72 protein-coding genes (1 of these 72 only partly in view) are annotated in these 50,938 nt (G+C 61.0%); 37 read left to right on the top strand and 35 right to left on the bottom strand.

Features of this window, described 5'->3' with window-relative positions; all coding sequences use genetic code 11:
- The first annotated feature begins 250 nt into the window (after positions 1-250).
- On the top strand, positions 251-532 hold the full coding sequence (locus tag ACIP1G_RS11305; protein WP_400736656.1) for a GNAT family N-acetyltransferase: 282 nt from the start codon (positions 251-253) through the stop codon (positions 530-532).
- 148 nt (positions 533-680) lie between these two features.
- On the opposite strand, the gene ACIP1G_RS11300 is transcribed toward ACIP1G_RS11305, so the two are convergent.
- Complete coding sequence (locus ACIP1G_RS11300) at positions 681-1,757, bottom strand: 3-deoxy-7-phosphoheptulonate synthase (RefSeq protein ID WP_400736654.1); 1,077 nt, start codon at positions 1,755-1,757, stop codon at positions 681-683.
- Positions 1,758-1,990: 233 nt separating this feature from the next.
- Between ACIP1G_RS11300 and ACIP1G_RS11295 the strand changes: the two genes are divergently transcribed.
- From ACIP1G_RS11295 to cysB, 3 genes are all read left to right on the top strand, one after another.
- The gene (locus tag ACIP1G_RS11295; RefSeq protein ID WP_400736651.1) at positions 1,991-2,938 is read left to right on the top strand and encodes a putative 2-dehydropantoate 2-reductase; all 948 of its coding nucleotides are present in this window, start codon (positions 1,991-1,993) and stop codon (positions 2,936-2,938) included.
- 125 nt (positions 2,939-3,063) lie between these two features.
- Positions 3,064-3,561 carry a universal stress protein gene (locus ACIP1G_RS11290; RefSeq protein WP_021782885.1) on the top strand — a complete coding sequence of 166 codons (498 nt, stop codon included), beginning with the start codon at positions 3,064-3,066 and terminating at the stop codon, positions 3,559-3,561.
- Positions 3,562-3,688: 127 nt separating this feature from the next.
- The gene (cysB, locus tag ACIP1G_RS11285) at positions 3,689-4,663 is read left to right on the top strand and encodes an HTH-type transcriptional regulator CysB (protein ID WP_010953293.1); all 975 of its coding nucleotides are present in this window, start codon (positions 3,689-3,691) and stop codon (positions 4,661-4,663) included.
- 122 nt (positions 4,664-4,785) lie between these two features.
- Here cysB and ACIP1G_RS11280 read toward each other — a convergent pair whose 3' ends face one another.
- The 5 genes from ACIP1G_RS11280 to ACIP1G_RS11260 form a co-directional block, all read right to left on the bottom strand.
- Positions 4,786-5,520 carry a phosphoadenylyl-sulfate reductase gene (locus ACIP1G_RS11280; RefSeq protein ID WP_400736647.1) on the bottom strand — a complete coding sequence of 245 codons (735 nt, stop codon included), beginning with the start codon at positions 5,518-5,520 and terminating at the stop codon, positions 4,786-4,788.
- A gap of 193 nt (positions 5,521-5,713) precedes the next feature.
- The gene (gene pabB / locus ACIP1G_RS11275; protein ID WP_400736646.1) at positions 5,714-7,057 is read right to left on the bottom strand and encodes an aminodeoxychorismate synthase component I; all 1,344 of its coding nucleotides are present in this window, start codon (positions 7,055-7,057) and stop codon (positions 5,714-5,716) included.
- A gap of 210 nt (positions 7,058-7,267) precedes the next feature.
- Positions 7,268-8,248 carry an alpha-L-glutamate ligase-like protein gene (locus ACIP1G_RS11270; protein WP_400736644.1) on the bottom strand — a complete coding sequence of 327 codons (981 nt, stop codon included), beginning with the start codon at positions 8,246-8,248 and terminating at the stop codon, positions 7,268-7,270.
- Positions 8,248-9,783 carry an inactive transglutaminase family protein gene (locus tag ACIP1G_RS11265; RefSeq protein WP_400736641.1) on the bottom strand — a complete coding sequence of 512 codons (1,536 nt, stop codon included), beginning with the start codon at positions 9,781-9,783 and terminating at the stop codon, positions 8,248-8,250. Before ACIP1G_RS11265 ends, ACIP1G_RS11270 begins: the two co-directional genes overlap by 1 nt.
- Before the next feature lie 5 nt (positions 9,784-9,788).
- On the bottom strand, positions 9,789-10,325 hold the full coding sequence (locus tag ACIP1G_RS11260) for an ATP-dependent zinc protease (RefSeq protein ID WP_019470703.1): 537 nt from the start codon (positions 10,323-10,325) through the stop codon (positions 9,789-9,791).
- Between the two features lie 306 nt (positions 10,326-10,631).
- Between ACIP1G_RS11260 and ACIP1G_RS11255 the strand changes: the two genes are divergently transcribed.
- The 6 genes from ACIP1G_RS11255 to prpD all read left to right on the top strand — a co-directional run bounded on the left by ACIP1G_RS11255 (position 10,632) and on the right by prpD (position 19,316).
- The gene (locus ACIP1G_RS11255; protein WP_400736638.1) at positions 10,632-11,348 is read left to right on the top strand and encodes a GntR family transcriptional regulator; all 717 of its coding nucleotides are present in this window, start codon (positions 10,632-10,634) and stop codon (positions 11,346-11,348) included.
- A complete protein-coding gene (gene prpB, locus ACIP1G_RS11250; RefSeq protein ID WP_400736635.1) occupies positions 11,345-12,235 on the top strand; it encodes a methylisocitrate lyase in 891 nt (296 codons plus the stop codon). Before ACIP1G_RS11255 ends, prpB begins: the two co-directional genes overlap by 4 nt.
- A gap of 152 nt (positions 12,236-12,387) precedes the next feature.
- Positions 12,388-13,515, top strand: a complete 1,128-nt coding sequence (gene prpC, locus ACIP1G_RS11245; RefSeq protein WP_346642964.1) for a 2-methylcitrate synthase — start codon at positions 12,388-12,390, stop codon at positions 13,513-13,515.
- A gap of 162 nt (positions 13,516-13,677) precedes the next feature.
- Positions 13,678-16,266, top strand: coding sequence for a Fe/S-dependent 2-methylisocitrate dehydratase AcnD (gene acnD, locus ACIP1G_RS11240; RefSeq protein WP_400736776.1), 2,589 nt, complete (start codon positions 13,678-13,680; stop codon positions 16,264-16,266).
- A 218-nt stretch (positions 16,267-16,484) separates the two neighbouring features.
- Complete coding sequence (prpF, locus tag ACIP1G_RS11235; protein ID WP_400736632.1) at positions 16,485-17,675, top strand: 2-methylaconitate cis-trans isomerase PrpF; 1,191 nt, start codon at positions 16,485-16,487, stop codon at positions 17,673-17,675.
- A 156-nt stretch (positions 17,676-17,831) separates the two neighbouring features.
- On the top strand, positions 17,832-19,316 hold the full coding sequence (prpD, locus tag ACIP1G_RS11230) for a 2-methylcitrate dehydratase (RefSeq protein WP_400736629.1): 1,485 nt from the start codon (positions 17,832-17,834) through the stop codon (positions 19,314-19,316).
- 90 nt (positions 19,317-19,406) lie between these two features.
- On the opposite strand, the gene acnB is transcribed toward prpD, so the two are convergent.
- A complete protein-coding gene (gene acnB, locus ACIP1G_RS11225; protein WP_400736773.1) occupies positions 19,407-22,016 on the bottom strand; it encodes a bifunctional aconitate hydratase 2/2-methylisocitrate dehydratase in 2,610 nt (869 codons plus the stop codon).
- A 405-nt stretch (positions 22,017-22,421) separates the two neighbouring features.
- Between acnB and ACIP1G_RS11220 the strand changes: the two genes are divergently transcribed.
- On the top strand, positions 22,422-22,886 hold the full coding sequence (locus ACIP1G_RS11220; protein WP_400736626.1) for a DUF1289 domain-containing protein: 465 nt from the start codon (positions 22,422-22,424) through the stop codon (positions 22,884-22,886).
- 140 nt (positions 22,887-23,026) lie between these two features.
- Here the strand turns inward: ACIP1G_RS11220 and queD are convergent, their stop codons facing one another.
- From queD to ACIP1G_RS11175, 9 genes are all read right to left on the bottom strand, one after another.
- The gene (queD, locus tag ACIP1G_RS11215; RefSeq protein WP_043202104.1) at positions 23,027-23,383 is read right to left on the bottom strand and encodes a 6-carboxytetrahydropterin synthase QueD; all 357 of its coding nucleotides are present in this window, start codon (positions 23,381-23,383) and stop codon (positions 23,027-23,029) included.
- Between the two features lie 63 nt (positions 23,384-23,446).
- A complete protein-coding gene (locus tag ACIP1G_RS11210) occupies positions 23,447-23,659 on the bottom strand; it encodes a helix-turn-helix transcriptional regulator (protein ID WP_400736623.1) in 213 nt (70 codons plus the stop codon).
- Positions 23,660-23,682: 23 nt separating this feature from the next.
- Positions 23,683-23,859 carry a hypothetical protein gene (locus tag ACIP1G_RS11205; protein ID WP_400736620.1) on the bottom strand — a complete coding sequence of 59 codons (177 nt, stop codon included), beginning with the start codon at positions 23,857-23,859 and terminating at the stop codon, positions 23,683-23,685.
- A gap of 451 nt (positions 23,860-24,310) precedes the next feature.
- Complete coding sequence (locus ACIP1G_RS11200) at positions 24,311-25,084, bottom strand: DNA-methyltransferase (protein WP_400736617.1); 774 nt, start codon at positions 25,082-25,084, stop codon at positions 24,311-24,313.
- 46 nt (positions 25,085-25,130) lie between these two features.
- Positions 25,131-25,286 (bottom strand): hypothetical protein, encoded by a 156-nt coding sequence (locus ACIP1G_RS11195; RefSeq protein WP_400736614.1) that lies wholly within the window; start codon positions 25,284-25,286, stop codon positions 25,131-25,133.
- Complete coding sequence (locus ACIP1G_RS11190; RefSeq protein WP_400736611.1) at positions 25,283-25,660, bottom strand: phage protein NinX family protein; 378 nt, start codon at positions 25,658-25,660, stop codon at positions 25,283-25,285. The genes ACIP1G_RS11195 and ACIP1G_RS11190 overlap by 4 nt, the downstream gene beginning before the upstream one ends.
- Positions 25,657-26,013: a hypothetical protein gene (locus tag ACIP1G_RS11185; RefSeq protein WP_400736608.1), complete on the bottom strand. Its 357-nt coding sequence runs from the start codon at positions 26,011-26,013 to the stop codon at positions 25,657-25,659. Before ACIP1G_RS11185 ends, ACIP1G_RS11190 begins: the two co-directional genes overlap by 4 nt.
- Complete coding sequence (locus ACIP1G_RS11180; RefSeq protein ID WP_400736606.1) at positions 26,010-26,276, bottom strand: hypothetical protein; 267 nt, start codon at positions 26,274-26,276, stop codon at positions 26,010-26,012. The genes ACIP1G_RS11185 and ACIP1G_RS11180 overlap by 4 nt, the downstream gene beginning before the upstream one ends.
- Positions 26,273-26,689 carry a hypothetical protein gene (locus ACIP1G_RS11175; protein WP_400736604.1) on the bottom strand — a complete coding sequence of 139 codons (417 nt, stop codon included), beginning with the start codon at positions 26,687-26,689 and terminating at the stop codon, positions 26,273-26,275. The genes ACIP1G_RS11180 and ACIP1G_RS11175 overlap by 4 nt, the downstream gene beginning before the upstream one ends.
- A gap of 455 nt (positions 26,690-27,144) precedes the next feature.
- Here ACIP1G_RS11175 and ACIP1G_RS11170 point away from each other — a divergent pair, with 455 nt between their 5' ends.
- Positions 27,145-27,444, top strand: coding sequence for a hypothetical protein (locus tag ACIP1G_RS11170; RefSeq protein ID WP_400736601.1), 300 nt, complete (start codon positions 27,145-27,147; stop codon positions 27,442-27,444).
- A gap of 47 nt (positions 27,445-27,491) precedes the next feature.
- Here ACIP1G_RS11170 and ACIP1G_RS11165 read toward each other — a convergent pair whose 3' ends face one another.
- From ACIP1G_RS11165 to ACIP1G_RS11155, 3 genes are read right to left on the bottom strand one after another with little or no spacing between them, the layout of a single operon-like run.
- Positions 27,492-27,680, bottom strand: coding sequence for a hypothetical protein (locus ACIP1G_RS11165; RefSeq protein WP_400736599.1), 189 nt, complete (start codon positions 27,678-27,680; stop codon positions 27,492-27,494).
- On the bottom strand, positions 27,677-28,273 hold the full coding sequence (locus ACIP1G_RS11160) for a hypothetical protein (RefSeq protein WP_400736596.1): 597 nt from the start codon (positions 28,271-28,273) through the stop codon (positions 27,677-27,679). The genes ACIP1G_RS11165 and ACIP1G_RS11160 overlap by 4 nt, the downstream gene beginning before the upstream one ends.
- Positions 28,274-28,286: 13 nt before the next feature.
- Positions 28,287-29,210 (bottom strand): DNA cytosine methyltransferase, encoded by a 924-nt coding sequence (locus tag ACIP1G_RS11155; RefSeq protein ID WP_400736594.1) that lies wholly within the window; start codon positions 29,208-29,210, stop codon positions 28,287-28,289.
- 49 nt (positions 29,211-29,259) lie between these two features.
- Between ACIP1G_RS11155 and ACIP1G_RS11150 the strand changes: the two genes are divergently transcribed.
- Entirely contained in the window at positions 29,260-29,913 is a 654-nt protein-coding gene (locus ACIP1G_RS11150) for a hypothetical protein (protein WP_400736591.1), read from the top strand.
- A gap of 29 nt (positions 29,914-29,942) precedes the next feature.
- On the opposite strand, the gene ACIP1G_RS11145 is transcribed toward ACIP1G_RS11150, so the two are convergent.
- Positions 29,943-30,326 (bottom strand): hypothetical protein, encoded by a 384-nt coding sequence (locus tag ACIP1G_RS11145; protein WP_400736589.1) that lies wholly within the window; start codon positions 30,324-30,326, stop codon positions 29,943-29,945.
- 14 nt (positions 30,327-30,340) lie between these two features.
- Positions 30,341-30,937, bottom strand: a complete 597-nt coding sequence (locus tag ACIP1G_RS11140) for a hypothetical protein (RefSeq protein ID WP_400736586.1) — start codon at positions 30,935-30,937, stop codon at positions 30,341-30,343.
- 141 nt (positions 30,938-31,078) lie between these two features.
- Here ACIP1G_RS11140 and ACIP1G_RS11135 point away from each other — a divergent pair, with 141 nt between their 5' ends.
- Positions 31,079-31,321 (top strand): hypothetical protein, encoded by a 243-nt coding sequence (locus tag ACIP1G_RS11135; protein ID WP_400736583.1) that lies wholly within the window; start codon positions 31,079-31,081, stop codon positions 31,319-31,321.
- Positions 31,322-31,325: 4 nt separating this feature from the next.
- Here ACIP1G_RS11135 and ACIP1G_RS11130 read toward each other — a convergent pair whose 3' ends face one another.
- The 11 genes from ACIP1G_RS11130 to ACIP1G_RS11080 form a co-directional block, all read right to left on the bottom strand.
- The gene (locus ACIP1G_RS11130; RefSeq protein ID WP_400736581.1) at positions 31,326-31,637 is read right to left on the bottom strand and encodes a hypothetical protein; all 312 of its coding nucleotides are present in this window, start codon (positions 31,635-31,637) and stop codon (positions 31,326-31,328) included.
- A 249-nt stretch (positions 31,638-31,886) separates the two neighbouring features.
- Positions 31,887-32,399: a hypothetical protein gene (locus ACIP1G_RS11125; protein ID WP_400736579.1), complete on the bottom strand. Its 513-nt coding sequence runs from the start codon at positions 32,397-32,399 to the stop codon at positions 31,887-31,889.
- 7 nt (positions 32,400-32,406) lie between these two features.
- The gene (locus ACIP1G_RS11120) at positions 32,407-32,970 is read right to left on the bottom strand and encodes a siphovirus Gp157 family protein (RefSeq protein WP_014859721.1); all 564 of its coding nucleotides are present in this window, start codon (positions 32,968-32,970) and stop codon (positions 32,407-32,409) included.
- On the bottom strand, positions 32,967-33,698 hold the full coding sequence (locus ACIP1G_RS11115; protein WP_400736576.1) for a hypothetical protein: 732 nt from the start codon (positions 33,696-33,698) through the stop codon (positions 32,967-32,969). Before ACIP1G_RS11115 ends, ACIP1G_RS11120 begins: the two co-directional genes overlap by 4 nt.
- A 486-nt stretch (positions 33,699-34,184) precedes the next feature.
- The gene (locus ACIP1G_RS11110; RefSeq protein WP_392519498.1) at positions 34,185-34,355 is read right to left on the bottom strand and encodes a hypothetical protein; all 171 of its coding nucleotides are present in this window, start codon (positions 34,353-34,355) and stop codon (positions 34,185-34,187) included.
- Positions 34,352-34,546 carry a hypothetical protein gene (locus ACIP1G_RS11105; RefSeq protein ID WP_014859727.1) on the bottom strand — a complete coding sequence of 65 codons (195 nt, stop codon included), beginning with the start codon at positions 34,544-34,546 and terminating at the stop codon, positions 34,352-34,354. Before ACIP1G_RS11105 ends, ACIP1G_RS11110 begins: the two co-directional genes overlap by 4 nt.
- Positions 34,543-34,959, bottom strand: coding sequence for a hypothetical protein (locus tag ACIP1G_RS11100; protein ID WP_400736572.1), 417 nt, complete (start codon positions 34,957-34,959; stop codon positions 34,543-34,545). Before ACIP1G_RS11100 ends, ACIP1G_RS11105 begins: the two co-directional genes overlap by 4 nt.
- Before the next feature lie 20 nt (positions 34,960-34,979).
- Positions 34,980-35,789 carry a hypothetical protein gene (locus ACIP1G_RS11095; RefSeq protein ID WP_400736570.1) on the bottom strand — a complete coding sequence of 270 codons (810 nt, stop codon included), beginning with the start codon at positions 35,787-35,789 and terminating at the stop codon, positions 34,980-34,982.
- 523 nt (positions 35,790-36,312) lie between these two features.
- Entirely contained in the window at positions 36,313-36,495 is a 183-nt protein-coding gene (locus ACIP1G_RS11090) for a hypothetical protein (protein WP_400736568.1), read from the bottom strand.
- 30 nt (positions 36,496-36,525) lie between these two features.
- Positions 36,526-36,783, bottom strand: a complete 258-nt coding sequence (locus tag ACIP1G_RS11085; protein ID WP_400736565.1) for a hypothetical protein — start codon at positions 36,781-36,783, stop codon at positions 36,526-36,528.
- Between the two features lie 60 nt (positions 36,784-36,843).
- Positions 36,844-37,026: a hypothetical protein gene (locus tag ACIP1G_RS11080; RefSeq protein WP_400736562.1), complete on the bottom strand. Its 183-nt coding sequence runs from the start codon at positions 37,024-37,026 to the stop codon at positions 36,844-36,846.
- Between the two features lie 531 nt (positions 37,027-37,557).
- On the opposite strand from ACIP1G_RS11080, the gene ACIP1G_RS11075 reads away from it, so the two are divergent.
- Positions 37,558-37,884 (top strand): DUF1654 domain-containing protein, encoded by a 327-nt coding sequence (locus ACIP1G_RS11075; protein ID WP_400736560.1) that lies wholly within the window; start codon positions 37,558-37,560, stop codon positions 37,882-37,884.
- A gap of 34 nt (positions 37,885-37,918) precedes the next feature.
- On the opposite strand, the gene ACIP1G_RS11070 is transcribed toward ACIP1G_RS11075, so the two are convergent.
- The 3 genes from ACIP1G_RS11070 to ACIP1G_RS11060 form a co-directional block, all read right to left on the bottom strand.
- Positions 37,919-38,152, bottom strand: coding sequence for a hypothetical protein (locus ACIP1G_RS11070; protein WP_400736557.1), 234 nt, complete (start codon positions 38,150-38,152; stop codon positions 37,919-37,921).
- Positions 38,145-39,311 (bottom strand): hypothetical protein, encoded by a 1,167-nt coding sequence (locus tag ACIP1G_RS11065; RefSeq protein WP_400736554.1) that lies wholly within the window; start codon positions 39,309-39,311, stop codon positions 38,145-38,147. Before ACIP1G_RS11065 ends, ACIP1G_RS11070 begins: the two co-directional genes overlap by 8 nt.
- Positions 39,312-39,492: 181 nt before the next feature.
- A complete protein-coding gene (locus ACIP1G_RS11060) occupies positions 39,493-40,335 on the bottom strand; it encodes a LexA family transcriptional regulator (RefSeq protein WP_346645418.1) in 843 nt (280 codons plus the stop codon).
- A gap of 102 nt (positions 40,336-40,437) precedes the next feature.
- Here ACIP1G_RS11060 and ACIP1G_RS11055 point away from each other — a divergent pair, with 102 nt between their 5' ends.
- The 22 genes from ACIP1G_RS11055 to ACIP1G_RS10950 all read left to right on the top strand — a co-directional run.
- A complete protein-coding gene (locus tag ACIP1G_RS11055) occupies positions 40,438-40,659 on the top strand; it encodes a hypothetical protein (RefSeq protein ID WP_400736551.1) in 222 nt (73 codons plus the stop codon).
- 32 nt (positions 40,660-40,691) lie between these two features.
- A complete protein-coding gene (locus ACIP1G_RS11050; RefSeq protein WP_027907665.1) occupies positions 40,692-40,880 on the top strand; it encodes a hypothetical protein in 189 nt (62 codons plus the stop codon).
- 260 nt (positions 40,881-41,140) lie between these two features.
- Complete coding sequence (locus ACIP1G_RS11045) at positions 41,141-41,347, top strand: hypothetical protein (protein WP_325977819.1); 207 nt, start codon at positions 41,141-41,143, stop codon at positions 41,345-41,347.
- Between the two features lie 19 nt (positions 41,348-41,366).
- Complete coding sequence (locus ACIP1G_RS11040; RefSeq protein ID WP_400736547.1) at positions 41,367-41,579, top strand: hypothetical protein; 213 nt, start codon at positions 41,367-41,369, stop codon at positions 41,577-41,579.
- A gap of 123 nt (positions 41,580-41,702) precedes the next feature.
- Positions 41,703-42,524: a Rha family transcriptional regulator gene (locus ACIP1G_RS11035; protein WP_400736544.1), complete on the top strand. Its 822-nt coding sequence runs from the start codon at positions 41,703-41,705 to the stop codon at positions 42,522-42,524.
- 142 nt (positions 42,525-42,666) lie between these two features.
- On the top strand, positions 42,667-43,425 hold the full coding sequence (locus ACIP1G_RS11030; protein ID WP_400736541.1) for a hypothetical protein: 759 nt from the start codon (positions 42,667-42,669) through the stop codon (positions 43,423-43,425).
- Positions 43,422-44,147, top strand: coding sequence for a replication protein P (locus ACIP1G_RS11025; protein WP_400736538.1), 726 nt, complete (start codon positions 43,422-43,424; stop codon positions 44,145-44,147). Before ACIP1G_RS11030 ends, ACIP1G_RS11025 begins: the two co-directional genes overlap by 4 nt.
- 29 nt (positions 44,148-44,176) lie before the next feature.
- The gene (locus ACIP1G_RS11020) at positions 44,177-44,401 is read left to right on the top strand and encodes a hypothetical protein (RefSeq protein ID WP_400736536.1); all 225 of its coding nucleotides are present in this window, start codon (positions 44,177-44,179) and stop codon (positions 44,399-44,401) included.
- Positions 44,401-44,748 (top strand): hypothetical protein, encoded by a 348-nt coding sequence (locus ACIP1G_RS11015; RefSeq protein ID WP_400736533.1) that lies wholly within the window; start codon positions 44,401-44,403, stop codon positions 44,746-44,748. The genes ACIP1G_RS11020 and ACIP1G_RS11015 overlap by 1 nt, the downstream gene beginning before the upstream one ends.
- Positions 44,745-45,020, top strand: coding sequence for a hypothetical protein (locus ACIP1G_RS11010; protein ID WP_400736530.1), 276 nt, complete (start codon positions 44,745-44,747; stop codon positions 45,018-45,020). The genes ACIP1G_RS11015 and ACIP1G_RS11010 overlap by 4 nt, the downstream gene beginning before the upstream one ends.
- Complete coding sequence (locus ACIP1G_RS11005; RefSeq protein ID WP_400736527.1) at positions 45,013-45,429, top strand: recombination protein NinB; 417 nt, start codon at positions 45,013-45,015, stop codon at positions 45,427-45,429. The genes ACIP1G_RS11010 and ACIP1G_RS11005 overlap by 8 nt, the downstream gene beginning before the upstream one ends.
- Before the next feature lie 202 nt (positions 45,430-45,631).
- A complete protein-coding gene (locus ACIP1G_RS11000) occupies positions 45,632-46,237 on the top strand; it encodes a recombination protein NinG (RefSeq protein WP_400736525.1) in 606 nt (201 codons plus the stop codon).
- Positions 46,234-46,380, top strand: a complete 147-nt coding sequence (locus tag ACIP1G_RS10995) for a hypothetical protein (RefSeq protein WP_400736522.1) — start codon at positions 46,234-46,236, stop codon at positions 46,378-46,380. The genes ACIP1G_RS11000 and ACIP1G_RS10995 overlap by 4 nt, the downstream gene beginning before the upstream one ends.
- A complete protein-coding gene (locus ACIP1G_RS10990; RefSeq protein ID WP_400736519.1) occupies positions 46,377-47,057 on the top strand; it encodes a hypothetical protein in 681 nt (226 codons plus the stop codon). The genes ACIP1G_RS10995 and ACIP1G_RS10990 overlap by 4 nt, the downstream gene beginning before the upstream one ends.
- A gap of 399 nt (positions 47,058-47,456) precedes the next feature.
- Entirely contained in the window at positions 47,457-47,627 is a 171-nt protein-coding gene (locus ACIP1G_RS10985; RefSeq protein ID WP_157767133.1) for a hypothetical protein, read from the top strand.
- Between the two features lies 1 nt (position 47,628).
- On the top strand, positions 47,629-47,940 hold the full coding sequence (locus ACIP1G_RS10980) for a hypothetical protein (RefSeq protein WP_400736516.1): 312 nt from the start codon (positions 47,629-47,631) through the stop codon (positions 47,938-47,940).
- A gap of 145 nt (positions 47,941-48,085) precedes the next feature.
- Entirely contained in the window at positions 48,086-48,409 is a 324-nt protein-coding gene (locus ACIP1G_RS10975) for a peptidase M48, Ste24p (protein WP_100413161.1), read from the top strand.
- A 1-nt stretch (position 48,410) separates the two neighbouring features.
- Entirely contained in the window at positions 48,411-48,674 is a 264-nt protein-coding gene (locus ACIP1G_RS10970; RefSeq protein ID WP_400736513.1) for a hypothetical protein, read from the top strand.
- A 48-nt stretch (positions 48,675-48,722) separates the two neighbouring features.
- The gene (locus ACIP1G_RS10965; RefSeq protein WP_400736510.1) at positions 48,723-48,914 is read left to right on the top strand and encodes a hypothetical protein; all 192 of its coding nucleotides are present in this window, start codon (positions 48,723-48,725) and stop codon (positions 48,912-48,914) included.
- Positions 48,911-49,156 (top strand): hypothetical protein, encoded by a 246-nt coding sequence (locus ACIP1G_RS10960; RefSeq protein WP_400736509.1) that lies wholly within the window; start codon positions 48,911-48,913, stop codon positions 49,154-49,156. The genes ACIP1G_RS10965 and ACIP1G_RS10960 overlap by 4 nt, the downstream gene beginning before the upstream one ends.
- A 284-nt stretch (positions 49,157-49,440) precedes the next feature.
- Entirely contained in the window at positions 49,441-50,034 is a 594-nt protein-coding gene (locus tag ACIP1G_RS10955) for a hypothetical protein (RefSeq protein WP_400736507.1), read from the top strand.
- Between the two features lie 2 nt (positions 50,035-50,036).
- Positions 50,037-50,938: the 5' portion of a terminase gene (locus tag ACIP1G_RS10950; RefSeq protein WP_400736504.1), read on the top strand. It continues 586 nt past the right edge of the window; the window shows 902 of its 1,488 coding nt (coding positions 1-902); its start codon is at positions 50,037-50,039; its stop codon lies beyond the right edge, outside the window.

Genomic DNA, 50,938 nt, shown 5'->3' with positions numbered 1-50,938 from the left:
GCCCTAGAACATCCGGCGGCTGTTGGCGGGCGGGGAAGAGTCGCTGTTGCTGCGTTTTCTCCATTTTTACCCGCCGCCACCTTGAGTAATCCCGCTCGCGGCGCCTACTATCTTGTGAGTGCCAAGGGATCCGAACCATTGCAATCGTCCAATGGTCGAAGGGGCATCGGGTGACGTAGAGGATTCTGCGCCGGATAAACCACCATCGGTTAAGGTATGGGTCTGCCGAGAAGACCTGCGAGGAGTAGTGATGAGCGAAGCGCTGACCATCCACCATGACCAGGGCGGTCATCAGTTTGAGACCACCGTGGACGGTCATCGTGCCTATCTGACGTACATGGACCTTGGTAAGCAGACGCTGGACATCTATCGCACCTTCGTGCCCAACGCCCTGCGCGGCCGCGGGATTGCTGCCGCACTGACCGAAAGAGCCCTGGAGTACGCCGAGCAGATGGGCTATACGGTGATCCCGTCTTGCTCCTATGTAGAGCGCTACATGGAGCGCCAGCAGCGGCATTCGAGCAAGGTCTGAATCTGTAATTTCTGTAAATAAAGAGCGGGGCCGCTGCGCGCCCCATTCGCGGCACAAGGCCGCTCCTACAGGGGATCGCATAACCCTGTAGGAGCGGCCTTGTGCCGCGAATGGGGCGCGCAGCGGCCCCGCTCTTTATTTACATCAATCAGCCACGCTTACGCTGCGGCAACACATCCTTCAACTTGGTACGCATGCTGCGCAGGGTCTTCTCGGTGGCCGACCAGTCGATGCAGGCATCGGTAATCGACACGCCATACTGCAGCTCGTCCAGGTTCTTCGAAATCGACTGGCAGCCCCAGTTCAGGTGGCTCTCGACCATCAGGCCGATAATCGACTGGTTGCCTTCGAGGATCTGGTTGGCAACGTTCTCCATCACCAGTGGCTGCAGGGCCGGGTCCTTGTTGGAGTTGGCATGGCTGCAGTCGACCATGATGTTGGCCTTGATCTTGTTCTTGGCCAGGTCCTGTTCGCACAGGGCAACGCTGACCGAGTCGTAGTTCGGCTTGCCGTTGCCGCCGCGCAGTACCACGTGGCCGTACGGGTTGCCCTTGGTGGTGACGATCGACACGCCGCCCTCCTGGTTGATACCCAGGAAACGGTGCGGCTTGGACACCGACTGCAGGGCGTTGATGGCAACGGTCAGGCCGCCGTCAGTGCCGTTCTTGAAGCCGACCGCCGAGGACAGGCCCGAGGCCATCTCGCGGTGGGTTTGCGATTCGGTGGTGCGGGCGCCAATGGCCGACCAGCTGATCAGGTCCTGCAGGTACTGCGGGGAGATCGGGTCGAGCGCTTCGGTGGCGGTCGGCAGGCCCATTTCGGCCAGGTCCAGCAGCAGTTGGCGACCAATGTGCAAGCCATCCTGGATCTTGAACGAGTCATCCAGGTACGGGTCGTTGATCAGGCCTTTCCAGCCGACCGTGGTGCGCGGCTTTTCGAAGTACACGCGCATGACCAGGTACAGCGTGTCGGACACTTCCTCGGCCAGCACTTTCAGGCGCTCGGCGTATTCGTGGGCAGCCTTGATGTCATGGATGGAGCAAGGGCCGACCACGACGAACAGGCGATGGTCCTTGCCGTCGAGAATATTGCGCACCACTTCACGGCCGGCAGTTACGGTCTGCAGGGCCTTGGCGCTGAGGGGGATTTCCTTCTTGAGCTGATCGGGAGTGATCAGGGTCTCGTTGGAGGCAACGTTCAAGTCATCGATCGGTAAATCAGCCATCGTGTTACTCGTCAGGTCACGGTGCCGGCCGCCAACTATCCCCGTGCGGCCCAGCAGCAAGATTATTCGCAGCGGGGAGCGGAACCTTAGCGCGTTACAGGTGGCGCGACAATGGGCTGAACTTCCGCCAGGGTGGTGTTTTTCCTCTCTGCGCGGGTGCTTTGGCATCAATGGGCTGCCCTGCGCTGCGCAACCTGTGTAAAAAGAGGGCTGACTTTTACCTGGAGACCAGCATGCAACCGCACACACCACGTATCGGCATCATTGGCAGCGGTGCCATCGGCGGCTTCTATGGGTTGATGCTGGCCAGGGCCGGCTTCGATGTGCATTTCCTGTTGCGCAGCGAGTACCAGGCCGTTAGTGAGCAGGGGCTGGCTGTGGACAGTGCCGTGCATGGTGCGCTGCAGATGAAGGTGCAGGCATACGCAAGTGCCGCCGACATGCCGCCGTGCGACTGGCTGCTGATCGGTGCCAAGGCCACCAGCAACGACCAGCTGGCGCCGTTGATCGTCCAGGCCGCCGCGCCCGGTGCCAAGGTGGTGCTGCTGCAGAACGGCCTGGGTGTGGAGGAGCAGTTGCGTCCAGCCTTGCGCAGCGATATGCACCTGCTCGGCGGCCTGTGCTTCATCTGCGTCAACCGCCAGGCGCCGGGCGTGATCCGTCATCAGGCCCTGGGCGCGGTCAACCTTGGCTATCACAGTGGGCCCGCCAGTGATGGCGGTGCTGCGCTGGTCAATGAAGGTGCGGGGCTGTTCCAGGCCGCGGGCATCGATTCGCAGGTCATGCCCAACCTGGCCCAGGCGCGCTGGCAGAAGCTGGTGTGGAACGTGCCTTATAACGGCCTGTCGGTGCTGCTGGGTGCCAGCACCACACCGCTGATGGCAGACGGCCACAGCCGTGACCTGATCCAGGTCTTGATGGCCGAGGTGGTGCAGGGCGCGGCAGCTTGTGGCCATGTGTTGCCCGAGGGCTATGCCGAGCACCTGTTCCAGATAACCGAGCGCATGCCTGACTACTGGCCAAGCATGTACCACGACCATGCCCACAAGCGCCCGCTTGAACTGCAGGCTATCTATGCCGAGCCGCTGGCGCGTGCGCGTGCGGCCGGCTGCAGCTTGCCGCGTATGGAAATGCTGTACCAGGCGTTGGGTTTCATCGACAGCAGCAAGCGGCTCCTGTGAGGGCGGCTTTTGACCTTGGCAGTGCTCTCCAGCCCGCGCCAGCAGTGCGCCAGACGGCAAAGCGTGCGTCTGGTGCACTGCTAAGCTGAAGCTTGCTCTGCCGCTGCGGCAGTCGAGGAGGTCGAATGATCCGCTCCATGCTGTACGCCACCGACCTCGGTGTCTACGCCCCTTTTGTGATGCAACACGCGCTGGCCCTGGCGCGCACTTTCAGTGCCGAGTTGTATGTGATCCATGCGGTAGAGCCTATGGGGCAGTTCGCCGAATCCCTCCTGCAAAGCTACCTCGATGAACAGACGCTCGACCAGTTGCATAGCCAGGGGGTGAATACGGTGATGGCCAACATCGAGCAGCGCGTGCTGGAAAACTTTCGCGATGAGTTGGGCGAGGAGGCCGACCTTGCAGTGATCAAGGCCGTGCGGGTGCGTCAGGGCGACCCGGCACAGGTGATCCTCGACCAGGCGCAACGGCTGAGCGTAGACCTGTTGATTTTCGGCAGCCACAGTGCCGGCGCCGGTGTCGATGTGCCGCTGGGGCGCACCGCCGTGCGGCTGCTGCAGCTGTCGCCGGTACCGGTGTACATGGTGCCGTTGGCGCAGCATTTGGGGCGTAGGAAAGCGTGAAGATGGCCGTAGGCCATTTCCGAGGGGTGTAACAAAATAGTTCTAGATTTATTTCCAGAACCACTAATATAGTTATATATCGTCGCTGCTTGCTGCCGCTGACTCATCGCTGAACCGAGGGGAATCTATGAAGCTTCAACAACTGCGCTACATCTGGGAAGTGGCGCACCATGACCTCAACGTCTCCGCGACGGCGCAGAGCCTGTATACCTCCCAGCCGGGTATCAGCAAGCAGATCCGCCTGCTCGAAGATGAGCTGGGTGTTGAAGTTTTTGCCCGCAGCGGCAAGCACCTGACCCGCGTCACCCCGGCCGGTGAGCGCATCATCAATACCGCGGGCGAAATCCTGCGCAAGGTCGAGAGCATCAAGCAGATTGCCCAGGAGTTCTCCAACGAGAAGAAGGGCACGCTGTCCATCGCCACCACCCACACCCAGGCGCGCTATGCCTTGCCGCCGGTGATCAGCAGCTTCATCAAGCAGTACCCGGAAGTGTCCCTGCACATGCACCAGGGTTCGCCCATGCAAATTGCCGAGATGGCCGCAGACGGTACCGTTGATTTCGCCATCGCCACCGAGGCACTGGAGCTGTTCGGCGACCTGATCATGATGCCGTGCTACAAGTGGAACCGCTGTGTGGTGGTGCCACAAGGTCACCCGCTGGCCAAGCTGCCTAAGCTGACCCTGGAAGCGGTCGCCGAATACCCGATCGTCACCTACGTGTTCGGTTTCACCGGGCGCTCGAAGCTGGACGAAGCGTTCAACCACCGTGGCCTCACACCAAAAGTGGTGTTCACTGCAGCTGACGCCGACGTGATCAAGACCTATGTGCGCCTGGGGCTGGGCGTGGGTATCGTCGCCGGCATGGCGGTGGACGCCAAGCTCGACAGTGACCTGGTGGCCCTGGATGCCAGCGAGCTGTTCGAAGCCAGCATCACCAAGATCGGCTTCCGCCGTGGCACCTTCCTGCGTGGTTTCATGTGCGACTTCATCGAGAAGTTTGCCCCGCACCTGACCCGTGAAGTGATGGCCAAGGCCATTCAGTGCCATAACAAGCAGGAGCTGGAAGAGCTGTTCGAAGGTGTCGAACTACCGGTGCACTGATCCGAAATTGCAGGGGGCCGCTTTGCGGCCCATCGCGACACAAGGCCGCTCCTACAGGGTTATGCGATCTCTTGTAGGAGCGGCCTTGTGTCGCGATGGGGCGCGAAGCGGCCCCGGCTATCTCAAGCCTTGCTGATCAGGTTGCCAGCGTGTAACCCGCACTCTTTCTGCGTCGACTCTTCCCACCACCAACGCCCTTCGCGCTCATGCTGGTTCGGCAGCACCGGCCGGGTGCATGGCTCGCAGCCAATGCTGATGAAGCCGCGCTCATGCAGGCTGTTGTACGGCAGCTCCAGCATGCGGATATAACCCCATACCTCTTCGCTGCTCATCTGCGCCAGCGGGTTGAACTTGTACAAGGTGTGCTCAGGGGTGGAGAAGGCGCTGTCGATTTCCAGTGCCGCCACCTGGCTGCGGGTACCTGGGCTCTGATCGCGGCGCTGGCCGGTGGCCCAGGCGCTGACAGTGGCCAGTTTGCGCCGCAGCGGCTCGATCTTGCGGATGCCGCAGCACTCGCCGTGGCCGTCCTTGTAGAAGCTGAACAGGCCCTTTTCCTTGACGAATGGGTCAAGCTTGGCGCGGTCGGGGCTGAGGATTTCGATCGGCAGGTTGTACTGCTCACGTACCTGGTCGATGAACCGGTAGGTCTCCGGGTGCAGGCGGCCGGTGTCGAGGCTGAACACCTTGACCTGCTTGTTCAGCTTCCAGGCCATGTCGACCAGCACCACATCCTCGGCGCCGCTGAAGGAGACCCACAGGTCATCGCCAAAGTGCTCGAAGGCGAGCTTGAGGATGTCCTGCGGGGACTTGTTGGCATAGGTCGCGGCCAGGGCGGCGACGTCGAAGGGTTGGCTCATCAGGCGGTTTCCATCTTGGCTGTGGCGCTGTGCGCTCGTAGTAAAGTGATGGTAACAAAAAACGCGGGCTAGACGGGCTGATATCGGTGGTGGATTCTTCGCGGGTGAACCCGCTCCCACAGGTACGGCGCGCATCTTCGGGGTCGCGCGATCCCTGTGGGAGCGGTTTTACCCGCGAAAAATCCAGCGCCGATTACAAGCCTTGCAAGGTCTGCATCAACACGCGCACCTTGGCAATCGACTCTTCATATTCAGCCTGCCATTCGGAGTCGGCCACCACCGCGCCGCCGCCCCAGCAGCTGACCTGCCCGTCCTTGATCAGCAGGCTGCGAATGGCAATGGAGCTGTCCATTTCGCCGCGCACGTCCACATACAGCAGCGAGCCGCAGTACAGTGCCCGGCGCGCCGGCTCCAGTTCGTCGATGATCTGCATGGCGCGAATCTTCGGTGCGCCGGTAATCGAGCCGCCGGGGAAGCTGTCGCCGATCAGGTCCAGGGCGTCCTTGTCGCTGGCCAACTGGCCGGTGATGCTGCTGACCAGGTGGTGCACGTTGGGGTAGCTTTCCAGGCTGAACAGCTCTGGCACCTTCACCGAACCGATCTGGCAGGTACGCCCCAGGTCGTTGCGCAGCAGGTCGACGATCATCAGGTTTTCCGAGCGGTCCTTGGGGCTGTGCAGCAGCTCTTCGGCATTGCGCGCGTCTTCGCCTGGGTCACTGGCGCGAGGGCGGGTGCCCTTGATCGGCCGGGTTTCCACCTGGCCTTGGCTGACGCGTATAAAGCGCTCGGGCGAAAAGCTCAACAAGGCACTGCCGTCGGCCAGTTGCTGGTAGCCGGAAAACGGCGTGGGGCAGGCCTGGCGCAGTGCCTGGTAAGCCTGCCATGGGTCGCCCTGGCAGGGCGCGCGGAAGCGCTGGGTGAGGTTGATCTGGTAGCAGTCACCGGCCTGGATGTAGCGCTGCACCTGGTCGAACGCGTCCCGGTACTGTTCGGGCTGCAGGTCGCCGGCCATCGGCGCGAGCAGCTGGAAGCCGCCGGCCTCTGCGTTGTCGGCGCCTTCGAACAGGCTGACCAGGCGTTCGCGCTCGCTGCCTGCCAGGCTCGGGTGGAATACCAGCTGGCTGGTGCCGTGCAGGTGGTCGCTGACCAGTGCCCAAGCGTACAGGCCCAGTTGTGCATCGGGCAGGCCGAGGTCATCCACGGCCAGGCAAGGCAAGTGCTCAAGGCGGCGGCCGAAGTCGTAGCTCAGGTAGCCGATCAGGCCGCCGGCAAAGGGCAACTCGCTGCCTTCGGGCAATTGCGCGTGGCCCAGTTGCGCCAGGCCGGCGCGCAGGCGCTGGAGGAACGTGCGGCCATCTTCGCCGGGCTGCGCTTGCAAGTGTTGCAGCGGCCAGGCGCTGAGCAGGTCGAAGCGCCCGCGTTCGGCGCCGGGGCGGGCGCTGTCGAGCAGGATCGCCCCGGGGGCCTGGCGCAGGCGGGCGAAATAGGTTGCAGGGTCGGGCTGGTAGGGCAGGGGGTAAAGCGTACAGGTCGGCATCAGTGTGGACGGCGATGTAAAAGCGAGGAGGGCGATTGTAGACCTGTGTAGGAAAAGCGCCTAGCACTGGGCGCGACATTCAACATTGTGTTTGGCCCAAGGGGGCCGCTTTGCGGCCCATCGCGACACAAGGCCGCTCCTACAGGAGATCGCGTATCTCTGTAGGAGCGGCCTTGTGTCGCGATGGGCTGCAAAGCAGCCCCGGCATTTTCAGCCTGGATGCACGTGCCCGAACAGCCCTTGCGATACTCGCACCCGCTGCTCGGCATCTTCGCTAATACCATCCTTGGCCAGTGCTTCGATGTGCGCCTCGATGGCATGGGTACGCTGGGTAAGCCCACAGTCGTTGGCAATCTGGATGTTCAGCCCCGGGCGGGCGTTCAGCTCCAGAATCAGCGGGCCCTTGTCCTGGTCCAGCACCATGTCCACGCCGATGTAGCCCAGGCCACACAGTTCGTAGCAGCCGGCGGCCAGCTTCATGAAGCCGTCCCAGTTCGGCAGTTGCACGCCGTCCACCGCGTTGGTGGTGTCCGGGTGCTTGCTGATGATGTTGTTCAGCCAGGTACCGCGCAGGGTTACGCCGGTGGCCAGGTCGACACCCACGCCAATGGCGCCCTGGTGCAGGTTGGCCTTGCCGCCGGACTGGCGGGTCGGCAGGCGCAGCATGGCCATTACCGGGTAGCCCATCAGCACGATGATGCGGATGTCCGGCACGCCTTCGTAGCTGATGCTCTTGAAGATCTGGTCCGGGGTCACCCGGTACTCGATCAGCGCGCGGTCGCGGTGGCCGCCGAGCGAGTACAGGCCGGTAAGGATGCTCGAGACCTGGTGCTCGATTTCCTCGTGGCTGATGATCTTGCCCGACACTGTGCGGTAACGGTCCTCGAAACGGTCGGCGATCACCAGGATGCCGTCACCGCCAGCGCCCTGCGCCGGCTTGATGACGAAGTCGTTGCGCCCGCCGATGATTTCGTGAAGCTTTTCGATCTGCTTCTCGGTCTCGATGATGCCGTACATTTCCGGCACATGGATGCCGGCTGCCAGGGCGCGCTCCTTGGTGATGATCTTGTCGTCGACGATCGGGTACAGGTGGCGCTTGTTGTACTTCAGCACGTAGTCCGCGTTGCGCCGGTTGATACCCATGATGCCCCGGGCCTCCAGGGCTTTCCACGTCTTGATCAGGCCAAACATCAGGCGTCAGCCTTCTTCAGGAATGCCTTGAAGCGCACGAGCTCGGTCAGGCGGTAGCCACGGTAGCGGCCCATCGCCAGCATGAAGCCCACCAGGATCAACAGCACGGCAGGGAAGGTGAACACGAAGTACACCAGCTCCGGCACCATCATCAGCAGGTGCGCCACGGAGGCGGCGAACAGGGTGCCGATGGCCACTTTCATGGCATGGCCACCACCACGCTCTTCCCAGGTGATCGACAGGCGTTCGATGGTCATGGTCAGGATCACCATCGGGAACAGTGCCACCGACAGCCCACGCTCAAGGCCCAGCTTGTGGCTGAACAGACTGATGGCGGCGATCAGCACCACGACGAAGGTCAGCACCACCGACAGGCGGGGCAGCATCTGCAGTTTCAGGTGTTCCAGGTACGAGCGTAGCGACAGGCCCAGGGCGGTGATTACCGTGAAAAGCACGATACCGAAGCCCAGCTGGGTCTCGCGGAAGGCCAGGGCGATCAGTACCGGGGTGAAGGTACCGAGGGTTTGCAGGCCGATCAGGTTGCGCAGTACCAGGATCACCAGCACGCCGATCGGGATCATCACCATGATCATGAAGGTTTGCTGGGTTTGCAGCGGCAGGCCGTACAGCGAGTACTCAAGGAAGTCGGCGTCAGTGTTCTCGTCGGTCAGCTTGGCCAGGCGGATGGCGTTCATCTCGCTGTTGTTCATGCTGAAGGTAACGTTGGCCTTCTTGCCGCCATCGACGGTGATCAGGTTGTCGTCACCGGTCCACCACAGCAGGCGGTCGCTCGGCAAGCCCTGCTCACCGTTGTCCGGGTTGAAGTACAGCCAGTCGTTGCCGTTGAAACTGCGCAGCCACAGTTCCGGGGTTTGCGGGGTGTCGGCCACCAGGCGGATGGTGTGCACCTTTTCCATCGGCACGTGGGCAATCGACAGCAGCAGGTCGATGACCTGGGCCTTCTTCATGGGCGAGGTGTCACCGGCCAGCAGCAGCTTGACGTTGTCGTCGTTGAGGTTGTTGACCCGCTTGATGGTCTCGCTGACAAAGGTCTCGACATCGGCCGAGTGCTGGCGGATCGGCGCCATCAGGGCTTCGGCAGCGATCTTCTCGGGGCCCTCGATGGCCAGGCTGTCACGGAAGGTCGGGCCTTTGACCGTGGTCTTCTCGTTGCTGTAGCGCTTGGTCAGCACCAGGCGGTAGTAGAGCGTCTGGTTGCCGCTGGCACGGCGAGCCGACCAGGTGACCTTGCGGTTGCCGTCGGCACGGTTGACGCTCACCCCGTAGTTGTTGGAGATGAAGCTCTCGTTGAGGCTGACGTAGTCGCGGTTCAGCGGCGGCACGAACATCTGCACCTTGACCGGGTCCTTGGTGCTGGCCACGAACTCGACCTTGGCGTCGATGTTCCACAGGTCGTCGGTTTCATCTTCGGTCACCGGGATGCCGAGGAAGAAGATCTGATAAGCCGTGACCGCCACGCCCAGTAGCACCAGCACGGTGATCAGGACTTTCAGATGGAGGGTAAGAGAGCGCATCGGAGTTACTCTGCTTTGGGAGCGTCGGTGGCACAGGCAGGTTTGCCGGCCGCATATTTAAGGCTTGGGTCGACCAGCGCGTCGAAGTGCTTGAGCGCCTCGGAGCCGATCAGCAGCGGGAACTGGAAGGCGCTGCGGTCGGTGAGGTTGACTTCGATGGTGCGCATGGCCTGGCCCATGCAGATTTCCAGTTCGATGACCGGGCGTGCCGTGTAGGCTTTGCCCGATTCGGCATCATAGTCGCCAGCCCGGCGCTTGATTTTACTCACCCGTGCCAGCGGGCGTTCGATCGGGTGCGAGTGGGCGGCATCGATCGCCAGGTAGAAGCGCACCCAGCTTTCGCCGTTGCGCTTGAAGCGCTTGATGTCGCGGGCACTGAGCGATGCGGTCTTGGCGCCGGTGTCGAGCTTGGCGGCTACTTCCAGGTCCAGGTCGCCCAAGCGTGCGTATTCGTTGAGACCATACACGGTCTTGCCCGCAGCCTGGCCAAGGGCCGGAAGCAGGGTGAGGCATAGCAGCATTAAAACGGGTGTAAGTCTCATAATCCTGGCGCGGTGCAGTGCAAGGTTCGTGGCTATGTTCAGGGCAAGGCGACTGGCAACTACTGCGCAAGCTTCCTCGTTCATCTGTCAACAAGCATGAATGGATGACAGACAGGCTATCCATACCCCATCGGAGGCGCGGCATTCTATCACGCCGACGTCTTGACGCCAGCGGTGCGCGATCTGACAGCGGCGAGGCGGTGATAGTTCGTTCTTAGACGATTGTTGACAATATTGATTTTGTCTTTGACTTGGCGGCCTTGATTCGCTAATTTCTGGCGAAGTGATTTTCAAGGTGTCGACAATATGCAGGACCTCTCCCTTGCCACCCCGGCGCTGGCAGACGAAACGGAAACCTTGTCCGAAAACGTCTTCCGGCGCATCCAGGCGGCTATCGTCAAAGGCGAGATCGCCCCTGGCAGCAAAATTTCCGAGCCGGAGCTGGCGCGTACCTATGGCATCAGCCGCGGGCCGCTGCGCGAGGCCATCCACCGCCTCGAAGGCCAGCGCCTGCTGGTGCGCGTACCGCATGTGGGGGCGCGGGTGGTGTCGCTCAACCACGCCGAGCTGATCGAGCTGTACGAAATTCGCGAATCGCTGGAAGGCATGGCTTGCCGCCTGGCCGCCGAACGCATGAGCCAGGCTGACATCGACGAATTGCGCCGGGTGCTCGACACCCACGAGCGCGATGCCGCGTTCCAGGCCGGCCTGGGCTATTACCAGCAGGAAGGCGACTACGACTTCCATTACCGGATCATCCAGGGCAGTGGCAACCAGACCCTGGTCAAGATGCTCTGCGGCGAGCTGTACCAGCTGGTGCGCATGTACCGCATCCAGTTCTCCGCTACGCCCAACCGGCCTCGCCAGGCCTTTGCCGAACACCACCGTATTCTCGATGCCATCGCCGACCGTGACGGCGAGCTGGCCGAACTCCTGATGCGCCGCCACATCGGCGCCTCCAAGCGCAATATCGAGCGTCACTACCTGGACGCCCACAACAACAGCCCACGAGGTGAGAAATGACTGTGAAGAGCACCCCCGGTCAGCGTTTCCGCGACGCCGTTGCCGCCGAACACCCGCTGCAGGTGGTTGGCGCCATCAATGCCAACCATGCCCTGCTGGCCAAGCGCGCCGGCTTCAAGGCCATCTACCTGTCCGGTGGCGGCGTGGCCGCCGGCTCCCTGGGCCTGCCAGACCTGGGCATCAGTGGCCTGGACGACGTGCTCACCGACGTGCGCCGCATCACCGACGTGTGCGACGTGCCGTTGCTGGTAGATGTCGACACCGGCTTTGGTTCTTCGGCCTTCAACGTCGCCCGTACCGTGCGCTCGATGAGCAAGTTCGGCGCTGCCGCCATCCATATCGAGGACCAGGTTGGCGCCAAGCGTTGCGGCCACCGCCCGAACAAGGAAATCGTCAGCCAGCAGGAAATGGTCGACCGCATCAAGGCCGCCGTCGATGCCCGTACTGACGACAGCTTCGTGATCATGGCACGTACCGACGCCCTGGCCGTCGAGGGCTTGAACGCCGCCCTGGACCGCGCCGAGGCCTGCATCGAGGCCGGCGCCGACATGATCTTCCCGGAAGCCATCACCGAATTGCAGATGTACAAGACCTTCGCTGATCGGGTGAAGGCACCGATTTTGGCCAATATCACCGAATTCGGCGCCACGCCGCTGTACACCACCGAGGAACTGGCCTCGGTCGACGTGTCGCTGGTTCTGTACCCGCTGTCGGCGTTCCGCGCCATGAACAAGGCGGCCGAGAACGTGTACACCGCGCTGCGCCGCGACGGCACGCAGAAGAATGTGATCGACACCATGCAGACCCGCATGGAGCTCTACGATGCCATTGGTTACCACGCCTTCGAGCAAAGCCTCGATGCGCTGTTCGCCCAGAAGAAAGGGTAAGTGATGGTGCCTGTGCCGGCCTCTTCGCGGCTAAAGCCGCTCCTACAAGGTCCTGCACAGGTCTGTAGGAGCGGGTTTACCCGCGAAGAGGCCGCCCCAGGTTTCAACGATTAGCCAGATTTCCATAACAAATTCAAGAAAGGAGAAACACCATGGCCGAAGCAAAAGTACTCAGTGGCGCAGGCCTGCGCGGCCAGGTGGCCGGCCAGACCGCGCTGTCGACCGTGGGCCAGGCCGGCGCCGGGCTGACCTACCGTGGTTACGACGTGCGTGACCTGGCCGCCGGTGCCGAATTCGAAGAAGTCGCCTACCTGCTGCTGTACGGCGAGCTGCCAACCCAGGCCGAACTGGCTGACTACAAGCGCAAGCTCAAAGGCCTGCGTGACCTGCCACAAGCGCTGAAGGAAGTGCTTGAGCGCATCCCGCGCGACGCCCACCCGATGGACGTGATGCGCACCGGTTGCTCTGTACTCGGCACCCTGGAGCCAGAGCTGACCTTCGAAGCCCAGCGCGACAAGACCGACCGCCTGCTGGCCCTCTTCCCGGCGGTGATGTGCTACTGGTACCGCTTCACCCACGACGGCCTGCGCATCGACTGCACCAGCGACGAAGACACCCTCGGTGGCCACTTCCTGCACCTGCTGCACGGCAAGAAGCCGAGCGAGCTGCACGTCAAGGTCATGAACGTGTCGCTGATCCTTTACGCCGAGCATGAGTTCAACGCCTCGACCTTCACTGCCCGCGTGTGTGCCTCGACCCTGTCCGACCTGTACTCCTGCGTCACCGCCGCCATCGGCTCGCTGCGCGGCCCGCTGCACGGTGGTGCCAACGAAGCGGCGATGGAGCTGATCGAGCGCTTCCAGAGCCCGCAGGAAGCCACTGCCGAGCTGCTGCGCATGCTGGAGCGCAAGGACAAGATCATGGGCTTTGGCCATGCCATCTACAAAGAGTCCGACCCGCGCAACGAGGTGATCAAGGGCTGGTCGAAGCAGTTGGCCGACGAAGTCGGTGACAAGGTGCTGTACCCGGTTTCCGAAGCCATCGACAAGACCATGTGGGAGCAGAAGCGCCTGTTCCCCAACGCCGACTTCTACCATGCCTCGGCGTACCACTTCATGGGCATCCCGACCAAGCTGTTCACCCCGATCTTCGTCTGCTCGCGCCTGACCGGCTGGGCGGCGCACGTGTTCGAACAGCGCGCCAACAACCGCATCATCCGCCCGAGCGCCGAGTATGTCGGCGTCGAGCAGCGCCAGTTCGTGCCGATCGAGCAGCGCTGAATAGATATAGAGAGGCAACCCGTCCCTTTGTAGGAGCGGGCTTGCCCGCGAATGCGTCCGACCGGGCAACCCCTGTGCACCTGCTGACGCATTCGCGGGCACGCCCGCTCCCACAGGGGGCGGTGAAACCTTCCGAATCCTGTGACCGAGCCTGATTCCATGATGAACACTGCATACCGCAAGCACCTGCCAGGCACCGACCTGGACTACTTCGATGCCCGCGCGGCGGTCGAGGCGATCAAGCCCGGCGCCTACGATGGCCTGCCTTACACCTCCCGCGTGCTCGCCGAAAACCTGGTGCGCCGCTGCGACCCGGCCACCCTCGACGCCTCGCTGGGCCAGCTGATCGAGCGCCAGCGCGAGCTCGACTTCCCGTGGTTCCCGGCGCGCGTGGTGTGCCACGATATCCTTGGCCAGACCGCGCTGGTCGACCTCGCCGGCCTGCGTGATGCCATCGCCGACAAAGGCGGCGACCCGGCCCAGGTCAACCCGGTGGTGCCGGTGCAGCTGATCGTCGACCACTCGCTGGCCGTCGAGTGCGGTGGCTTCGACCCGCAGGCGTTCGAAAAGAACCGCGCCATCGAAGACCGCCGTAACGAAGATCGCTTCCACTTCATCAACTGGACCAAGAAGGCGTTCAAGAACGTCGACGTGATCCAGCCAGGCAACGGCATCATGCACCAGATCAACCTGGAGAAGATGTCGCCGGTGATCCACAACGACCGCGGCGTGGCCTACCCGGACACCTGCGTCGGCACCGACAGCCACACCCCGCATGTCGACGCCCTGGGCGTGATCGCCATCGGCGTGGGCGGCCTGGAAGCCGAGAACGTGATGCTCGGCCGTGCCTCGTGGATGCGCCTGCCGGAAATCGTCGGCGTCGAGCTGACCGGCAAGCTGGCGCCGAACATCACCGCCACCGACCTGGTGCTGGCCCTGACCGAATTCCTGCGCAAGCAGAAAGTCGTTGGCGCTTATCTGGAGTTCCATGGCGAGGGTGCCCGCGCCCTGACCCTGGGCGACCGTGCCACCATTTCCAACATGGCCCCGGAGTACGGCGCCACGGCGGCGATGTTCGCCATCGACCAGCAGACCATCGACTACCTGCGCCTGACCGGCCGCGAAGAGCAGCAGGTCAAGCTGGTGGAAACCTACGCCAAGGCCACCGGCCTGTGGGCCGACAGCCTGGGCGCCGCCGTCTACGAACGCACCCTCAGCTTCGACCTGTCGAGCGTGGTGCGCAACATGGCCGGCCCGTCCAACCCGCACGCCCGCGTCGCCACCAGCGACCTGGCGGCCAAAGGTATCGCCGGCAGCTGGGAGGAGGTACCGGGGCAAATGCCTGACGGCGCGGTGATCATCGCCGCCATCACCAGCTGCACCAACACCAGCAACCCGCGCAACGTGATTGCCGCAGGCTTGATTGCCCGCAATGCCAACAAGCTGGGCCTGACCCGTAAACCATGGGTCAAGTCGTCGCTGGCACCGGGCTCCAAGGCCGTGCAGCTGTACCTGGAAGAGGCTGGCCTGGAGAAGGAGCTGGAGCAGCTTGGCTTTGGCATCGTCGCCTTTGCCTGCACCACCTGCAACGGCATGTCCGGCGCGCTGGACCCGGTGATCCAGCAAGAAATTATCGACCGCGATCTGTACGCCACCGCCGTGCTGTCGGGCAACCGCAACTTTGACGGGCGTATCCACCCGTATGCCAAGCAGGCCTTCCTGGCTTCACCGCCACTGGTGGTGGCCTACGCCATCGCTGGTACCATTCGCTTCGACATCGAGAAGGATGTGCTGGGCGTGGTGGATGGCAAGGAAATCCGCCTCAAGGACATCTGGCCCAGCGATGAAGAGATCGACGCCGTGGTGCGTGCCGCGGTCAAGCCGGAGCAGTTCCGCAAGGTGTACATCCCGATGTTCGCCATCGAGGAAGACCGCGGGCCAAAAGTGGCGCCGCTGTACGACTGGCGCCCGATGAGCACCTACATTCGTCGCCCGCCATACTGGGAGGGTGCCCTGGCTGGCGAGCGCACACTGCGCGGCATGCGCCCGCTGGCGGTGCTGCCGGACAACATCACCACCGACCACCTGTCGCCGTCCAACGCCATCATGCTCGACAGCGCCGCCGGTGAGTACCTGGCGAAGATGGGCCTGCCGGAGGAGGACTTCAACTCCTACGCCACCCACCGTGGCGACCACCTGACTGCCCAGCGTGCCACCTTTGCCAACCCCAAGCTGTTCAACGAAATGGTGCGCAAGGACGACGGCAGCGTGAAGCAGGGCTCGCTGGCGCGTATCGAGCCGGAAGGCAAGGTCACCCGCATGTGGGAGGCGATCGAGACCTACATGCAGCGCAAGCAGCCGCTGATCATCGTGGCCGGTGCCGACTACGGCCAGGGCTCGTCGCGTGACTGGGCGGCCAAAGGTGTACGCCTGGCGGGTGTCGAGGCGATTGTGGCCGAAGGCTTCGAGCGCATTCACCGCACCAACCTGGTGGGCATGGGCGTGCTGCCGCTGGAGTTCAAGCCGGGCACCGACCGCAAGACCCTGGGCCTGGATGGCAGCGAGACTTATGACGTGCTGGGCGCACGAACGCCACGGGCAACCTTGACCCTGGTGGTGACCCGTGCCAACGGCGAGCGCCTGGAAGTGCCGGTGACCTGCCGCCTGGACACCGCCGAGGAAGTGTCGATCTACGAAGCGGGCGGCGTGCTGCAGCGCTTTGCCCAGGACTTCCTCGAAGCGACTGCGTAGTTGCAGGGGGCTGCTGCGCAGCCCATTCGCGGGACAAGCCCGCTCCCACAGGGCTCTGTTCTCTGCGCGACAACGCAGCCTGAAGGGCTGGGTGATTTCCCACAGGGACAGCGCAGGTTTTGAATATTGTGCGATCCGTGTAGGAGCGGGCTTGTCCCGCGAATGGGCCGCAAAGCGGCCCCAGGGTTTTTTGCATACTCACAAAGGACAGCGCAGCAATGGCACACGCACCTCAAATCAAGATTCCCGCCACCTACATCCGTGGCGGCACCAGCAAAGGCGTGTTCTTCCGCCTGCAAGACCTGCCCGAGCAGGCGCAAATCCCAGGCCCGGCCCGCGACGCACTGCTGCTGCGGGTGATCGGTAGCCCAGACCCCTACGGCAAGCAGATCGACGGCATGGGCGGCGCCACTTCAAGCACCAGCAAGACCGTGATCCTGTCGCAAAGCATCAAGCCCGAACACGACGTCGACTACCTGTTTGGCCAGGTCAGCATCGACAAGGCCTTCGTCGACTGGAGCGGCAACTGCGGCAACCTGTCCGCCGCCGTCGGTTCGTTCGCCATCAGCAGTGGCCTGGTCGACCCGGTGCGCATTCCGCGCAACGGCATTGCCACCGTGCGCATCTGGCAGGCCAACATCGGCAAGACCATCATTGCCCATGTGCCAATCACCGAAGGCGAAGTGCAGGAGACCGGCGACTTCGAGCTGGACGGGGTAACTTTCCCGGCTGCCGAGGTGCAACTGGAATTTCTCGACCCGGCGGCCGACGAAGACGGCGACGGTGGTGCGATGTTCCCTACTGGTAACCTGGTCGATGACCTGGAGGTGCCCGGTGTCGGCACCTTCAAGGCGACCCTGATCAATGCCGGCATCCCGACCATCTTCGTCAATGCGGCGGATATCGGTTACACCGGCGCCGAACTGCAGGATGCCATCAACGGCGACCCGCAGGCGCTGCTGCGCTTCGAGACCATTCGCGCCTATGGCGCCGTGCGCATGGGGCTGATCGAAAACGTCGACCAGGCTGCCGGGCGTCAGCACACGCCGAAAGTGGCCTTCGTCGCGCCGCCGAGCACCTACACTGCGTCCAGTGGCAAGGCGGTGCAGGTGGCTGATATCGACCTGCTGGTACGGGCCTTGTCGATGGGCAAGCTGCACCATGCAATGATGGGGACGGCTGCGGTGGCGATTGGTACCGCAGCGGCCATTCCGGGCACGCTGGTCAACCTCGCCGCTGGCGGGGGCGAGCGCAGCGCCGTGCGTTTCGGCCACCCCTCGGGCACCCTACGAGTGGGGGCCGAGGCGCGCCAGGTGAATGGCCAGTGGACAGTGACCAAGGCAATCATGAGCCGCAGTGCTCGCGTGCTGATGGAGGGCTGGGTTCGCGTGCCTGGCGATAGCTTCTAACGCACCATTGGCGCTCGGCTTTAGTTCGTTGGGGCCGCTTTGCGGCCCTATCGCGACGCAAGGCCGCTCCTACAAGGGTACGCGATACCTGTAGGAGCGGCCTTGTGTCGCGATAGGGCTGCACAGCAGCCCCGGCAATTCTGAAGGGAGCTGGATATGAGCGCCAACGTGGACCTCAACGACCGCCCGGACTACGACCGGGTGCTGCAAACCCTGGCTGACTACGCCCTCGGCTACCGGGTCGAATCCCCCGAGGCGCTGGACACCGCGCGCAACTGCCTGATGGACACTCTCGGTTGCGGCCTGCTGGCCCTGCGCTTTCCCGAATGCACCAAGCTTCTTGGCCCCCTGGTGGAAGGCACCGTGGTGCCCAATGGCGCGCGCGTCCCCGGCACCGCCTACCGCCTGGACCCGGTCAAGGCCGCCTGGGATATCGGTTGCACGGTGCGCTGGCTGGACTACAACGACACCTGGCTGGCCGCTGAATGGGCTCACCCCTCGGACAACCTCGGCGGCATTCTGGCCGTTGCCGATCACCTGTCGCAGAAGCGCGTGGCTGATGGTGAAGCGCCGCTGCTGATGCGTGATGTACTCGAAGCCATGGTCATGGCCCACGAGATCCAGGGCGTGCTGGCGCTGGAAAACTCTTTCAACCGCGTTGGCCTTGATCACGTGATTCTGGTCAAGGTGGCCTCCACGGCAGTGTGCGCAAGGCTGATGGGGGCCAACCGCGAGCAGATGCTGTCTGCGTTGTCGCACGCCTTCGTCGATGGCCAGGCACTGCGCACCTACCGCCACGCGCCCAATGCTGGTTCGCGCAAGTCCTGGGCTGCCGGTGATGCGTCCAGCCGTGGCGTGCGCCTGGCTGATATCGCCCTGCGCGGCGAAATGGGCGTGCCTGGTGTGCTCACTGCGCCACAGTGGGGCTTCTACGATGTGTCGTTCAGCCACACCAACAAGGACCTGGCACTCAAGCCGGCCGGGCAGTATGAACTGCGCCTGCCGCAGCCCTTGGCCAGCTACGTGATGGAAAATGTGCTGTTCAAGGTCAGCTTCGCCGCCGAGTTTCACGCCCAGACCGCCTGTGAGGCGGCGGTCACCCTGCACCCGCTGGTGCGCAACCGCCTTCATGAGGTTGACCGCATTGTCATCACCACCCAGGAGTCGGCGATTCGTATTATTTCCAAGCGAGGCCCGCTGGCCAATGCCGCCGACCGCGACCATTGCCTGCAGTACATGGTGGCGGTGCCGCTGATTTTCGGGCACCTGGTGGCCGAGCATTATGAAGACGCTTTTCATGCCAACCACCCGAGCATCGACCGCTTGCGCGAGAAGATGGAGGTGGTGGAAGACCCGCGCTTCAGCCGCGAGTACCTGGAAGCGGACAAGCGCTCGATCGCCAACGCGCTGCAGGTGTTTTTCAAGGACGGCAGCAGTACCGAGCAGGTGGTGGTGGAGTACCCGATCGGGCATCGGCGGCGGCGAGGGGAGGGTATACCATTGCTGGAGGCCAAGTTCAGGGCCAACCTGGCGACGCGCTTTGCGCGGCAGCGGTGTGGGGAAATTCTGGATGTGTGCAAGGACCAGCAGAAGCTGGAGAGCATGGCAGTGCACAGGTTTGTGGATTTGTTTGTGACTTGAGGTTGCCTGTGCCGGCCCTATCGCCGGCACAAGGAACAAAAAAGCCCCGACATTTCTGCCGGGGCTTTCTTTTACATCTTACAACTCAGCTTACGCCTGAACCACCGGGATCTTGGCGTTGGCTGCCGCTTCGCGGAACTCGGCGATCTGGTCGAAGCTCAGGTAGCGGTAAACGTCGGCAGCCATGCTGTCGATGTCTTTCGCGTACTGCATGTACTCTTCGACAGTCGGCAGTTTGCCGATGATCGAAGCGACAGCAGCCAGCTCGGCCGATGCCAGGTACACGTTGGTAGCGTCGCCCAGACGGTTCGGGAAGTTACGGGTCGAAGTGGAGACCACGGTCGAACCGGTCTGCACACGTGCCTGGTTACCCATGCACAGCGAGCAGCCTGGCATTTCCATGCGCGCTCCGGCCTTGCCGTAGATGCCGTAGTAGCCTTCTTCGGTCAGCTGGTGGGCGTCCATCTTGGTTGGCGGGGCCAGCCACAGACGGGTCGGGATACCGCCCTTGACCTTGTCCAGCAGCTTGCCGGCAGCGCGGAAGTGACCAATGTTGGTCATGCACGAACCGATGAACACTTCGTCGATTTTCTCGCCCTGTACCGAGGACAGCAGGCGGGCATCGTCCGGGTCGTTCGGCGCGCAGAGCACAGGCTCTTTCACGTCGGCCAGGTCGATTTCGATGATTTCGGCGTATTCGGCATCGGCGTCGGCAGACAGCAGCTCAGGGTTGGCCAACCAGGCTTCCATGGCTTGCGCGCGGCGCTCCAGGGTGCGTGGGTCGCCGTAGCCTTCGCCGATCATCCAGCGCAGCAGGGTGATGTTGGACTGCAGGTACTCGGCAACGGCTTTCTCTGGCAGCTTGATGGTGCAACCGGCAGCGGAACGCTCGGCCGAGGCGTCGGACAGCTCGAACGCTTGCTCGACGGTCAGTTCGTCCAGGCCTTCGATTTCCAGGATGCGGCCGGAGAAGGCGTTTTTCTTGCCTTTCTTCTCGACGGTCAGCAGGCCCTTCTGGATGGCGTAGTAAGGGATGGCATGAACCAGGTCACGCAGGGTGATGCCTGGCTGCAGTTTGCCCTTGAAGCGCACCAGGATCGATTCTGGCATGTCCAGCGGCATGACGCCGGTGGCGGCGGCGAAGGCCACCAGGCCGGAACCGGCCGGGAACGAGATGCCGATCGGGAAGCGGGTGTGCGAGTCGCCACCGGTACCCACGGTGTCAGGCATCAGCATGCGGTTCAGCCAGCTGTGGATGATGCCGTCGCCTGGGCGCAGCGACACGCCGCCACGGGTGCGGATGAAGTCTGGCAGGGTGTGGTGGGTGTTGACGTCGATCGGCTTCGGATAGGCCGCGGTGTGGCAGAACGACTGCATGACCAGGTCAGCGGAGAAGCCCAGGCACGCCAGGTCTTTCAGCTCGTCGCGGGTCATCGGGCCAGTGGTGTCCTGGGAACCGACGGTGGTCATCTTCGGCTCGCAGTAGGCGCCTGGACGTACGCCCTGGCCTTCTGCCAGGCCGCAAGCACGGCCGACCATCTTCTGTGCCAGGGTGAAGCCCTTGCCGGTGTCGGCAGGCTGCTCTGGCTTCTTGAACAGGTCGGAAGCACCCAGGCCCAGTTCGGCACGGGCTTTTTCGGTCAGGCCGCGGCCGACGATCAGCGGGATACGGCCGCCAGCGCGGACTTCGTCCAGCAGCACTTCGGTTTTCAGTGCGAATTCGGTGACCAGCTCGTCGCTATCGTGACGGCGCACTTCACCTTTGAACGGGTAAACGTCGATGACGTCGCCCATGCCCAGGTTGGTGCAGTCGAATTCGATCGGCAGGGCGCCGGCGTCTTCCATGGTGTTGTAGAAGATCGGGGCGATCTTGGTGCCGAAGCAGAAACCACCGGCGCGCTTGTTCGGCACGTACGGGATGTCGTCGCCGAAGAACCACAGCACCGAGTTGGTGGCGGATTTACGCGAGGAACCGGTACCGACCACGTCACCTACATAGGCAACCGGGAAACCCTTGGCCTTGACGGCCTCGATCTGGGCCAGCGGGCCGACCGAACCTGGCTGCGACGGCTCGATGCCGTCACGGGCCATTTTCAGCATGGCCAGGGCGTGCAGCGGGATGTCAGGGCGCGACCAGGCGTCCGGGGCAGGGGACAGGTCGTCGGTGTTGGTTTCGCCAGGCACCTTGAACACGGTCAGGGTGTACTTTTCGGCGATGGCCGGGCGCGAGGTGAACCACTCGCCGGCAGCCCAGGATTCCAGCACGGCCTTGGCGTGAACATTGCCGGCCTTGGCTTTTTCGGCCACGTCGTGGAAGGCATCGAACATCAGCAGGGTGTGCTTGAGCTGTTCGGCCGCGACGGCGCCCAGTTCGGCGTCATCCAGCAGCGTAACCAGCGTTTCGATGTTGTAGCCGCCCTGCATGGTGCCCAGCAGCTCGGCAGCGTGCTTGCGGTCGATCAGTGGCGACTTGGCTTCGCCCTTGGCGATGGCAGAGAGGAAAGCGGCCTTGACGTAGGCAGCTTCGTCAACCCCTGGCGGTACGCGGTTGGTGATCAGGTCTACGAGGAAGGCTTCTTCGCCGGCCGGCGGGTTTTTCAGCAGCTCGACCAGGCCTGCAGTTTGTTCGGCGTTCAGCGGCTGGGGCACGATACCCAGGGCGGCACGCTCTTCGATGTGTTTGCGGTAGGCTTCAAGCACAGTTATTTCCCTCATCAGTGGTCCCTAAAGGGGGTCCGGGACGCTCATCCAGCATTCAATGCACCCATGCGCTGCCACGGCTTTGTGGGCCGCCCAGCCAGAGTCGCAAAGAATCCTTACAGAAGCTGCTTTCAAAGTTTTACGCCTGCAGAACGGGGAGCTGATGAGGGCTGGCGCGGGCATGCGAGGGTTGCATGGCCCGGGCCAACGCCGTTCTACCGGATTAACTGTGCTCGTGACGCTTTGAAAACAGCTTCCAACGGACATTGTTGCCTTGAAAAGGCGGGATGATTCTACGGCAAAAAAAGCCCGAAGGTAAGGCGGCTAACGTGACTTTAACGAGTGACCCTGGTTAGACAAAGGGCTAACATGGGCCGGTGTTCCACCGCCAAGCTGTTGTTTTTCATGTCCAACAAGTCCATCAAGACCCCTTGCGTCGGCCTGTGCTCTACGGTGTACGGAGACACGGTGTGCCGTGGCTGCAAGCGTTTTCACCACGAAGTGATCAACTGGAACGGCTACGACGACGACCAGAAGCGCGCCGTGTGGCTGCGCCTTGAGCAATTGCTGGTGCAGGTGATGATGGCCAAGCTTGAGGTGTTCGACAAAGGCCTGCTGCGCCAGCAACTGGAGCAGCGCTCCATCCGCTTTGTCGAGCAGCAGTCGGAGTATTGCTGGGCCTACCAGCTGATTGCCCGCGGGGCGCGGATGATTCGTGACCTGGAGGCCTATGGCATGGTGCTGCTGCCGGAGTTTCGCGATTGGGAGCTGCCGCAGCTGCGCGATGCCATCGACCGCGAGTTCTTCCTGCTATCCGAGGCGCACTACCAGCGCTACATCGCCCCCAGCTTCCTGCGTGATGCCCTGTAGGAGCGGCCTTGTGTCGCGATAGGGCTGCGAAGCAGCCCCAGGCTTTCAGCGCAGATGCAGAAATTGTTGGGGCTGCTTCGCAGCCCTATCGCGACACAAGGCCGCTCCTACAGGTTCTACAGGTTGCAGGCCCTGCCAGGTCAGTCGCCGGTGTATTCGCAGCCGCTGGTGCAAGTCTCGTGAATGCGCACTTTGGACAGCTCCGGCATCAGCGGCTTGACCTGCTCCCAGATCCACTTGGCGATCACTTCGCTGGTAGGGTTTTCCAGGCCCGGGATGTCGTTCAGGTAGTTGTGGTCCAGTTGCTCGTAGATCGGCTTGAAAATCGCCTTGACCTCGGCGAAGTCGCGAATCCAGCCGGTGTGCGGGTCGAGCGGGCCGGTCAGGTGCAGGCCGACCTTGAACGAGTGGCCGTGCAGGCGGCCGCATTTGTGCCCTTCAGGAACGTGGGGCAGGCGGTGGGCCGATTCGAATGTGAACTCTTTGAAAATTTCCACTGGTGGACCTGTATAGCTGGTGGGATAAGGGCTTGAGCGGAAATTGGTGTTTCAATGTACTGCTCAATGTACTGATTGGTCGTCGCTGGGGGTAAAAGAGGTCATCCACTGAGTGATGTCCGACTGGCGCCAGGCGACCGAATTTGGTCCTATCTTAACCTGTTTTGGGAAGGTGCCTTCCCTGATTCTGCGATAGACGGTGTTCCGACCGATCCCGGTCACGTGCAGCACCTCGTCGAGGCGCAGGAAGCGATCAATGTTTTCTGCGTGTCGCATGGGTGTCTCCTTTATATAGAAGGTCAGGCCGTGAATTTGTGCCCGACCTGCGCCGCCCGTGCGGCTTCCTCGGTGCGGAACATGAGCTGGGTTTTACTTGGGCTGCCTTCGGATTCGTATTCAGCGTCGACCCACCAGGCGCCGAACTTGCGGTACGGCTCGCCGATGATCTTCGTGACGTAGCAGTCGATCAGGTACATGGATGGTCTCCACGCCGCTGGTGGCGGCAGAGATAGTGATAAATGAGATTGAATTGCTGCAGTAGTTGAGCGGCTATAGTGCTAAGGCGTGGAGCTGCCATGACGCGGGGCTGGACCTATGAAACCCATGAAGCCGTTCGAGCGATTTGCTCATAGTGGCGTCAAAGAAGATCTCGGAAGGCTAGGCAGAAAGTTCGCTTCGCCGGGCGTCGTTGAGTCTGGAAGCAGCAGTGATGGAGAGCTGACACTGCGCTCCCAAGCAGTGACGGCCTACGTCCGGAAATATCGGATAAAAGAGGGGTGGAGGGTGGTCTTCTGGCGGAGTGGCGGCCATGAGGAAAAACACTACCCAATGTCCGAGCATGAAGTGGTTCGGCTACTCGCGATGCATTTTTCCTGAACGGCGTCCTCGCCCGCGCATGCCGGCGGGCTTGAGTTGCATGGGGAGGGGTTAGGCGCGTGCTTCGAATAGTTCGATCTGCGCTGCCGGGGTGTCGCGGATGGTGATGGCCTCGGCGATGCGCTGCTGCGCGGTGCCGAAGTGCGCTTCGTCCTGCTCGATGCCGATGAAGCGCCGACCCAGCTGGATGCAGGCAACGCCGGTCGTGCCGCTGCCCATCGTGTTGTCGAGCACCACATGGCCGGGGTTGGTGTAGGTTGCGATCAGGAACCGCATCCAGTTGACCGGCTTCTGGGTTGGGTGGAAGTTGGCCGTCTGCTTGTCGCTCGAGAAGAACTGCACCGAGCGCGGGTACCGCTCTGTCGAGTCGTACTCGGTGATCGACAGGGCCTTCCCGTAGCACTCCGAGTTGACCGTCTTCCGCTTCGCCGTGCGCCGCTCGTGCCCGGTAGTCATCTGTGGGTTGTACACCGGCTGGCGCCGGTAGAAGACCTGGGCGCTTTCGTGCGCCCGCAGTGGCTGCTTCTTCGCATTGAGGAAGCCGGTCGCGTTGCCTTTCTCCCAGATCCACTCGTAGCGGTAGTCGCGGGGGTTGCTGGCCACCACCAGAGAACTGAATGGCTGAGCCGCGCACAGCACGATAGCCGCCTCTGGCTTGGCGATTCTCAAGTACTGCTCCCAGAGCGGAGCGAACGGAATCACTACATCCCATGCGCACTGTGTAGTGCCGTAGGGAAGGTCAGCCAGCACCAGGTCGACGCAGGCATCCGGGATCGACTTCATCACCTCCAGGCACTCGCCGTGATATAGGCTGACTTCGCTCATCGCGGCCCCCTGTAGATCAGGTAGGCCATGTACATCAGGGGCAGGATCATGATTTGCGCTCCAAGAAGGCATAGACCAGGGAGACAAGGCCACATGCAATGCCGATCGTGTACCCGACAGCTGTGAGGCCTGGCGTTTCGGCGCCGTTGCCGGCGATCATGAAGAGCAACGCCAGAATCAGGTTGAACTGGTAGTTGGTCATGGCATCAGCTCCTTCGGCACCTGGACGGAGTGGCCAAGCTTGGCGACCACTACAGCCAGGCACACTGCAACTTGCGGGGTTTCGCAGGCGTTCACCCAGCGGTCGCTATAGGCGTCCCAAGTCCCGGCGTTGCGCCGCGGGTCGATGCTGATCTTGTGCTTGAAGATGAGCGGCCCAGCGAGTGCCCAGCTCTCGTGCGGGTTGTACAGCGCTTCGCGGTCGGTCGCCGTTGCCCGGTACCGGGCGAACACCCGCCAGGGGTTGCCGTAGATGGGCGGAGCAAGGCGAACGTCTAGGCCTTCTGCCTTACCGACGGCCCAGGCCAACTGCTCGCCGACCAGGTCGGCCGTCTTCACTTCGATCAGGTCGGTCATGGCGCCTCCGTCTCAGCTGGAAGTAGCTGTGCCGCCATCTTTGCAGCGAGGCCGACAGGCCACCAATAGCGTGGGCGCTGATGCTCTGGGTAGCTGGCCTCGCGCAGGACGAGACCTTTTCGCTCCAGTGCCTTAAAGGCGCTGAGCACCGAAGCAGTAGCGAGGTTGAGGCGAGCCCCGACCTGGTAGCTCAGCCCGCCAAGTCCAAAGGCACAGGCCTGATCGCCCGCAGCCAGCTTCTTGCAGTCTTGCTCGTACAGGAACGGGGTTTTCTCCCGGTACCGGACTACGTTGGCACGGGAGACCTCGCGCAAGGCATCGAGGACGCGTTGCTGATTTTCCGTCAGTTTCACAGCTGATACCTCTCATCAATCCAGCGCTCAGGCGCCAGTGCGGGTGTAGGTTCGGGTTGTGTTTCGTGCGGGGAGAACTGGCGCTGGTTGCCGGCCTGCAGCTGGCTGTCGGGGATGCAGCTGATGCCTGCGCCACTTCCAGCCTGATAGATCCAGCAGGTGGCACCGCGCTCATCGTCATGGAAGACGCGAACCCCATACGGTAAAGGCGCTGCGCTGGCGCCGGTGGCCAGCAGCAGGAGGCAGAGGGCGAGGCGGGTCATGGCTTGTACTCGACTGCTGGCGCGACCTGGCGGGCAAAGTCGAGCAGATCCCGTGACCACGACTTGCCGACGCCGTCGTCGAAAGCGAACAGCATGCCGCCCAGTGCGCGTCGCAGGGTTGTGCACTGGTCCTGTACTTCAGCCGCATGGCCGTATTCGAAGTCTTCACGCTGGTTGTCGATGAGGCGCAAGTCGATGTGGACGCTGTCCGTCCAGCACCCCTCGTCATGGTCGAACCGATCGCACCAGAAGGTGCCTTGCTCATCACGCTGGGCGAGGGTGAAGCTGTCGTACGGCCCGCCGTAGGTTGGGACTTGGCCGCCATCGGCGCGCTCGATCCACATGAAAAACTTGCGCCCGGTGATCGGGCATTCATCCGGGCACCACGGTGCCGCCTGCTTTGACTTGGGCATAGCGCTTCCTTGGCCGCCATATCGCGGCAGATGAGTTATTTGGGAAGTTGGAGTGACTTAAATGGGGGGTGGGCTGTCCACCGAGGACGAGGAGCAATTCCGCCCCTGTATCGCATTGGTGAGTCAAATGAGCACGATAAGCAGTGACCAGCAGTTTCGTGCCTACGAGCTTCTCCGAACACTCGACACCCATACCGCGCAAACGATGAGCGAGGTGGTATACGGAGCAACTACTTCAGCCACTTGGAAGCTGAGCTGTGACTTACACCGCCGAGCCTTCGAAGACTGGATGGCATTTGCCGCTACGATGCACGCGCCAGAGCCAACGGACGCAGAGTGAGCTAGCCGCTTGTCCGATTCGGCTCCGATATCCTTCGCTGCGGTTGATAACCGCTTAGCCTTCGCTATTTTGGCATTTACACCCCCAAAATTAACGAAAGCCGTAGGAGTGCGAAATGCGAATCCGTGGCGATGTTTTCTGGTCGTGGGCCGACCCTACGCTCCACCAGCGTTCTCACGAGGAAACGTTAAGCGATGGCAGTTTCATCGACGTTCAGGTCCGGCTGTCACCTTCAGGAGCAACCCAAATGTTCATCGGGGTATACGCTCCAAGCGGCGCCGCAATTCATGAAGAGGCGTTCGATTCGCGACCTCGCGAGTCGATGACCCGGGCAATGGCCTGGGGCGTAGGGCGCGCTCGCCGTATAGCAGCCGAAGGTGTTCCTGCAGCTGACCGCCTCGCCGCTTCGAAATAGAGGAGAGAGGGGTTACAGCTGGATGGAGTACAAATGTGCTCTTGGCGTCAGGATGGCTTGCGCTCTTGCGTTGCGATGACCTTCACGCAGGTCTTGCAGGTGACTTCGGACTTGAACCGCGCCGATTCCCATTCCTCGCCGTCACGGCAGCCACGGCCTACGCCGCAGGCCGAGAAGTGTTCGTGATCGTTGCCGTCGTGGTCATACTCAACGTGGGCGGCCCAATGGATTTTCATGGCCGGATCTCTTGTTCGGCGCGAGCTTGCCAGCCCTCCCAGGAATCCTGAACGCTCTGGTTCCGGTAGTAATCGGGGCAGTCTTCGTCGCGCACCAGGTCGCAGATCCGGTGGTGATGCTCGAAGGCAGCCCGCTCATCGAGATCAACCGGTGCAGTCGGCTTTGTGTTTCCCTTGAGTTCATCCAGGATGTCGCGCAGATATCCTGTGGCCACGCTGGGCTGGGTGCCTGAGCAATCGACCAGTCGCTGGACGAAAGCTGTGGCCTTGGTCAGACGCTCAGTCTCGACAGATGTGGTCATAGGCCCCAGGCCAACAATCGGCATCCCAGCCGCCGCCGCATCCCTCTCTGCCTCTTCTTTGGTCCACCAGAAGGCAGTACCAACCATCCACGCTATCGGCTCGGCGTGGGGCTGCGGCTCAGGGTGCGATTCGCGATAGCCCGCCAGGAACAGCAGATAGTCGCTGTGGGTGCGCTGGTCTTCGAAGCCGGTGCTGTCTTTGCGCAGGTCTTTCTCGTCCAGGCCGAGCGGGTTGAGGCTGATGAACAGGTCGCGTGGGTCGGTGCTGCTGGATCGGTTTTCTGTGGGCATGGGTGTCTCCGGCCTATGCGGCTTTGAGTAGGGCTTCGATTACGCGCTGTCCCGCAAGGGGCGGCACCGCATTGCCGGCCATGTGCATGGTCAGCCGGTGGTTGTCTGGGCGAAGGGTGTCAGCCGGGAACGACATGGCGGCCAGGGCCTCGCTGGCGCTGAGCATCCGCATCCGGTCTCCGTCGACCAAGGCCCATCGGTCCAGGGTGGTGATGGTGCCGATCGGCCGGTTGATGTCTCGGCCGGTGGTGCCGGAGCCCTTGCCGTAGTAGGGCATGATGAACCGGTCACCGAAGCGCTGGCGGCCATTGCGCACCCGGTCCAGCGTGGCCTGGGCTCGGCCTGGCTTCTCGATCTGCGACCAGCGCCCGGCGGCAAAGTCGAGGAAGCTGGCGGCGGCCACGTGCCGCTCCTGTGGCAGCTGCAGCATCAGCGGCGCCTTGCTTCGGGTCAGGACCATGAACAGGCGCACCCGGTGCTGTGGCACGCCCAGGTCGGCACAGTCGACGATATGCGGCGCGGCCTGATACCCAAGCGCCTGCACCGCCTGAAGCCAGGCCGGGTATAGCACCCAGTCGGTGAACTCCGGTACGTTCTCGATCACTGCCGCCTGCGGCCGGTGGAACTCAAGGGCAGATACCGGCGCCCAGGCCGTAGAGCGCGATGCGTCGTGCTCAGGGTTGCCCGATTTCTTGCCGCGGGCCTTGGCGTGACCCTGACAGCAAGGCGAGGCCAGAAGAATGTCGTGAGCCGGCACCTGCTCCCAGCGTGCCTGGTGCAGGTCCTGGCAAGCATGCTGGGTGTCGGGGTGGTTGGCGCTGTGCCATTCAACGGCCACCGGCCAGTGGTTTGCCGCCCAGAGAACCTGGACGCCTGCGGCGCGCGCGCCAGTGCTCCATCCGCCGAGGCCGGCGAACAGGTCGATTGCTGTGGGCATATGTGTGCCTCGGGGATATAGTTAGCGAAAATTTTGTTGGAGAGCACTTTTGTCTATTTGCTTGGCTTTATCTGACGCTGATTGGAATTTAACAAAAGATATTTTTTCAATTGTTGGAACTGTTGCTACGGTTGTTGGCGTTGCGTTTGCCAGTTACGTGGGGCTTGGTGGTCTTTCAACTTGGAAAAAACAACTTTCCGGCACGTCGAATCACGAATTGGCAAGACGTGTATTGGTGCTGGCTTACAAATATCGAGATGCTGTCGATCGCGTTAGAAATCCATGGATTTCCCCTAAAGAAATGGAGCTGGACAACACGCTAGAGAACGGTGATACAAGTCAAGAAAGGCGGTACACAGGCACCTGTATTGCATACGACAAGAGATTTTTACTTGTCACCGAATCTCGTAGAGAACTTGATGTAACCCTGCTGGAGGCAGAAGCCCTATGGGGGTCAGAGATAAAGGAACTAATTAAGCCGCTTTACGATAAAAGCTGGAAGTTGTATGCCTATATTGAAACATACATGATGTCCATCGATCCTGGTCAGGATGATGCGTATCGACAAGAGTATGCTGAGATTGTGAGGTCTCAACCCAATATCAGAAACCGAAAAGATAGAGCTGATCAGGACACGTTCGCCATTGAATTCAACCAACTCCTTAATAATGTGGAGCGGTATCTACGATCTAAGCTGGCTTAAGTGACATCTCCGGCGAAGGCGGAGCAGGATCAGGCCCGCCGGACCTTGAAACCGAACATGCACTCGATGTCGTGGTACTCGCACCGCTCGTAGGCCTTGTACTTGGCCTGCGAGGGCGTGCTGGCGAAAACATCGACGATGGTGCGATTGGTGATATCCCACCAGTCCCATCCGGCCACCAGCACCTGGTAGCGTTTAAGCGGCAGCTTCTCAGCCATTTCGCCGTATTGCATTTCCCAGGTCGGGTGGTAGTTGCGGATGCGCTTTTTCGGGTCGCTGTCGAGGATGACGCCGATGTAGTGCCCGCGATCGGCCATGATCACGCCTGGTTCGCCATTGGCGATGACGCGGCGGCCGACTTCTGCCGGCACGCCGTAGTGCTGGCGCACATAGGCGCAGTTGTAGTTGCTCATGGATAGGTCCTTGGTCAGGCTGCAACCGCTACTGGCTGCGCCAAGGCTTGCTGAACGGCCTCAACGATGCGCTTGAGGTAGGTGTAATCAGGATTCGGCTCGACGGCGCCCTCGCTGACCTGATGGCCCCAGTCGCTGCCGAAGATTGATGACAGCAGATCGTCGTGGGCCATACAGCCGGACGGGTGATCGATGTAGCCCAGATCCTCGATTTGATCGTACAGCTCGCGTGCATCGGCCTTGTTGAGCTCGTAGCAGTCTTCCCATTCCTTGATGTTCCGGCCGCGGCGTCGGTCGAGTACTCGGCGGCTAGCCTGCTCGACAAGGGCGGTGCCGCTGAACTGTGTCCCGCTCAGTCCTCGACTGAGACAATTCAGGACATAACCCGCATCACAGCTCGTTACGAACTCAGCCACGGTGTTCGGCCCCATGCTGCCCCAATAGCAAGTCCAGCTCTGACCGTAGCAACTGACGGTCAAGTTGCCCGCGCAAGTTTCGTGGTCGCCAGACTTGGCGCGGACGCCGTGGTCTTCGATGAATACGGTCACCGGGTCCAGGCGCGAGATATCGCTGATCCGGATCTTGGTGATGGTTGAGGTTTCGATCTTCATGGCTTTCTCCATGCATGCGCCGCCCTCCGTGGCCGGATGCGGCATGGCTAAGTAGGTTTCTTGGGGTGACGCTAGGAACTTTGTGATCTGGCTAGAGTGGGGTTTACTGGTTGCCGGCATAGTGCCGAACGAGGATCGACCATGAGCTACAAGACCCGCGTAACGTTCACGATCAAGGAAACAGCTGAAGGGACGCCATTCCTCTACATGGAGGCGCTGGACCACATTCCGAACTTCCCCTCTAACCCGCCAGCCTTCTATCTTCCGGTAGGGACCGACATGGCAAAAGCAGAAGAGATTGCCAGGTACCTGAACCAAAACATCGAAATGTTCTGTCCAGAGCCGTTGTCGCCGGTAGCATCCTTCCAGACCGAGGTTAAATAGAGGGTCAAAACTCTGAGCTGATCCTGAGCGCTTCCCGTTCTCGGAAGTGCTCAAGCTTTCGCGCCACAGCCGGTGACACCGTAATTTCGTGGCGCGGAGGCTCAAGCAGCGGCAGAGCTCCACCTGGGCCCAGGGCATGCAGGTGATGAATCATCAGCGTCATCGCCTCGCCCTGTTCCTCGATCCCGGCCCACTCCATCAGTTCCAGCAGGGCCTGCTTAGTCCCTGGTCGAACCTTCAAGCGCAGGTCTTCTTCCTGGTGCTTTGCTGACTTCTCGCGCCGGCGCTTGTCGCGCTCTGCCTGGTCCATCGCCATACGGCACCTCCTTCAATCCGCTGGGCGGGATGTGTATGTGCAGCTGGCGGCGACGCTGCTGCGTGAGCTTCTGGATGCGTCTCATGGGTAGCACACCTCGATGGGCGTTTTCTTGGTCGAGCCAGACGGCATAACCACCAGTAGACGCTTGTTTCCTCGGTATACGCCCCAAGGCTGACCAGTGGATCTGGCCATGGCCGCCGCGTACTTCACGGCGGGCACAGGCTGGGACATGGTTGCGATCATGGCCTACCCCCGATTCCGCTGGAGCGGGAAGTCAATGTCGAACTCGGCAAGAATTCGCGCGAACCTGCAGTTACCGATGCCCAACTCCAAAGTCACACCCCACCGGGACATGCCGGTATCACGCAAGGCAATGATCTTGTCGGCGAGATCACGATCCTCCTGGCTCGGTTCGGCTTTTGCCTTCGCCGGTGTGGCCGGCTTCGGCGGGCTGAAGAACCTGAATCCTCCCCGCGCCGCTACGCCCCAGAGAGCGGTCTTGGTTTCGCCCAGGAGCTTTGCAACCTCGCCACAGGTCATGGTCTTGGCGAGCTCTTCTACCTGAGCTGTGCGTGCCTTGGCGCGGCTTTTACGCTCGCCGCCGCGCTCCAGCTTGACTGGGGTGACCCGCTTTGGCGTCGGCTCAGGGTGATGGCGCTGCCGGAAGGGCACGTACTGGAACCCCTCAAGCACAATGATCTGCCCGCCAGACGCGAAGAAGGCCGCTTTGGCGGCCTCCAGGTCGATTGATTGGTTCATGCTGACCTCACTTGATGCGGATTGAGCTCTCGCCGCGCTCCAAATGCGCCCAGGCAGGCTCAGGTATCAGTTCGTGTTCGCAGTCTTCGCCGGCGGCCATGCGCTTGCGGACGGCTTCGTTGTGCTCGCGATCGGCCTTGAGCTTTGCGGCGATGGCGTTCTTGTCCGGCGCGATCTTGGTCTGCACTGATGTCAGGTCGTCCGGCACCGCCTGCTCGTTGTCGACGATGACCCGCTCCTTGCCGGCGACCAGACTGATGGTGAACAGCGGGCGCTTGATCGACTTGATGTTGGCTGCATCCATATTGCGCCGCAGGTAGTCGGTGATCGCGGTCACGCTGTTGGCCTTGATGCGCTTTAGCTCGCTCAGGCGCTCGATTTCAGCGTCGATCGCACCGATGTCACCCTCGATGTTCCGACGCAGCATGACGATGTTGTCGGCCTTCACCTCGAACTCGCCCTGGATGCCGGCCATGGTGTCCTGAATGGCTTGCTTGAGGCCTTCGTCGTCGGTGTCACACATGGCTGCCAGTTCGGCCATCTGGCCGGTGAGTGCGTAGAGTTGAGTCATGCTGCAGCCTCCTGCGGATTCCCGGCTTCGAGTTTCTTCAGTTCAAGCGAGATTCGTGCGGCTCCTTTCTCGTCCTTGCGGCCGATGAGCTTGCGCACGGCATGGTCGTGGATTTTCTTGCGTTCATGCGGCGTTACCGCCTTCTGCATGGTCTCGATCGTTTCCTTGATGAAGTCCAGGCGCTCCTGTTGCTGGCGTTCAATCTCGGCCTGGCGGTCTTCGGCCTGCTCGATCGCCTGCTCGGCCTGCAGCTGCTGCACGTAGTTCACATCGTCGAACATGCCAAGGAACACGTCAGCGCTGAAGCCGAGCATGGACAGGGCCTTCTTGATGGCATCGGTCAGCGACTTCTTCGGCGCCTCGCCGTCGGTGGTGGTGCCGTACTTCGACTTGTAGAGATACTGCGTGCAGCCGTACTGCTCGATCTCGCCGCGCTGGCCATCCAGAACGAACCAGAACTTGATCTTGATCGTGTGGTTCAGTTCGAAGCCGAGGCTGATGCGCTTATCGCCTTCGCCGCTGAACATCTCGGCGCCCTTGTCGAAGCGCTCTTCAACCACGTTCCAGCCAAAGCCGATGCCAGCCGGACCGAAAACCTCGGTGGCCTTCATGATCATCGCGGTGCCGTTCAGGCTAGTGATCTGCTGGCCGCCGACCTTGGCCTCCTTGGTGAATCGGGTGTCGGTCGTTTGGACCTTCTCCCAGATGCTCATGTTGGTAGTGGACATTAGAAAACCTCGCGCCAGGCCGGCGCCGTCAGTTGGATAGGGAAATGCCAGGTCACCCAGGCACGGAGGTACGCTCCAGGCCCTGGCTGCGGTGGATTGTTGCGCGCTCTCGCCGCTTACGCTCCCGAAGGGGTACGGTTATCCCGAAGGGCCGCCGTGCTCGGCTACGTGATTCAGGAAGTGATGCTGCCGGCCAGTGCGCTGGCGAGCATGAAGAAGGTGCAGGCGAAGAGCATCGAGAAGGAGCCGCGCCAAGTGGCGATGCGGCGGGCCCGCTGGGAACTGGTCATCCAGAGCATCCCATCATGTCGTCCCCGGAACACTCGCCATTGCAGTTGATATCCCCACACTCCGAACAGGCGTCTTCGGAACGCTCTTCACGCTGGCAGTTCTGGCCGCCGCAGTGAGGGCATTTAGTGCCCGTCAGATTTCCGTAGGGGCCAACCCAGTGGATACCGATACGGTTGCAGTTTCCGCAGATCATGGTCATGACGCTGGCCTCACTGCGATCTGGCCCGCCTTGATGGCCGCGACCACCTCAGGCCTAAGGCTTTGAACTGGCCATTCACGTGGCACGCCTGCACCGATGATGGCCAGGCTGCGTTCGATCTGCTCAAGCTGCTCGTCAATCAGGGATTTAACCGGTGCCGTGCTCATGCAACCTCCTTGCGCCCATCAACGATCTTGTTGAGGCGCCCGCAGTAGTGGTTGAACTCTTCGATGGTGATGCGCTGGTCGGCCAGCATTTCGGTGAGCAGCTTGAGGACCATGGCCTGCCAGGACAGTGGCGTCTCAGGGTGAGCCATGGCCTCAAGCTCTTCGTCGATCAGGACGTGAGGGCTTTTCATTGAGCCTCCTCAGCCTGGGCCAGCACTCCTTCTTTGGCGAAGGGGGTGAGCAGCTGGCGGGCGATCTCTTCCAGCGCCGACTCAGGGTTGGCCACGCTCAGGATCTCGTCAGCTGCCGCTGAGGCGTCACTGGTGACCTTGCATCGCGCCGCCAAGACTAGGCGGCCTAACACCGAATTGCTGATATCCGACTGGCCAAGCTGGCCCATGACGAACTCATCCACCGCTTGGGCAAAGCGCTCATAGGTTACGCCCTGCTTCGGGCGCATCCGGCGCTGGAACATCACGTCGCGGCGCGCCATCAGCTCAGCGATGCCGTCGTCGATCCAAGTGGATTCCGCGTCGGCAACCTCGCTCACCGCCGGCGACATCCGGTTGTCGTACTCAAACTGTGCTGCTCGAAGTGCGCCCATGGTCGTCTCCAGGTGGTGGGTTACTCGGCTTCCAACTTCGCGATCTCGTCACGAAGTCGAGCAATGCGATCGTTTTTGGCCTTGTTCTTCGCTGCCTCGTACTTTTCGACGACGCCGGTCGGCGTCACGATGCCCTCGATCTTCTGCCAGGTTTCGAGGCCTAGGTTCTGGTTTTCGCCGGAGAGATAGTCAGCGCACTGCTTATCGAAGTCGGCCTGCGCCCACGCAAGGGCTTCCTCGTAGCTGGTAGCAGGATGGATCTCGGCGCTCCCGCCACTGCCGTCGCGATATGTGTGAAGTCGGTAGGCGAGATTGCCGTCCGAGTAGCCGAACAGCGAAACAAGCTTCATCCCGTCAACCTTGACTCGGCGATTCCACGAGTCGTTATCGGTGTCGAATGACTTGAGGTCGTCTGCCCACTCGAAAATCTCAGGACTGTAACCGGCCTTGTAGACGTGCGTGATTTCGCCGGATAAGAACTTCTTCAGGGTGTCCAGCTGAGCCACGTCGGCTTTGTTGGCAAATGCCATCAGAACATCGGCGTGGGACTTTGCCTTCTCCTTGGCAATGCCCAGGCGGCGAGAGTGGGATTCAAGATCGTCTTTCAGCCTTTTGGTTTCACGCTCATACCGCTCTTCCTGCTTCTTCAGGTCGTTGTCTTTCCACGATACGGCTGGAGCGTCGTGAAGGCTCTTCACGACGAAGTTTTCGCCGCTCGGGATCTCCTGCCCATTGCTGACAAAAATCTCCTGCACGATTGTTTGCTCGGCATTTAACTTGCCGATGACCGCGACCTTGCGACCATCGCTGGTGTACTTGATGTTGTTCATCTTGATCCTCGATATGACCGCATTGGCCAGGAGCCAGGCGCGGGTGACCAAACCCACCGTGAAAGGTGGCCTGGCGCCTGCCAATGCGGTCGTATGTGAAGGGAAGGGGATGCAGAGGCCGGGCGCTACCCCGGCAGCTGGCTTGGCGTGGACCCATCCAGCGGCGCAATTCGTTTACCCCCAGTGCGAGGGAAGGGACGTCCACAGGTGCTTCGGTAACCGCGCCCTCAGCTGGGCGCTTCTCTGCATCGGGGTGTGATCTGGCCGGCTCGGCGCCGGGGTCATTCTTTCGACTCAGCTTTACCTGGTCGTCGCTGGTGCTACCCCGGCATACGCCAGTCGGGCTGACCACTTCCAGTTGTGCGCAAGCCTGCGCATTCAGATCACACTCCGATGCAGCCTGCGATGGGGAGCAGGGCATCGGGCCGTCTTTCCGGCTGTCACGCTACCTGTGCTTTAACGTCGAACTTGCGTAGCGATTCCCGACGGCCAGTTTTCGTCATGCTGACGTGGCTTTGGTTGTTCAGTCGTGGTAGCTGAGCACCGTGTGAACGTCGTGCACTTCGCTGATTTCGCCGCACTCCAGCTCCTCTATGTGTTCGATGTACTCATCGACATTGCCTTGGCGGTCCAGAGTGATGATTGCGATCTCGGTTACAACGCGGGTGATCTTGGCCTTCACGCGGCGCGGCTTCTGTTCTGACATCGTCTTGCCCTCCAGGGCGGTTGATTTGGATTACTCGGCTTCCAGCTTTGCGAGTTCAGCGCGGAGCTGTTCAATGCGTTCTCGCTTCGCCCTGGCCTTCCTCTCTTCAGCGCCTTCCAAAAGGCTTTCGCGGAACCTTTGGTCTGCCAGGGCCTCGACAGCCAGCCGACTGACGAAGTGGATAAGTGCCAGCTCGAGAATCTCGTTGCCATTGGCCCTGGCCTGCGCATCACAAAGCATTTTCAGCTCAGGCGTATCAGGCTTGATGTTGACCTGTACGGTTTCCATGGTGGTCTCCTGGGCGGTTGATTTCCCGTCTGGCCCTGTCGCCAAGGCCAGCCAGTGAAATCAGTCTCTCCAGTAGCTGAGCTCTTCTTCAGCCATCTCGATTGGGTTGTAATCCCAGCCGCCGTTCTCTTCCCAAGCGATGCAAGCGCTTTCCCATGCCAGCTTCCAGTCACCCCAGGAGTCGCCCGCAATTCGCCTGTAAAAGTGACGGGCATACCTGAATTTCCAATGCAAAGACTTCATGGTCGTTCTCCAGTGGATTCCCAAAGCACCCGGTCGCCCAGGTGCTTCAGTGAATCGTTCTGTGCTGCTCTCTCGCTACGCATTTCTGGATCATTCGCCAGTTCGGTATCCCTCGACCCGCCGCAGGTTCTCCCTGCGTTTCCTTCCAGCACCCAAGTCACTCCCCAGGCGGTAGGTAAGATCAGATCGCCGGTCCCCAGTAGAGGCGTAGCGGCTTGATGGTTAGGTTTTGACAGAGCCTTTGCATCGGCCCTCCCTGTCCTTGCCGGACAGGCGGCCCGCAGCATCTCAGCTGCGGAAACCTATTCAGTTGTTAAAGAGCGGTGAGGCTTGAGGGCCTCTGCAGTCCCTCGTGAGTGACTGCGATGGACAAAATATGCACCAGTGCAATTGGTGTGTCAATGCACTGGTGCATAAATTATTTTTGATCCATGCACTGGGTCGATATCTGAAAGCAGGGGTTAACTTTTCCTACAGGCTTGGTTATGCTCCAATTTTACTGGATGTATATACAGTTAAAGGAGCAGTGGCATGGCCAAGCAAAAGAAATCGACCCCACAGGTTCGCCAGGAGATGAGCGGAGTTGAGCGCCTGGGCCTGCGGGTGTCCTCGATGATCAATCACCCGATCGCGCAGTCGCAGCGCTGGGTGACGATCCATCGCCTGGACACGGATGGAGACATGGAGTGGGAGGAGGTGATGGGGCTGCTGGCAGAAACGCCTGAGCTGGACCTGACGTTCAATGACGATGAAAGCGTGACGGTGCGGTGGGAGGCGCAGAGCGCAGAGGATCGCGACGACCTGGTGCTCGACAAAGACTGGGAAGAGGAGAAGGTGGAAGAGGAGGCGCCTTTCTGACAGACATGAAAAAGCCCGCCGAGGCGGGCTTTTTTCAGAATCCAGATGCAGATGGCAGCGGCGCCACTTCACTGAGCACATCGAAGCCATCAACCTGCCTGGGCACCTTACATAAGAGGTGCTTGAAGGCAGGGGAAATGAACACTTTTATCGCCAGCGGTCGGCCTGGGCGATAAAAGGTTGCAATGGAAATCGCGCGATCGGATGGGGCATCGAGAGCTTCGAGAAGATGCTCTGTAGCCACCATCAGGCTCGCATCGTTAGACATTGTGCCCTCCTACCAGAGTCGCTCCTAGAGCCTGAAGAATAGGCCGAATAGGTAAAATTAGCGATTTCATTCCTCCGGGAGCAGAAGAGTCGTTGCCTCCCGCGAAGACTAAACCTACAGCGGCGATAGCTCTACCGTGGTCGTCCACCTGCACTACCAGCGATCCGGAATCACCCGACAGGGAGAACTCAGAGCCAGCACCGTGAGCCGTGAAAACACTACCGAACCAGATCGTACCGCTGAAGCCGTAACTGTGCGCTGAATAGTTTACAGCGGTAGGGCGCAGCCCTCTACTCACTATCTGACCCTTGGTATGCCGTGTCGTTCGCCCGACCTTTTCTACCTTCATACCTTCAACAGGGTCAGCTATGGTGATCGGGGTATCAAAAGCCTGTCCTTGCATTGATGAAACGTCAGCCAGGCTTTTGATCAAAAATAGTGCTGCATCTGTGTTAGCCGCAATGTCTACGTTACCCACAGAACCAACGTGCATTTCGAGAGCTCGAGTGTGATAACCAAGCGTGAAAGGCGGGATGCTTGTTGGGCTGACGTCAATCACGCCCGGCGCCAGGATAGGCGTGTTCGGCAACACGTGGCTGCAAAGAGCACTCACATGGTTGTTGGTTAAGCCGTAAATTTGTCCATCCGGCAGCCTAACCAAAGCCCCAAGAGTGCCGGCAGAGGCGTCGTTACCTGGGGAAATTGACGAACCGCAGGTGTAGCGAGCTTGGCCCCCAGCTTGATGGATGGCAAAAGTAGCGCCTTGGCTGCGAAGTTGATCTTTTCCAACCGTGTCAACCACGCCGTGAGGGTAGGCCAGGCCCTTGCGATAAATGCCATGCGGCAGCGACTTGAGCTCTTTTTGCGTCACTTTGCGGGTGGTGTATAGGTATACGGTGTGGTTCACCTCGTTGAAGGTGATCGAATCAAGGCCTCGGTGGCGAAGGATTTGTTCCGCATCCGCTGATAGGGCTATAGGCTGAACTGCTGCTAGGTACGCCTGATCAACATCGGCGGGCAACTGAGGTAGTAGGCCACGCTGCACAGCCCATTTGGCGATGCCGCTAGCTACCTCAAACGTTCTCATTGCTGGTGGCGTCACCATCGGCGGTGGCGCCGGTATCAGCCCGTTCGGCAAAGGCGGTACGTTGTGTTGCATAAACTCCCCGGTACTTTCTCAAAAAATGAGGCAGTTTCAGGTAGCTCCTGCCCCGATATGTTACGCAGTATCTTGCGCAACTCCTTGCTTTATATGCTTTTTCGTACCAATCCAGCCTAAAACCTGCATCACCTGGGAGAGGCGCCCGAGCAGCTGCTAAATGGCCTCAGTAGGGGCATGGCTACACCAGATGTGCATTCCACACCAGCAGCACCCGCGCCTGGATGTAGGTTTCATCAACACGAATGTCCTCAGGCGGATGATTCGTGTTGTCCGAAATCATCTTGAAGTGATCGCGGCCTTTCTTCTGCAGGCGCTTGATGTACTGATGCCCCTGGTGGGAGAAGTAGTAAATCCCATCGCCAACGAATTCACGGATGCTGATGTCAACGACCAACGGGTCACGACTCTTGATGGTCGGGGCCATGGACTGACCGACACCCGTTATGAGCTTCAGGTGGTAGTGCTCTTTGAACTCGACCCCCATCTCTCGCAGATGAGTGGGGCTCACGCGGATGTCCTGCAGCATTTCCGGGAAATCGTGCGCCACCTCGCCGTCACCCATTGCGCCGCGAACGTCATAGTGAGCGATCCAGACTTCGTCCCCCACCTGGCCAGGCCTTGAAAAATCGACGGTGATGACGTTGGAAGATGCCTGCTCAGCCGTCTTTTCTTCAATGGCATTGGCAATTTTCTGCCGAGCATCCAGCGAAAGTCCCTTGCCATGCTTGGCCAGCATCTGCTTGACGATATCTGCTGTAGATAGGATTTCTCGCTGCTCCGCCTCTGGCTCTCCCTCGCCCAGCGGCTCATAGCCGCGCAGTTGGTCAGTGGTGATCCCGAAGAAATCAGCCAGCGGCCTTACCTGTTTGTCGGTTGGCTCTTTGATGCCCTTAGGGCCTTGGGGCTTGAGAATCCGGGAAATGGTCGATTGCCCGACGCTTGTCCGGCTCGACAGCTCAACCTGAGATATGCCGTTTTCGGCCATGAGTTGAGCGAGAATTTTGTCTATCGATTTATGCATAGGTGCAATGCTGCCTCCCGGCAGTGCATAGGGCAATACAGCGGAACGTTGACAGATATGCACTGGTGCATGATGATGTGCATATCCACAAAGGAGGCAGCCATGAGCGCTACCGAACTCCCTAAAAAACTGGACGAATTACTCGGCTCGGGAATGACCTACAAGGCCATTGCAGAGCGCGCGAAATGCGATGTCTCGACAGTTTTCCGTATTCGCAATGGCCAGATCAGCAACCCGAGCTATGTGGCCGGGACAGCTATCGACCAGATGCACGCTGAGCTAGCCAAAAGCGGCAAGCAAAGCCTCAAGAAATCTGCTGCATAACCAATTTCATAGCCGCAAGGAGCCACCCAAGCATGTACGCCAACCGCAATCACCTGCATGACCGCGAGATCAAGGTCCGGGTCGATGAGGACACGTTTGAACTAATCCAGGCGCTAGCCAAGTTTCATCGCACTCAGCGCGCTGTGCTCTGCCGTGAGCTGCTTGAGGCTCAGCTGGCCGCCTTGGCTTCGGAGAATACCGGCGATCAGCACGTGGCCTGAAGGCCCGCAGGAGGCCCCATGCCGATTGAAGAGATCGGATTGGACCAGGGAATGATGGAGCAGCTGGAGCGAGAAGCGGAACGAAGGGGCGTTAGCCCTGACGCGCTGGCAGCCGAGCTGATCCGGAAGGAACTGGCCAACCGAACCAAGCCCCGGAATCCGCGGGGAAACGTAATGCCGCTCCATCGCAGGGCCTGAACCGGCCCTAACACGTAACTCATAAGCCCGAACGACTGACCCAGCGCGCAGGGGAACACCCGATGGCCTACGACGACAAAGCCCACCGCCACGACCACCAGGTCAAGGTCCGCTTGGATGACGAGGACTTCAACGAGCTGAAGGGGTACGCCCTGGAGCTGAAGGCACAGCACAGCGTGCTTGCCCGGGAAATCATCCTGGCTGCGCTGGCGTTCAAGAAGGAACACGGCCACTTGCCGCTGATCAGCGAGAAGAAGGCCAGGGCCTGAATAGGGAATGGGAGGACAGATGTCGCCTGCAAACGATGCATTACAGCAGCACGACGTGGAGGTCGCCCGGTTTCGCAGGGATGACTTTGCGGATCTGGAGGCCTGGGCGGAAGAACTGGGTATCAGTACCGACGCACTGGCCGAGCAGATCGTGAAAAGGGCAACCCATTTCCTCGCGCAGCGGGGGGTGGCCAAGAGCAACAACGTTGTGCCGTTCGCGGCGCCGAGGTAACCGTCCGATCCCTAATTAGGGACCCGGGCGCCAGTCCCTCATAAGGGACGCCAAATCGCAGAGACAAAAAAGCCGGGTTCGCGGCCCGGCTCTCTGCAAAACACAAAACATGTGAGGTGAATTATGCATATGCAGACCACCAGTGTACAGGCCCTATCAAGGCTCGCGCCACAAAACGACAAGCGCGATTCTGTGGCGCGCACGATGTCTTCGCGTGAGATTGCTGACCTGACTGGTAAGCGCCACGACAACGTGAAGGCGGACATCCGCAGCATGCTTGCCGACCTCAAAGTAGATGTCCTGAGTTGTCAGGGCATCTATCTGGACAGCATGAACCGCCAGCAGACCGAATACCTGCTCGACCGCGAGCACACCGACTGCCTGCTCACCGGCTACAGCGCAGCTATGCGCATGGCCGTTATCAAACGTTGGCGCGAGCTGGAGGACCAGGTATCCGTTGCACTGCCTGACTTCACCAATCCGGCTGCGGCCGCGCGCGCGTGGGCCGACCAGGTCGAGCAGAAGGAAGCCGCCGAGAAGGCGCGCGTTCTGCTGACCGTCGAAGTCCAGGCCCAGGCCAAGAAGATCGACCACCTGGAGAACCTGTTCAAGGAAGGCATGAGCCACGTCCAGTTCTGCAAGGGACTCAATGGGGTCAACGTGATGCAGGTCGGCCACTTCCTTGAGGGCCGCAACTGGCTCTACAACGAGAGCAAGTCCGGTACCCGCTACCGCGTCGCCGCCTACGCCCGCGACAAGTACATGACCGAGCATCAGCAGACGGTCAGCCTGCACGGCAAAGAGCCCTTCGTCGCCTTCACGCCTGTGCTGCTGCGCAAGGGGGCCGTGCGCCTGTACGAGCTGTACCTGGCCGGCGAGCTGCCCATGAAGAAGAACTGGGACGGCCGTCACACCCATGACAAGGCCATGCGGGGTGCAGCATGAAGCCGAGAATGCGTCGTCGTGGCGGCCTCTGGCATTGCGAATGGCGCGGATACAACGCACTTGGTGTGTCGATGGAGGCTGCCTACTGGAACCTTGAGGATCTTGTTTGCCAGCGCGGGGAACGCCTGCCTATGGAGGCGGCATGAGCATCATCCGCGCGCCTCGCCCTGAGGCGAATTTCTACATGCTCAACAAGTCGATCAGCGAGGACGGGCGCCTGAGTTGGGCTGCCCGAGGCCTGCTCGTCTTCTTGCTGGGCAAGCCTGACCACTGGGCCGTGTCCGTCACCCACCTTCGAAACGAGACTTCGAAGTCCTCGAAACCGACCGGCCGTGACGGCGTGTACGGCCTGCTGCAAGAGCTGATTTCCGCTGGCTATGTCGAGCGTCGCCAAGACCGTGGAGAGTCCGGTTTGCTGGGCGAAATCCACTATCTCGTCTCGGAAACACCGCTTCCGGCTTTGCCGTATCCGGCTGAACCGCTTCCGGCTCAACCGTATCCGGCAAATCCGACACTAGTAAGTATTGAAGGTAAGCAAGGACTGAATGGAGTAAGTACCGACTCGCGCGAAGGCGAGCTGGTCGACTTCGAACGCTTCTGGAAGATCTATCCCCGCAAGGTGAGCAAGGCCGACGCCAAGAAGGCCTGGGCGAAGATCAAGGTCACCGGTGACCTGTTCGACCTCATGGGCAGCGCCCTGGCTGCCTGGTCCGTATCGACCGACTGGACCAAGGACGGCGGCCAGTACATCCCGCACGCATCCACCTGGCTGAACGGCAAGCGCTGGGAAGACGAGCTGCCGCAGCCGGCAGGAGCCAGCCAGCGCGCAACCCGTCGCCAAAACAATGAGCCTGACTTCGACGACACCGAGTGGGCCCGGAACCTGAAGGTGCGCACATGAAATCAGCAAACCAACTGATGGCCGCTATAACCAACCTGCCGCCCGAGCTACATGGCGGGCCGGTGGTGGTCTCCCTGGAGACTGCAGAGGTGGTTAACGGACTGTTCCGCCGCCTGCGCGGCATCTTCCCGGCCTGGCGTCAGGCGTGGCCTTCTACCGAGGCGCTGGCAGCCGCCAAGGAAGAGTGGATCAAGGAATTCGCCGCCGAGGGCATCCGCACCATCGAGCAGATCGAGTTTGGCATCGAGAAGTGCCGCAAGCTCAAGAAGCCCTTCGCGCCGAGCGTGGGTGAGTTCATCGCCATGTGCCAGCCGACCCCTGAAGACTTCGGCATGCCGGCGCCGGCCGCTGCCTGGGTCGAGGCCCTGCTGGGCGTATACAGCCACGAGGGCGTGAAGATCGCCGCGGTGGCCACCGGCCTGTTCGACCTTCGCGCTGCCCAGCAGAACGACAAGGGCCTGCAGGCGCGCTTCGACCGGGCTTACCAGATCGTGCTGCGCCGGGCCCAGGACGGGCAGCCGCTCGACGGAAAGATCTCCACCGGCATCGGCCACGACAGCCAGAAGGGCCTGGCCCAGCTGGCCGATGAGTACGCAAGCCAGCGGCAGGCCCGCCTTCTGGAGATCCAGCAGATCCCATCCGGCGCCGCCGCGTGCCGTGCACACCTGCTGGCCAAGTTGAACATCAAGCGCGCCGGGCAGCCGGCCGGGGAGGGGGTGTGATGCCTTTTACGACGCGACAAGTAATCGCCATGCGAAACATCGCCCATGCGCTGAATGAGTTCTACAGCGACTGCGATCCAGCGGTCACCGACTTCATCTCGCCAGGGTGGGTCGACGTAATCCGAAACCGTACCGCGCTGATCTGCGAACAGTGCCACGGTGAAGGCCAGGTGGGCGGATTGACGCCTGATGGCTACCACAGCGAGAAATGCGACGCCTGTGATGGCGCCGGCCTGAATCTGGAGCAGCACTGATGGACACCAACAAGATGCGCGAGCAGTTCGAGGCCTGGGCCGCAAAGAATTACGTCGTACCGCCAGGGGTTGGCCATTTGTTCGTTCGCGCCGAAATCGGCGACGGATACCGGCTGAGCAGCATCAACCACGCGTGGCATGGATGGCAGGCCTCCCGCGAGGCCGTGGTGGTGGAACTGCCCAAGGTAGTTGGCTTCGAGGGCGCGTATGACTCGCACCGCCATCATGAATTTGTTCCGAGCATGAGCGACGTTGAGGATGCAGACGAGATATTCGGCCTGTGCCGCAGGGTTGAAACCAAGGAAGCCATCGAGGCCCAGGGCCTGAAGGTCGAGGTGAAGCCATGACCATCGACAAAGCAAAGCTGAAGGCGCTGGCCGAGGCCGCGAACGCGGTAACGACCGACGTGAACATCACCATGGCCGTTGGTGCAGACCCTGTTGAGGTCAAAGCCGTTCAGGACTACCTCCAGGTGGCTATGCCCAAGACCATTCTGGCCCTGCTCGCGGAGATCGAGACCATCCGCACTGAAGCGAAGCGGCAGGAGGACGGGCTGAAGGAGATGCTGCGCCGCCAGAACAAGCAGATCTGCTCCCTCAAGGGGAAGCGCTATGACTGACTTCGTGATGCACAGCATGGCCGACGTCAATCGGCTGCTGGGCCACCTGCAGGCTCAGGACTTCACCCGACCCAAGAAGATCGTAATCAAGGACCAGGACCGCAGCGCCGAGCAGAACAAAAAACTTCACGCCTGCCTGAGCGATATCGCCAAGCAAGTGGAGCACGCCGGCAAGAAGTGGGATGTCCTGATCTGGAAGCGCCTCCTGACGGCCGCCTGGCTGCGTGAGGCGGGCGAACAGCCTCAACTGATACCGGCACTCGACGGCAACGGCTTCGACGTCGTGTACGAGCGCACAAGCCAGCTCAGCGTGAAGCAGTGCGCGAGCCTGCTGGAGTGGATTCAGGCGTTTGGCGCCGAGCACCAGGTGCGTTGGAGTCAGAAGGATCTGTGGGAGGGTCGTTACTGATGGATCTCAAGCAGTGCGAATGCCATCGCTGCAGTCAGGCGAACAAGATCGGCACGGAAGGTCCGTTTGGATGGGTGCCGCTCTCCTCGACAAAAATGATTCTCTGCCCGGTGTGCGGCTGCAAGCGCTGCCCGCATGCAAGCGATCACGATCTGGCGTGCACCGGCAGCAATGAGCCAGGCCAGCCTGGGAGCGTGTACCAATGACTGCCCTGAAAACACCGAAACCGAAGAAGTGCAAGGCACCAGGTTGTGGCACGCGCTTCAAGCCGACCATGACCACGCAGAAGGTGTGCAGCATCGCCTGTGCGCTGGCCATGTCAAAGGATTCGAAGGTGCAGAAGGTTGCGGCCAAGGCCATCACCCGGCAGGCCCGCCAGGACCTGCAGGAGCGCCGGGAGAAGCTGAAGACTCGCCGCGAGCACATGGCCGAAGCGCAGACCGCATTCAACGCCTACATCCGCGAGCGCGACGCCGGCCTGCCGTGCATCAGCTGCGATTCCCGGCCGAGCGATCACGACCTCATCACCGGCAGCCGCTGGGACGCCGGCCATTACCGGTCGGTGGGCGCCTGCCCGGAGCTGCGCTTCGAGCCGCTGAACGTCCACCGGCAGTGCGTGAAGTGCAACCGGAACCTGTCGGGTAACGCGGTCGAGTACCGCATCCGTCTGGTGAGGCGCATTGGTGTGGACCAGGTCGAGTGGTTAGAGGGCCCTCATAAGGCCCTGCGCCTGACCATCGAAGACCTGCAGGCCATCAAGGCCTTGTACCGGCAGAAGCTGAAAGACCTGAGGAGAGCAGCGGCATGACGCCAGGTTGGGGATTTTTGATCATGACCACGTTCATGGCTGTGGCCGGTGTGGCGTTGTCCTGGGCGGGCGCAGTGCGCCGCAAGCGGTACTACGAAGAATTCATTTTGAGAAAGGCCAAGCAGGCCGGGGGCAAGCAATGAGCTATCAGAACGTGGTATCAGCAGTAGTTCGCGCCCTGGCGGCCGAGACCATCAACAGTGCGGGTGGGTGCAATGTAGAGCCGCGGGTGCAGACCAGCAAGCTGAAGGGAGAGATCACTGGGAAGGATGCGGCTTTGCTGGCTGACTCGATCGTGCACAAGCTCCTGCACGCCCAGCTCAGCCCGAAGCACTGGAGCGCCCTGGTGGCAAAGTACAGCACGCACAAGGGGCGCAAGGTCGACTCCATTGGCCGACTGGTTGCCATCGTGCCAACCCCGGCGCCGAAGCGCTTCACTCAGCAGGCCGTGTTGGTATGGGCGGTTCCACAGCAAAAGAAGGGGATTCAGCGCAAGGTTCCCCAGTTCAAGGCGCCAGACCCACGCGAGAACGAGAAGGAAGGGCAGTGGGACTGGCGCAACAAGGCTGCCGCCGCCGCCGTTGAACGCGCCAACAAGCACGCCCGTGCCGTGGCCGAGGTGAAGCCGGGGGAGATGATCGTCCTGGCCGAGTCGAACTACGACATGACCAACTGGGATTCCCAGGGCCTGACCGAGCGTACATACCAGCGCTGGAATCGGGCCATCAAGGGCGCTCTGGAGTCACTTGTGAACGAGGCGCTGGTCGAGGCTCAGCACATGCTCGAAGCGATCGGCGTGCTATTCGACGAGGCGGCCTGAAAGAGGCCCTCAAAAGGGCTTGCAATATCATGTCGCTATGTCGTAAATTTGCCCCATCCTGTCATTCCTGCGCGTGTTGAGGAGTGACTAAAAGCCCGGCCATTGAGCTGGGCTTTTTTCGCGCCTGAGAAAATGTTCCGCCCGTCGAAAAAATTTCAAATTTTTTAGTCCGCGCCACGAAATGATGAATTTCGAAATTGTGGCGCGATCATCGACGATTAGAGATAAATTTGGGGGCATAGTGACACTATGTCATCGAATCTCCTTTCAAAAAGCGCTGATTTCCCTCGAAATCGCACGGATCTCCCTCTAGATTTGGCTGTCGAAACGTTGCATAACGTAAACACGTGACGCAGAATGCGCCCCGTTTTAGCAACTGGCAGCCTCAAGGAGAGGGACATGACTCTGGACTTCAGAACGTTACGCTTGGTGTTTTCCGGCGCGATCGTTGGCGTAGCTATCGCCGGTCTACTCGGTTTCGACACTTCGTCCTTTGGAGCGGCCGGTGTTGCCTCTCTTATCGGTGCGGGTGGCACCGTCGCAGCTCTGAAGTTCGTGGCCATCATCTGAAATGCCACTCGACTTAGGGCTGGATGCCTGGACCGTTGTTGTTGGCTTCGTTGCGGTGGTTCTTCGGTACCTGATGCAGGGCTTCAGCGTTAAGAAGGATGAGTGCGTAGTAGCATTCCTTAATGGTGCAACGATTGTTCCTTTTGCGGTTTTGGTCTCGTCGGCCTTCAGCCCTGATTTCCTTGAGCTTGCAATGACGACCAAAGGGTCCATGGCCCTGGCCGGCGGGGTAGGTATATTTTCAGTGGCCGGAGATGTATTGGCTCCTAAAGACCTGAGGCGCAGAGCCCGCTCCCCTGTTGGCGATGCCTAGCAGGTGAGACCCCTTCTAACTATTCAGCTGATTCAAGTTTCAGAGCCCTGGCATTTGCCGGGGCTTTTTCGTTATGTGCTGCTCCGCACGCTTGCCCGGTCCATCAATAGGGATTCCCCGGGCCCTTTATTCCAAGGACACCCCTATGGCCGAACCAACAAGCACTGCCGCCAGCGTAGTGCTGGGCAAGTACGGGGTGGTGATGGCTGCATTCATCGGCTCGATCCTCTCTCTTGGCTTCCTGAAGGATCTGACCCGTTTCCAGGCGGCTACTGCGGTCGCAACTGGATTCGGCTTCTCGGTCTACCTGACCCAGCCCGTCACCGCCTGGCTCGCCCCCAAGCTTGAGCTTGCGGTCACCGATGACCTGCTGTGCGGGGTCGCCTTCGTACTGGGTCTCACCGCCATGAACATCATCCCGGCAATCAAAGCTGCCATGGGGTCGTTCGTCACGGCGCGAGGTGCCTGATATGAACAACATCCTGGTTTCAGCGCTGACGGCCCTGGACGTGTTCCTCTGCGTGTTGGTGGTGGTTGCCGCGTGCGATTACCTGCGCAAGGTTCGCCCCGCCGATCAGCCGCTGCTGAGCATCGCCTTCTACCTGGTGGCCATTGGCGGGTTCGGCGCATTCATCACCGCTCTACAAGGGCATTGGGTTAACCCATTCGGCGCAATGCTCCACGCCGGGGTGGTTGCCTATGCCTGGGCTCGTCGCGGTCACGCATTCACGTAATCCGCGCCACAAAATCAAGGTGCGCCGTTTCGTGGCGCGGGAGTAGCCGTGAGCAACGTCACACGAATTCGGCATGAGCTGCCGGTAAGCCTGGATATCGTCCATGCGGTGGCCGAGTTCGATGCCGCCCTGGTGAAAGCGATTGATGCCGCCAAGGCAGCCGGCCTTCCCCAGGGGCTGCTGGTCGGCCTGCTGCATGGTCATGCCCACGCACAAACTCATCAGATGGTGATCGAATGACCGTTAAGGTTCTTGAGTTCAAGCGTGAGGACTGGCGCGATGCTTCCAAGACCCTGCGCAAGATCGCTGACCAGATGGATAGCGGAGAACTGCCGGTGTGCAGTATCGGTGTAATGGCTATGCGCGATCCATCCGGACAGGTAGAGCTGTTCGCCTTCGGCCCGGTGGCTGACGATCTGCAATCTCTGGCCATGTTCCGCTTGGCGGAGCAGAGGCTCATCAACGTCCTGCTTGAAAGCTGATCCATTCGCCGCCACCTATAAGACTTCCATGAAACGGAGGGTTTAGTGTGACGGAACTTAAAGTTGGCGATTGGGTTGAGGCTCCAGGTGTTGAGTATCGAATGCGGGTCGTGGAGATCAATCGGCCGGGCCATCCAATTGACCCCGCGCCGCGAGCAAGGTGTGAGTGGGATGATGGAACACGCGGTCACTCGAGAGATTTCAAACTGTCGATATTGACGAAAGTAAAAGCGTAGCTATGTAGCTCCCGAGGGGCTGAAATAGATCAATCAAGAGAGAACGACATGAAGCAACCCGACTGGGAGGCGATCGAGCGAGCCTTCCGGGCCGGGGCGCTTTCCATCCGTACCATCGCTGACCGCAACGGGGTGAGCGACACCGCGATCCGGAAAAAGGCAAAGGCCCTGGGCTGGGAGCGGGACCTTTCTGAACAGGTCCGCAAAGAGGTTCGCAACAAGCTGGTTCGCGGCGAGGTTCGCGAAGACCAATGCGCGAACCCTGAGCGGGACGCCGAGATCATCGAGGAGGCGGCAGAAGAGGGCGCGACGGTTGTTCGCAGCCACCGCCGCGATATTCGCAAAGCCGCGAACCTTGCGAACCTGCTGATGGATGACTTGCTCACCACCATCAAGCGCCGCGAGGACATCGAGGACGAGATCGAGCGTGAGACCGCCGATGACGAGAGCGGCTTCCGCCGTAGCTCGATGCTCGCCGCAGTTGCCCTGCCAAGTAACGCCAAAACCCTTTTCCAGCTGTCCTCGGCCATGAAGAACCTGCAGGTGCTTGAGCGCACCGCATTCGGCCTGGACGACAAGGAGCAGTCGAAAGACGCCGACGAGCTGTCGCAGCTGATGGATGAACTATCGAAGGATGCCTGACCATGAAGCCCGAGCACATGAAACTGCTCCGGGATCGGTTCTTCCGCCTCAACAATCTCTACTTCATCACCGACAAGCAGGGCAAGAAGGTCCGCTTCCGCATGACGCAGGAGCAGGTCGACTACTTCCAGGGGATGCACACCCGCAACATCATCCTCAAGGCCCGGCAGTTGGGCTTCACCACGCTGGTTTGCATCGTCCAGCTCGACGCCGCGCTGTTTGAGGCCGCCAAGTGCGCCCTGATCGCCCACACCCTGAATGACGCCAAGCGCCTGTTCCGGGAGAAGGTGAAGTACGCCTACGATCACCTGCCCAAGGAGATCAAGGCGGCAAACCCGGCGCGCAACGACGCTGCGGGAGAGCTGGTGTTCAGCAAGGGCGGATCGCTGTACGTGTCCACCTCCTTTCGGGGCGGCACGCTGCGCTACCTGCACGTTTCCGAGTTCGGGAAGATCTGCGCCAAGTTCCCGCACAAGGCGCGGGAGATCGTAACTGGTGCGTTCGAGGCCGTGGCTGCTGACTGCTTCGTCACCATCGAATCAACGGCTGAGGGCCGGGCCGGGTACTTCTTCGACTACAGCCAGTCTGCCGAGAAGCAGCAGCTCTCCGGCGTACCCCTGGGCCTGCTGGACTGGAAGTTTTTCTTCTTCAGCTGGTGGCGTAACCCGCTGTACTGGCTCGACCCGACCGAAGTGGTCATCCCTGACCGTCTGACCCGCTACTTCGACGACCTGGCCGCCAAGCACGGCATCGTCACCAACCCCGGCCAGCGCGCCTGGTACACCGCCAAGGAAAAGACCCTCGGCGACGACATGAAGCGGGAATACCCGTCGATTCCGGTCGAGGCGTTCCAGCAGTCGGTCGAAGGCGCCTACTACGCGCAGCAGTTCACCCGTCTGTACGC

The organism is Pseudomonas sp. NPDC089392 (assembly GCF_044749595.1).
GTDB lineage: Bacteria > Pseudomonadota > Gammaproteobacteria > Pseudomonadales > Pseudomonadaceae > Aquipseudomonas.
This window is presented reverse-complemented; position numbering and strand designations above follow the sequence as displayed.

Excerpts from the sequence above, each read along its gene's own strand:
- ACIP1G_RS11115 (WP_400736576.1), bottom strand. The coding sequence starts at position 33,698 with ATGTCCACTACCAACATGAGCATCTGGGAGAAGGTCCAAACGACCGAC.
- ACIP1G_RS11270 (WP_400736644.1), bottom strand. The coding sequence starts at position 8,248 with ATGTTTGGCCTGATCAAGACGTGGAAAGCCCTGGAGGCCCGGGGCATC.
- ACIP1G_RS11080 (WP_400736562.1), bottom strand. The coding sequence starts at position 37,026 with ATGAAGTCTTTGCATTGGAAATTCAGGTATGCCCGTCACTTTTACAGG.
- ACIP1G_RS11025 (WP_400736538.1), top strand. The coding sequence starts at position 43,422 with ATGAAATCAGCAAACCAACTGATGGCCGCTATAACCAACCTGCCGCCC.
- prpB (WP_400736635.1), top strand. The coding sequence starts at position 11,345 with ATGACTGTGAAGAGCACCCCCGGTCAGCGTTTCCGCGACGCCGTTGCC.
- ACIP1G_RS10970 (WP_400736513.1), top strand. The coding sequence starts at position 48,411 with ATGAACAACATCCTGGTTTCAGCGCTGACGGCCCTGGACGTGTTCCTC.
- ACIP1G_RS11070 (WP_400736557.1), bottom strand. The coding sequence starts at position 38,152 with ATGTCTAACGATGCGAGCCTGATGGTGGCTACAGAGCATCTTCTCGAA.
- ACIP1G_RS11125 (WP_400736579.1), bottom strand. The coding sequence starts at position 32,399 with ATGAACCAATCAATCGACCTGGAGGCCGCCAAAGCGGCCTTCTTCGCG.
- ACIP1G_RS11205 (WP_400736620.1), bottom strand. The coding sequence starts at position 23,859 with ATGTACCTGATCGACTGCTACGTCACGAAGATCATCGGCGAGCCGTAC.
- ACIP1G_RS11120 (WP_014859721.1), bottom strand. The coding sequence starts at position 32,970 with ATGACTCAACTCTACGCACTCACCGGCCAGATGGCCGAACTGGCAGCC.
- ACIP1G_RS11050 (WP_027907665.1), top strand. The coding sequence starts at position 40,692 with ATGTACGCCAACCGCAATCACCTGCATGACCGCGAGATCAAGGTCCGG.
- ACIP1G_RS11280 (WP_400736647.1), bottom strand. The coding sequence starts at position 5,520 with ATGAGCCAACCCTTCGACGTCGCCGCCCTGGCCGCGACCTATGCCAAC.
- ACIP1G_RS11065 (WP_400736554.1), bottom strand. The coding sequence starts at position 39,311 with ATGCAACACAACGTACCGCCTTTGCCGAACGGGCTGATACCGGCGCCA.
- ACIP1G_RS10985 (WP_157767133.1), top strand. The coding sequence starts at position 47,457 with ATGACTCTGGACTTCAGAACGTTACGCTTGGTGTTTTCCGGCGCGATC.
- ACIP1G_RS11165 (WP_400736599.1), bottom strand. The coding sequence starts at position 27,680 with ATGAAAATCCATTGGGCCGCCCACGTTGAGTATGACCACGACGGCAAC.
- ACIP1G_RS11060 (WP_346645418.1), bottom strand. The coding sequence starts at position 40,335 with ATGCATAAATCGATAGACAAAATTCTCGCTCAACTCATGGCCGAAAAC.
- ACIP1G_RS11005 (WP_400736527.1), top strand. The coding sequence starts at position 45,013 with ATGACTGACTTCGTGATGCACAGCATGGCCGACGTCAATCGGCTGCTG.
- ACIP1G_RS11145 (WP_400736589.1), bottom strand. The coding sequence starts at position 30,326 with ATGAGCAACTACAACTGCGCCTATGTGCGCCAGCACTACGGCGTGCCG.
- ACIP1G_RS11095 (WP_400736570.1), bottom strand. The coding sequence starts at position 35,789 with ATGAACAACATCAAGTACACCAGCGATGGTCGCAAGGTCGCGGTCATC.
- ACIP1G_RS11220 (WP_400736626.1), top strand. The coding sequence starts at position 22,422 with ATGTCCAACAAGTCCATCAAGACCCCTTGCGTCGGCCTGTGCTCTACG.
- prpC (WP_346642964.1), top strand. The coding sequence starts at position 12,388 with ATGGCCGAAGCAAAAGTACTCAGTGGCGCAGGCCTGCGCGGCCAGGTG.
- ACIP1G_RS10975 (WP_100413161.1), top strand. The coding sequence starts at position 48,086 with ATGGCCGAACCAACAAGCACTGCCGCCAGCGTAGTGCTGGGCAAGTAC.
- ACIP1G_RS11015 (WP_400736533.1), top strand. The coding sequence starts at position 44,401 with ATGGACACCAACAAGATGCGCGAGCAGTTCGAGGCCTGGGCCGCAAAG.
- ACIP1G_RS11100 (WP_400736572.1), bottom strand. The coding sequence starts at position 34,959 with ATGGGCGCACTTCGAGCAGCACAGTTTGAGTACGACAACCGGATGTCG.
- ACIP1G_RS11265 (WP_400736641.1), bottom strand. The coding sequence starts at position 9,783 with ATGCGCTCTCTTACCCTCCATCTGAAAGTCCTGATCACCGTGCTGGTG.
- ACIP1G_RS11305 (WP_400736656.1), top strand. The coding sequence starts at position 251 with ATGAGCGAAGCGCTGACCATCCACCATGACCAGGGCGGTCATCAGTTT.
- ACIP1G_RS11105 (WP_014859727.1), bottom strand. The coding sequence starts at position 34,546 with ATGAAAAGCCCTCACGTCCTGATCGACGAAGAGCTTGAGGCCATGGCT.
- ACIP1G_RS11140 (WP_400736586.1), bottom strand. The coding sequence starts at position 30,937 with ATGAAGATCGAAACCTCAACCATCACCAAGATCCGGATCAGCGATATC.
- ACIP1G_RS11040 (WP_400736547.1), top strand. The coding sequence starts at position 41,367 with ATGTCGCCTGCAAACGATGCATTACAGCAGCACGACGTGGAGGTCGCC.
- ACIP1G_RS11260 (WP_019470703.1), bottom strand. The coding sequence starts at position 10,325 with ATGAGACTTACACCCGTTTTAATGCTGCTATGCCTCACCCTGCTTCCG.
- prpF (WP_400736632.1), top strand. The coding sequence starts at position 16,485 with ATGGCACACGCACCTCAAATCAAGATTCCCGCCACCTACATCCGTGGC.
- ACIP1G_RS10960 (WP_400736509.1), top strand. The coding sequence starts at position 48,911 with ATGACCGTTAAGGTTCTTGAGTTCAAGCGTGAGGACTGGCGCGATGCT.
- ACIP1G_RS11030 (WP_400736541.1), top strand. The coding sequence starts at position 42,667 with ATGAGCATCATCCGCGCGCCTCGCCCTGAGGCGAATTTCTACATGCTC.
- ACIP1G_RS11160 (WP_400736596.1), bottom strand. The coding sequence starts at position 28,273 with ATGCCCACAGAAAACCGATCCAGCAGCACCGACCCACGCGACCTGTTC.
- ACIP1G_RS10955 (WP_400736507.1), top strand. The coding sequence starts at position 49,441 with ATGAAGCAACCCGACTGGGAGGCGATCGAGCGAGCCTTCCGGGCCGGG.
- ACIP1G_RS11045 (WP_325977819.1), top strand. The coding sequence starts at position 41,141 with ATGGCCTACGACGACAAAGCCCACCGCCACGACCACCAGGTCAAGGTC.
- ACIP1G_RS10980 (WP_400736516.1), top strand. The coding sequence starts at position 47,629 with ATGCCACTCGACTTAGGGCTGGATGCCTGGACCGTTGTTGTTGGCTTC.
- ACIP1G_RS10990 (WP_400736519.1), top strand. The coding sequence starts at position 46,377 with ATGAGCTATCAGAACGTGGTATCAGCAGTAGTTCGCGCCCTGGCGGCC.
- ACIP1G_RS11255 (WP_400736638.1), top strand. The coding sequence starts at position 10,632 with ATGCAGGACCTCTCCCTTGCCACCCCGGCGCTGGCAGACGAAACGGAA.
- ACIP1G_RS11035 (WP_400736544.1), top strand. The coding sequence starts at position 41,703 with ATGCATATGCAGACCACCAGTGTACAGGCCCTATCAAGGCTCGCGCCA.
- pabB (WP_400736646.1), bottom strand. The coding sequence starts at position 7,057 with ATGCCGACCTGTACGCTTTACCCCCTGCCCTACCAGCCCGACCCTGCA.
- ACIP1G_RS11175 (WP_400736604.1), bottom strand. The coding sequence starts at position 26,689 with ATGCCCAAGTCAAAGCAGGCGGCACCGTGGTGCCCGGATGAATGCCCG.
- ACIP1G_RS11195 (WP_400736614.1), bottom strand. The coding sequence starts at position 25,286 with ATGACCAACTACCAGTTCAACCTGATTCTGGCGTTGCTCTTCATGATC.
- ACIP1G_RS11170 (WP_400736601.1), top strand. The coding sequence starts at position 27,145 with ATGCGAATCCGTGGCGATGTTTTCTGGTCGTGGGCCGACCCTACGCTC.
- ACIP1G_RS11110 (WP_392519498.1), bottom strand. The coding sequence starts at position 34,355 with ATGAGCACGGCACCGGTTAAATCCCTGATTGACGAGCAGCTTGAGCAG.
- ACIP1G_RS11090 (WP_400736568.1), bottom strand. The coding sequence starts at position 36,495 with ATGTCAGAACAGAAGCCGCGCCGCGTGAAGGCCAAGATCACCCGCGTT.
- cysB (WP_010953293.1), top strand. The coding sequence starts at position 3,689 with ATGAAGCTTCAACAACTGCGCTACATCTGGGAAGTGGCGCACCATGAC.
- ACIP1G_RS11130 (WP_400736581.1), bottom strand. The coding sequence starts at position 31,637 with ATGGCGATGGACCAGGCAGAGCGCGACAAGCGCCGGCGCGAGAAGTCA.
- ACIP1G_RS11190 (WP_400736611.1), bottom strand. The coding sequence starts at position 25,660 with ATGACCGACCTGATCGAAGTGAAGACGGCCGACCTGGTCGGCGAGCAG.
- ACIP1G_RS11200 (WP_400736617.1), bottom strand. The coding sequence starts at position 25,084 with ATGAGCGAAGTCAGCCTATATCACGGCGAGTGCCTGGAGGTGATGAAG.
- prpD (WP_400736629.1), top strand. The coding sequence starts at position 17,832 with ATGAGCGCCAACGTGGACCTCAACGACCGCCCGGACTACGACCGGGTG.
- ACIP1G_RS11085 (WP_400736565.1), bottom strand. The coding sequence starts at position 36,783 with ATGGAAACCGTACAGGTCAACATCAAGCCTGATACGCCTGAGCTGAAA.
- ACIP1G_RS11020 (WP_400736536.1), top strand. The coding sequence starts at position 44,177 with ATGCGAAACATCGCCCATGCGCTGAATGAGTTCTACAGCGACTGCGAT.
- ACIP1G_RS11055 (WP_400736551.1), top strand. The coding sequence starts at position 40,438 with ATGAGCGCTACCGAACTCCCTAAAAAACTGGACGAATTACTCGGCTCG.
- acnD (WP_400736776.1), top strand. The coding sequence starts at position 13,678 with ATGAACACTGCATACCGCAAGCACCTGCCAGGCACCGACCTGGACTAC.
- ACIP1G_RS11010 (WP_400736530.1), top strand. The coding sequence starts at position 44,745 with ATGACCATCGACAAAGCAAAGCTGAAGGCGCTGGCCGAGGCCGCGAAC.
- ACIP1G_RS11180 (WP_400736606.1), bottom strand. The coding sequence starts at position 26,276 with ATGACCCGCCTCGCCCTCTGCCTCCTGCTGCTGGCCACCGGCGCCAGC.
- ACIP1G_RS11210 (WP_400736623.1), bottom strand. The coding sequence starts at position 23,659 with ATGCGACACGCAGAAAACATTGATCGCTTCCTGCGCCTCGACGAGGTG.
- ACIP1G_RS10995 (WP_400736522.1), top strand. The coding sequence starts at position 46,234 with ATGACGCCAGGTTGGGGATTTTTGATCATGACCACGTTCATGGCTGTG.
- ACIP1G_RS11290 (WP_021782885.1), top strand. The coding sequence starts at position 3,064 with ATGATCCGCTCCATGCTGTACGCCACCGACCTCGGTGTCTACGCCCCT.
- ACIP1G_RS11000 (WP_400736525.1), top strand. The coding sequence starts at position 45,632 with ATGACTGCCCTGAAAACACCGAAACCGAAGAAGTGCAAGGCACCAGGT.
- ACIP1G_RS11075 (WP_400736560.1), top strand. The coding sequence starts at position 37,558 with ATGGCCAAGCAAAAGAAATCGACCCCACAGGTTCGCCAGGAGATGAGC.
- ACIP1G_RS11155 (WP_400736594.1), bottom strand. The coding sequence starts at position 29,210 with ATGCCCACAGCAATCGACCTGTTCGCCGGCCTCGGCGGATGGAGCACT.
- ACIP1G_RS11135 (WP_400736583.1), top strand. The coding sequence starts at position 31,079 with ATGAGCTACAAGACCCGCGTAACGTTCACGATCAAGGAAACAGCTGAA.
- ACIP1G_RS11295 (WP_400736651.1), top strand. The coding sequence starts at position 1,991 with ATGCAACCGCACACACCACGTATCGGCATCATTGGCAGCGGTGCCATC.
- ACIP1G_RS11300 (WP_400736654.1), bottom strand. The coding sequence starts at position 1,757 with ATGGCTGATTTACCGATCGATGACTTGAACGTTGCCTCCAACGAGACC.